Origin of the sequence: Microbacterium sp. NPDC089186 (genome assembly GCF_040685115.1) — a bacterium.
In the GTDB taxonomy this organism is placed as follows: domain Bacteria; phylum Actinomycetota; class Actinomycetes; order Actinomycetales; family Microbacteriaceae; genus Microbacterium; species Microbacterium galbum.
In genome coordinates this window covers 57,672-113,184 of the sequence record NZ_JBFBHJ010000003.1, presented here as the reverse complement: position 1 = coordinate 113,184, position 55,513 = coordinate 57,672, and the positions used below count along the sequence as shown (strand labels likewise).

54 protein-coding genes and 1 tRNA gene (2 of these 55 only partly in view) are annotated in these 55,513 nt (G+C 71.6%); 23 read left to right on the top strand and 32 right to left on the bottom strand.

Going from position 1 to position 55,513, the window contains the following annotated elements; genetic code table 11:
* Both AB0N82_RS10750 and AB0N82_RS10745 read right to left on the bottom strand, forming a co-directional pair.
* Positions 1–1,592, bottom strand: the 5' portion of a protein-coding gene (locus tag AB0N82_RS10750; protein ID WP_363391434.1) for a S9 family peptidase. Its footprint begins 379 nt before the window's first position; the window shows 1,592 of its 1,971 coding nt (coding positions 1–1,592); it begins with the start codon at positions 1,590–1,592; its stop codon lies beyond the left edge, outside the window.
* A 2-nt stretch (positions 1,593–1,594) separates the two neighbouring features.
* Positions 1,595–2,359 (bottom strand): SDR family oxidoreductase, encoded by a 765-nt coding sequence (locus AB0N82_RS10745; protein WP_363391431.1) that lies wholly within the window; start codon positions 2,357–2,359, stop codon positions 1,595–1,597.
* A gap of 212 nt (positions 2,360–2,571) precedes the next feature.
* On the opposite strand from AB0N82_RS10745, the gene AB0N82_RS10740 reads away from it, so the two are divergent.
* The 4 genes from AB0N82_RS10740 to AB0N82_RS10725 all read left to right on the top strand — a co-directional run bounded on the left by AB0N82_RS10740 (position 2,572) and on the right by AB0N82_RS10725 (position 5,272).
* Positions 2,572–3,063 (top strand): NfeD family protein, encoded by a 492-nt coding sequence (locus AB0N82_RS10740; RefSeq protein WP_363391428.1) that lies wholly within the window; start codon positions 2,572–2,574, stop codon positions 3,061–3,063.
* The gene (locus tag AB0N82_RS10735) at positions 3,060–4,013 is read left to right on the top strand and encodes an SPFH domain-containing protein (protein ID WP_315995797.1); all 954 of its coding nucleotides are present in this window, start codon (positions 3,060–3,062) and stop codon (positions 4,011–4,013) included. Before AB0N82_RS10740 ends, AB0N82_RS10735 begins: the two co-directional genes overlap by 4 nt.
* A complete protein-coding gene (locus AB0N82_RS10730; RefSeq protein ID WP_363391424.1) occupies positions 4,013–4,807 on the top strand; it encodes a glycerophosphodiester phosphodiesterase family protein in 795 nt (264 codons plus the stop codon). Before AB0N82_RS10735 ends, AB0N82_RS10730 begins: the two co-directional genes overlap by 1 nt.
* 93 nt (positions 4,808–4,900) lie before the next feature.
* A complete protein-coding gene (locus AB0N82_RS10725; RefSeq protein ID WP_315995799.1) occupies positions 4,901–5,272 on the top strand; it encodes an RNA polymerase-binding protein RbpA in 372 nt (123 codons plus the stop codon).
* Positions 5,273–5,325: 53 nt separating this feature from the next.
* Here the strand turns inward: AB0N82_RS10725 and lnt are convergent, their stop codons facing one another.
* The 9 genes from lnt to AB0N82_RS10680 form a co-directional block, all read right to left on the bottom strand.
* A complete protein-coding gene (gene lnt / locus AB0N82_RS10720; protein ID WP_363391420.1) occupies positions 5,326–6,894 on the bottom strand; it encodes an apolipoprotein N-acyltransferase in 1,569 nt (522 codons plus the stop codon).
* Positions 6,891–9,374: a DEAD/DEAH box helicase gene (locus tag AB0N82_RS10715; RefSeq protein ID WP_363391417.1), complete on the bottom strand. Its 2,484-nt coding sequence runs from the start codon at positions 9,372–9,374 to the stop codon at positions 6,891–6,893. Before AB0N82_RS10715 ends, lnt begins: the two co-directional genes overlap by 4 nt.
* Entirely contained in the window at positions 9,371–10,129 is a 759-nt protein-coding gene (gene tatC / locus AB0N82_RS10710) for a twin-arginine translocase subunit TatC (protein ID WP_315995802.1), read from the bottom strand. The genes AB0N82_RS10715 and tatC overlap by 4 nt, the downstream gene beginning before the upstream one ends.
* 63 nt (positions 10,130–10,192) lie before the next feature.
* Positions 10,193–10,450, bottom strand: a complete 258-nt coding sequence (tatA, locus tag AB0N82_RS10705; RefSeq protein ID WP_315995803.1) for a Sec-independent protein translocase subunit TatA — start codon at positions 10,448–10,450, stop codon at positions 10,193–10,195.
* 108 nt (positions 10,451–10,558) lie between these two features.
* Positions 10,559–11,548 carry a WYL domain-containing protein gene (locus tag AB0N82_RS10700; RefSeq protein WP_315995804.1) on the bottom strand — a complete coding sequence of 330 codons (990 nt, stop codon included), beginning with the start codon at positions 11,546–11,548 and terminating at the stop codon, positions 10,559–10,561.
* A complete protein-coding gene (locus AB0N82_RS10695; RefSeq protein WP_363391413.1) occupies positions 11,545–12,534 on the bottom strand; it encodes a WYL domain-containing protein in 990 nt (329 codons plus the stop codon). The genes AB0N82_RS10700 and AB0N82_RS10695 overlap by 4 nt, the downstream gene beginning before the upstream one ends.
* Before the next feature lie 100 nt (positions 12,535–12,634).
* A complete protein-coding gene (locus tag AB0N82_RS10690; protein WP_315995806.1) occupies positions 12,635–13,582 on the bottom strand; it encodes an FKBP-type peptidyl-prolyl cis-trans isomerase in 948 nt (315 codons plus the stop codon).
* Between the two features lie 49 nt (positions 13,583–13,631).
* Positions 13,632–14,657 carry a tRNA (adenine-N1)-methyltransferase gene (locus AB0N82_RS10685; protein WP_315995807.1) on the bottom strand — a complete coding sequence of 342 codons (1,026 nt, stop codon included), beginning with the start codon at positions 14,655–14,657 and terminating at the stop codon, positions 13,632–13,634.
* The gene (locus tag AB0N82_RS10680; protein ID WP_363391409.1) at positions 14,654–15,352 is read right to left on the bottom strand and encodes an HAD family phosphatase; all 699 of its coding nucleotides are present in this window, start codon (positions 15,350–15,352) and stop codon (positions 14,654–14,656) included. The genes AB0N82_RS10685 and AB0N82_RS10680 overlap by 4 nt, the downstream gene beginning before the upstream one ends.
* Positions 15,353–15,471: 119 nt before the next feature.
* Here AB0N82_RS10680 and AB0N82_RS10675 point away from each other — a divergent pair, with 119 nt between their 5' ends.
* Complete coding sequence (locus AB0N82_RS10675) at positions 15,472–16,338, top strand: PAC2 family protein (protein WP_315995809.1); 867 nt, start codon at positions 15,472–15,474, stop codon at positions 16,336–16,338.
* Between the two features lie 169 nt (positions 16,339–16,507).
* Here the strand turns inward: AB0N82_RS10675 and AB0N82_RS10670 are convergent, their stop codons facing one another.
* Both AB0N82_RS10670 and AB0N82_RS10665 read right to left on the bottom strand, forming a co-directional pair.
* Positions 16,508–17,356: an undecaprenyl-diphosphate phosphatase gene (locus AB0N82_RS10670; RefSeq protein ID WP_363391405.1), complete on the bottom strand. Its 849-nt coding sequence runs from the start codon at positions 17,354–17,356 to the stop codon at positions 16,508–16,510.
* A gap of 8 nt (positions 17,357–17,364) precedes the next feature.
* Entirely contained in the window at positions 17,365–18,666 is a 1,302-nt protein-coding gene (locus AB0N82_RS10665; protein ID WP_363391402.1) for a M20/M25/M40 family metallo-hydrolase, read from the bottom strand.
* Positions 18,667–18,840: 174 nt separating this feature from the next.
* On the opposite strand from AB0N82_RS10665, the gene AB0N82_RS10660 reads away from it, so the two are divergent.
* Together AB0N82_RS10660 and AB0N82_RS10655 are read left to right on the top strand one after the other, a co-directional pair.
* Positions 18,841–18,925 (top strand) — tRNA-Leu (locus AB0N82_RS10660).
* Positions 18,926–19,079: 154 nt separating this feature from the next.
* Positions 19,080–20,126, top strand: a complete 1,047-nt coding sequence (locus AB0N82_RS10655; RefSeq protein WP_363391399.1) for a 2-oxoglutarate and iron-dependent oxygenase domain-containing protein — start codon at positions 19,080–19,082, stop codon at positions 20,124–20,126.
* Between the two features lie 166 nt (positions 20,127–20,292).
* Here the strand turns inward: AB0N82_RS10655 and AB0N82_RS10650 are convergent, their stop codons facing one another.
* The gene (locus AB0N82_RS10650) at positions 20,293–21,372 is read right to left on the bottom strand and encodes a VIT1/CCC1 family protein (protein ID WP_315995813.1); all 1,080 of its coding nucleotides are present in this window, start codon (positions 21,370–21,372) and stop codon (positions 20,293–20,295) included.
* 298 nt (positions 21,373–21,670) lie between these two features.
* On the bottom strand, positions 21,671–23,890 hold the full coding sequence (locus AB0N82_RS10645) for a DEAD/DEAH box helicase family protein (RefSeq protein ID WP_363391396.1): 2,220 nt from the start codon (positions 23,888–23,890) through the stop codon (positions 21,671–21,673).
* Between the two features lie 374 nt (positions 23,891–24,264).
* Between AB0N82_RS10645 and AB0N82_RS10640 the strand changes: the two genes are divergently transcribed.
* Positions 24,265–25,125 carry an SGNH/GDSL hydrolase family protein gene (locus AB0N82_RS10640; RefSeq protein ID WP_363391393.1) on the top strand — a complete coding sequence of 287 codons (861 nt, stop codon included), beginning with the start codon at positions 24,265–24,267 and terminating at the stop codon, positions 25,123–25,125.
* A 4-nt stretch (positions 25,126–25,129) separates the two neighbouring features.
* The gene (locus tag AB0N82_RS10635; protein ID WP_363391390.1) at positions 25,130–25,801 is read left to right on the top strand and encodes a hypothetical protein; all 672 of its coding nucleotides are present in this window, start codon (positions 25,130–25,132) and stop codon (positions 25,799–25,801) included.
* Positions 25,802–25,822: 21 nt separating this feature from the next.
* On the opposite strand, the gene AB0N82_RS10630 is transcribed toward AB0N82_RS10635, so the two are convergent.
* A complete protein-coding gene (locus AB0N82_RS10630) occupies positions 25,823–26,632 on the bottom strand; it encodes an RNA methyltransferase (protein WP_363391387.1) in 810 nt (269 codons plus the stop codon).
* Between the two features lie 199 nt (positions 26,633–26,831).
* On the opposite strand from AB0N82_RS10630, the gene AB0N82_RS10625 reads away from it, so the two are divergent.
* Together AB0N82_RS10625 and AB0N82_RS10620 are read left to right on the top strand one after the other, a co-directional pair.
* The gene (locus AB0N82_RS10625) at positions 26,832–27,680 is read left to right on the top strand and encodes a Sir2 family NAD-dependent protein deacetylase (protein WP_315995818.1); all 849 of its coding nucleotides are present in this window, start codon (positions 26,832–26,834) and stop codon (positions 27,678–27,680) included.
* Positions 27,681–27,758: 78 nt separating this feature from the next.
* Complete coding sequence (locus AB0N82_RS10620; RefSeq protein WP_363391383.1) at positions 27,759–28,346, top strand: histidine phosphatase family protein; 588 nt, start codon at positions 27,759–27,761, stop codon at positions 28,344–28,346.
* A 179-nt stretch (positions 28,347–28,525) separates the two neighbouring features.
* Here the strand turns inward: AB0N82_RS10620 and AB0N82_RS10615 are convergent, their stop codons facing one another.
* Genes AB0N82_RS10615 through AB0N82_RS10595 form a run of 5 tightly spaced genes read right to left on the bottom strand, consistent with a single transcriptional unit; the run spans position 28,526 to position 34,761 of the window.
* On the bottom strand, positions 28,526–29,359 hold the full coding sequence (locus AB0N82_RS10615; protein WP_363391380.1) for a CoA ester lyase: 834 nt from the start codon (positions 29,357–29,359) through the stop codon (positions 28,526–28,528).
* Positions 29,356–29,823, bottom strand: a complete 468-nt coding sequence (locus AB0N82_RS10610) for a MaoC family dehydratase (protein WP_363391377.1) — start codon at positions 29,821–29,823, stop codon at positions 29,356–29,358. The genes AB0N82_RS10615 and AB0N82_RS10610 overlap by 4 nt, the downstream gene beginning before the upstream one ends.
* Positions 29,820–30,995, bottom strand: coding sequence for an acyl-CoA dehydrogenase family protein (locus AB0N82_RS10605; RefSeq protein WP_363391374.1), 1,176 nt, complete (start codon positions 30,993–30,995; stop codon positions 29,820–29,822). The genes AB0N82_RS10610 and AB0N82_RS10605 overlap by 4 nt, the downstream gene beginning before the upstream one ends.
* Positions 30,992–33,091 (bottom strand): biotin carboxylase N-terminal domain-containing protein, encoded by a 2,100-nt coding sequence (locus AB0N82_RS10600; RefSeq protein WP_363391371.1) that lies wholly within the window; start codon positions 33,089–33,091, stop codon positions 30,992–30,994. The genes AB0N82_RS10605 and AB0N82_RS10600 overlap by 4 nt, the downstream gene beginning before the upstream one ends.
* A 2-nt stretch (positions 33,092–33,093) precedes the next feature.
* Entirely contained in the window at positions 33,094–34,761 is a 1,668-nt protein-coding gene (locus AB0N82_RS10595; protein ID WP_363391368.1) for a carboxyl transferase domain-containing protein, read from the bottom strand.
* Positions 34,762–34,858: 97 nt separating this feature from the next.
* On the opposite strand from AB0N82_RS10595, the gene AB0N82_RS10590 reads away from it, so the two are divergent.
* Complete coding sequence (locus AB0N82_RS10590) at positions 34,859–35,602, top strand: TetR/AcrR family transcriptional regulator (RefSeq protein ID WP_363391365.1); 744 nt, start codon at positions 34,859–34,861, stop codon at positions 35,600–35,602.
* Between the two features lie 135 nt (positions 35,603–35,737).
* Here the strand turns inward: AB0N82_RS10590 and AB0N82_RS10585 are convergent, their stop codons facing one another.
* Genes AB0N82_RS10585 through pdhA form a run of 3 tightly spaced genes read right to left on the bottom strand, consistent with a single transcriptional unit; the run spans position 35,738 to position 39,365 of the window.
* Positions 35,738–37,186: a dihydrolipoamide acetyltransferase family protein gene (locus tag AB0N82_RS10585; RefSeq protein ID WP_363391362.1), complete on the bottom strand. Its 1,449-nt coding sequence runs from the start codon at positions 37,184–37,186 to the stop codon at positions 35,738–35,740.
* Positions 37,183–38,226, bottom strand: a complete 1,044-nt coding sequence (locus tag AB0N82_RS10580; RefSeq protein ID WP_363391359.1) for an alpha-ketoacid dehydrogenase subunit beta — start codon at positions 38,224–38,226, stop codon at positions 37,183–37,185. The genes AB0N82_RS10585 and AB0N82_RS10580 overlap by 4 nt, the downstream gene beginning before the upstream one ends.
* A complete protein-coding gene (pdhA, locus tag AB0N82_RS10575; protein ID WP_315995828.1) occupies positions 38,223–39,365 on the bottom strand; it encodes a pyruvate dehydrogenase (acetyl-transferring) E1 component subunit alpha in 1,143 nt (380 codons plus the stop codon). The genes AB0N82_RS10580 and pdhA overlap by 4 nt, the downstream gene beginning before the upstream one ends.
* 171 nt (positions 39,366–39,536) lie before the next feature.
* Between pdhA and AB0N82_RS10570 the strand changes: the two genes are divergently transcribed.
* Complete coding sequence (locus AB0N82_RS10570; protein ID WP_136585763.1) at positions 39,537–40,010, top strand: Lrp/AsnC family transcriptional regulator; 474 nt, start codon at positions 39,537–39,539, stop codon at positions 40,008–40,010.
* A gap of 69 nt (positions 40,011–40,079) precedes the next feature.
* Here the strand turns inward: AB0N82_RS10570 and AB0N82_RS10565 are convergent, their stop codons facing one another.
* Positions 40,080–41,072 carry a DMT family transporter gene (locus AB0N82_RS10565; protein WP_363391354.1) on the bottom strand — a complete coding sequence of 331 codons (993 nt, stop codon included), beginning with the start codon at positions 41,070–41,072 and terminating at the stop codon, positions 40,080–40,082.
* Between the two features lie 71 nt (positions 41,073–41,143).
* Here AB0N82_RS10565 and AB0N82_RS10560 point away from each other — a divergent pair, with 71 nt between their 5' ends.
* Positions 41,144–41,701 carry a CGNR zinc finger domain-containing protein gene (locus tag AB0N82_RS10560; protein WP_315995830.1) on the top strand — a complete coding sequence of 186 codons (558 nt, stop codon included), beginning with the start codon at positions 41,144–41,146 and terminating at the stop codon, positions 41,699–41,701.
* Between the two features lie 27 nt (positions 41,702–41,728).
* On the opposite strand, the gene AB0N82_RS10555 is transcribed toward AB0N82_RS10560, so the two are convergent.
* The gene (locus AB0N82_RS10555; RefSeq protein ID WP_363391351.1) at positions 41,729–42,607 is read right to left on the bottom strand and encodes an alpha/beta hydrolase; all 879 of its coding nucleotides are present in this window, start codon (positions 42,605–42,607) and stop codon (positions 41,729–41,731) included.
* 266 nt (positions 42,608–42,873) lie between these two features.
* On the opposite strand from AB0N82_RS10555, the gene AB0N82_RS10550 reads away from it, so the two are divergent.
* Complete coding sequence (locus AB0N82_RS10550; RefSeq protein ID WP_363391348.1) at positions 42,874–43,608, top strand: exonuclease domain-containing protein; 735 nt, start codon at positions 42,874–42,876, stop codon at positions 43,606–43,608.
* A 234-nt stretch (positions 43,609–43,842) separates the two neighbouring features.
* Here AB0N82_RS10550 and AB0N82_RS10545 read toward each other — a convergent pair whose 3' ends face one another.
* The 3 genes from AB0N82_RS10545 to glgA form a co-directional block, all read right to left on the bottom strand.
* On the bottom strand, positions 43,843–44,094 hold the full coding sequence (locus AB0N82_RS10545; protein WP_055837630.1) for a type B 50S ribosomal protein L31: 252 nt from the start codon (positions 44,092–44,094) through the stop codon (positions 43,843–43,845).
* Positions 44,095–44,223: 129 nt separating this feature from the next.
* Positions 44,224–45,006, bottom strand: a complete 783-nt coding sequence (locus tag AB0N82_RS10540; RefSeq protein WP_315995836.1) for an ABC transporter ATP-binding protein — start codon at positions 45,004–45,006, stop codon at positions 44,224–44,226.
* A gap of 59 nt (positions 45,007–45,065) precedes the next feature.
* Entirely contained in the window at positions 45,066–46,262 is a 1,197-nt protein-coding gene (glgA, locus tag AB0N82_RS10535; RefSeq protein WP_363391343.1) for a glycogen synthase, read from the bottom strand.
* A gap of 76 nt (positions 46,263–46,338) precedes the next feature.
* Here glgA and glgC point away from each other — a divergent pair, with 76 nt between their 5' ends.
* On the top strand, positions 46,339–47,583 hold the full coding sequence (glgC, locus tag AB0N82_RS10530; RefSeq protein WP_315995838.1) for a glucose-1-phosphate adenylyltransferase: 1,245 nt from the start codon (positions 46,339–46,341) through the stop codon (positions 47,581–47,583).
* 61 nt (positions 47,584–47,644) lie between these two features.
* On the opposite strand, the gene AB0N82_RS10525 is transcribed toward glgC, so the two are convergent.
* Positions 47,645–48,118 carry an S-ribosylhomocysteine lyase gene (locus AB0N82_RS10525; RefSeq protein WP_315995839.1) on the bottom strand — a complete coding sequence of 158 codons (474 nt, stop codon included), beginning with the start codon at positions 48,116–48,118 and terminating at the stop codon, positions 47,645–47,647.
* A 129-nt stretch (positions 48,119–48,247) separates the two neighbouring features.
* Here AB0N82_RS10525 and serB point away from each other — a divergent pair, with 129 nt between their 5' ends.
* Both serB and AB0N82_RS10515 read left to right on the top strand, forming a co-directional pair.
* Entirely contained in the window at positions 48,248–48,889 is a 642-nt protein-coding gene (gene serB, locus AB0N82_RS10520) for a phosphoserine phosphatase SerB (RefSeq protein WP_363391339.1), read from the top strand.
* 114 nt (positions 48,890–49,003) lie between these two features.
* Positions 49,004–49,681 carry an alpha/beta hydrolase gene (locus AB0N82_RS10515; protein WP_363391336.1) on the top strand — a complete coding sequence of 226 codons (678 nt, stop codon included), beginning with the start codon at positions 49,004–49,006 and terminating at the stop codon, positions 49,679–49,681.
* A 97-nt stretch (positions 49,682–49,778) separates the two neighbouring features.
* On the opposite strand, the gene fabG is transcribed toward AB0N82_RS10515, so the two are convergent.
* Complete coding sequence (fabG, locus tag AB0N82_RS10510; protein ID WP_264630680.1) at positions 49,779–50,489, bottom strand: 3-oxoacyl-ACP reductase FabG; 711 nt, start codon at positions 50,487–50,489, stop codon at positions 49,779–49,781.
* 226 nt (positions 50,490–50,715) lie between these two features.
* Here fabG and AB0N82_RS10505 point away from each other — a divergent pair, with 226 nt between their 5' ends.
* The 4 genes from AB0N82_RS10505 (at position 50,716) to AB0N82_RS10490 (ending at position 53,171) form a co-directional block, all read left to right on the top strand.
* Entirely contained in the window at positions 50,716–51,429 is a 714-nt protein-coding gene (locus tag AB0N82_RS10505; protein ID WP_363391333.1) for a DUF4190 domain-containing protein, read from the top strand.
* Positions 51,430–51,553: 124 nt separating this feature from the next.
* Complete coding sequence (locus AB0N82_RS10500) at positions 51,554–51,928, top strand: DUF3099 domain-containing protein (RefSeq protein WP_315995843.1); 375 nt, start codon at positions 51,554–51,556, stop codon at positions 51,926–51,928.
* Positions 51,929–51,939: 11 nt separating this feature from the next.
* Positions 51,940–52,191: a hypothetical protein gene (locus tag AB0N82_RS10495; protein ID WP_363391329.1), complete on the top strand. Its 252-nt coding sequence runs from the start codon at positions 51,940–51,942 to the stop codon at positions 52,189–52,191.
* A gap of 98 nt (positions 52,192–52,289) precedes the next feature.
* Positions 52,290–53,171, top strand: a complete 882-nt coding sequence (locus tag AB0N82_RS10490; protein WP_363392277.1) for an SURF1 family protein — start codon at positions 52,290–52,292, stop codon at positions 53,169–53,171.
* Between the two features lie 45 nt (positions 53,172–53,216).
* On the opposite strand, the gene AB0N82_RS10485 is transcribed toward AB0N82_RS10490, so the two are convergent.
* Entirely contained in the window at positions 53,217–54,815 is a 1,599-nt protein-coding gene (locus AB0N82_RS10485; RefSeq protein WP_136585782.1) for an ABC-F family ATP-binding cassette domain-containing protein, read from the bottom strand.
* Positions 54,816–55,084: 269 nt separating this feature from the next.
* On the opposite strand from AB0N82_RS10485, the gene AB0N82_RS10480 reads away from it, so the two are divergent.
* Positions 55,085–55,513 carry the 5' end (the start) of an iron-siderophore ABC transporter substrate-binding protein gene (locus AB0N82_RS10480; protein ID WP_315995844.1) on the top strand. It continues 603 nt past the right edge of the window, so the window shows 429 of its 1,032 coding nt (coding positions 1–429); its start codon is at positions 55,085–55,087; its stop codon lies beyond the right edge, outside the window.

Here is a 55,513-nt window from a genome sequence, read left to right as displayed (position 1 = left end):
TCGTGCGCGATGATCCACGCCGTGAGATACCCGCCGTACGACCCGCCCATGACGCCGACGCGTCCCGCGTCCAGCCGCGGGTCGGCTGTCACGACGGCGTCGAAGAAGTCCATGACGTCGAAGAAGTCGAGCGTCCCCATGCGCTGCCGGATCGCTCGCCCGTGGGCGCGACCGTATCCGGCGCTCCCCCGCGGGTTGCTGTAGACCACCGCGTAGCCGGCATCCACCAGCACCTGGGTCTCGTCGAAGAGGTGCACGCCGTAGGCGGCGTAGGGTCCGCCGTGGATCTGCAGGATCACCGGGAACGGGCCCTCCCCCTCGGGGACGGCGACCCAACCGTGCACGGGGTAGCCGTCGCGCCCGGTCACCTCGTGATCGATCGGCACGACGACGCCGCGGTCGCACGCCGCGGCCCCGAACCTCGTCAACGCCCGCATCTCGCGCCCGTGCATCATCACGAGTTCGCCGAACGACTCGGGAGAGGCGACGGATGCCACGACCCGTCCCGCCGCCGCGGCGTGGCCGTTCACCTCGAGGTCGCCGCCGAGGACCTCCGTCACGGTGCCCGTCCGCGTCACGCGCTGCAGGCGCACCCGCCCGCGGGTGCGATCCTGCACGAGGACGTCGTCGCCGTCGAACGAGAGATGGCTCCCCACCTCGCCGAGGTCGATCGTCTCGGGGTCGGTCAGCACGCGTGGTGCGTCGCCGTCGAGGGCGAACAGCGCCACGCCCGGCGCGACGAAGTCCACGCCCGAGCCGCCGACATCGTGCGCGAGGAGGAAGACCGTTCCGTCGGGCGCCGTCTGGACCGCCGACACCGACAGGTTCTCCGCGATGCCCAGCACCTCGCGCTGCACTCCCCCATCGACGGCGATCGCGACGACGCGGTCGCGCAGGTCGCGCCGCGAGGTCTCGATCATGTCGGGCACGCTGAGCACCTCGGCGCCGTCAGGCGTCCAGGCCAGGCCGGCCCAGCTCGTGCCGCCGCGGGTGAGCTGCGTCGCAGGGTGGGGCACGACGCGCGTCTCGGGCTCGTCGATCGCGGGCGCGGGCTCGTAGAACGGCTCCGCGTCGGTGGACGGCACGTCGACCACGAACACCTGCGCGGGACGATCGAGATACCCGAGGCCGTTCGCGTGCCACCGGATGCCGGTGATGCGCCGCGGGGGTTCGGCACCGGCATCCCGCCCCTCGACGGTGCCGTAACGCCCCGGCTCCGGCACCCGTGCCGTGAACGCGAGACGTCGGCCGTCGGGCGAGAAGGCGAGGTCGGTCACTCCCCCGGGTCGGTCGGTGACCTGCACGGGCTCACCGCCGGAGGAACCGATGACGAAGATCTGCAGGCGCCCCTTCGCGTCGCCGCGGAGGAAGGCGACGACGGCGTCATCGGGTGAGAGACGCGGCGACCGATCCTCCACCCCACGGGTGAGACGGCGTGACGAGGCCGTGGCGAGATCGGCCCGCCAGAGTTGTCCCACCGCACGGTCGGCGGCGAGGTCGGGGCGTGAGGTCGCGAAGACGGCGAAGGCGCCGTCCGAGGAGATCGCGGGCCGACCGACCCCGATCAGGGACTCGATGTCGGTCGGCCGCATGCTCACTCGCCTCCGAACGAACCCGTGTCTCCGACGAGGCGGGTGTTGTCGGCGGGCACCGGGTCGACGGCCGCACGCGCGACCTCGGCGGCGAACTCGGCGACGTTGTAGAGCTTGCCGGCGTCGTCGCGGCGGGCGGCGATGGCGCCGGGGTTCGCACGCTCGAGCAGCGTCGCGGTGATCGTGCCCTCGATCATGTCGCCCGAGACCACCGTGAAGCCGATCCCGCGCTCCTCGAGGGCGGGGATCTTCTCGCGCAGCGCGTCTTCTCCCGCGCGCTTGGAGAGAGCCACCGGCTCGTACTCCGGCATCGTCGGGGTCGAGCGGATGAAGTGCGCCTGGTGGCTGGTGACGAAGACGACGCGCGCGTCGTCGTTCAGCAGCGGCAGCGCCGTCTCGAGCACGTTGACCTGTGCGTCGCGGTTCAGCAGCAGGGCGTAGTCCTCGGCCATGCCCGACTCCATGCCGCCCGAGGCGTTGAGCACGAGGATGTCGAGGCCGCCGAACGTGCGCTCGACCTCGCCGAACATCGCCGCGACCGACTCGGGGTCGGTCAGGTCGGCGCCCACCACGAGCGCCTCGACACCCAGCTCGCGCAGCTGGGCGGCGAGCTTCTCGGCCCGCGGCGCCTTGTTGCGGAAGTTGATGACGACATCGGCGCCGGCCTCGGCGAAGTAACGGACGGTGTCGGCGCCGATGCCGCGCGACGAACCGGTGACGAGGGCGGTCTTGCCGCTCAGCGAGCCGGACGGGAGGGTCTGGGACACGGGAGAACTCCTGAGGATCGTGGGTCGACTCCCCAGCCTACCGACCGCCCCGCCGCCCTCTCGGGAAGGGTAGCTCCTCGAGCGGCGGAGGCCCTCGGTCGGCGAAGCCGGTCGGCCGGGGAAAGCTTCTCCGCCGGGGAAGCCTGTGCGGTCGTCGGGAAGCGGCCCGGGTGGCGTTCCCCGGTGCTACGTTCGGGCTCAGGAGGTGCGACATGGACGTTCTCTCCATCATCGACACGTGGGCCTGGATCGGGTGGCTCGTGCTGATCCTGGTCTTCCTGGTCGTCGAGATGCTCACGGGCGAGCTGACGTTCCTCATGCTCGCCGCCGGCTCCGCGGTCGGGCTCGGCGCGGGAGTACTCGGCGCACCGCTGTGGCTGCAGGTCGTCTCAGCCGCCCTGGCCGCCGTCGCCCTCCTCGTCTTCCTGCGCCCCCCGCTCCTTCGACGACTGCACCGCGGCGCCGACGCCCGCCCGTCGAACGTGGAAGCGCTCCTCGGGCTCGAGGGTCTCGTGCTGTCGCGGGTCTCTCCCGCCGTCGCGGGGCAGGTCAAGCTCGCGAACGGCGACGTGTGGACCGCGCGCAGCGACGGCGACACCCGACTCGACCCCGCCACGCGCATCGAGGTCGTCCGCATCGACGGCGCCACCGCCGTCGTCCGCGCGAAGCCAGGAGGCACCCCCATGAGAATCGGACCGTCATGAACCTCGCAACGTCGATCCCGGCCACCATCGGGTGGGTCCTCGCGATCGTGGTGGCGGCGTTCGTCGTCATCGTGCTCGTGCGCGCCATCCGCATCATCCCGCAGGCCCGCGCGGGGGTCGTCGAGCGTCTCGGCCGCTACCACAAGACCCTCACGCCCGGCCTCAACCTCGTCGTCCCGCTCATCGACCGGGTGCGACCGCTCATCGACATGCGCGAGCAGGTCGTGTCGTTCCCACCGCAACCGGTGATCACCGAAGACAACCTCGTCGTCTCGATCGACACCGTCGTCTACTTCCAGGTCACCGACGCGCGCGCCGCCACCTACGAGATCGCCAACTACCTCGGCGCCGTCGAGCAGCTCACGACCACGACCCTGCGCAACGTCGTGGGCGGGTTGAACCTCGAGCAAGCGCTCACCAGTCGCGACAACATCAACGGGCAGCTGCGCGTCGTACTCGACGAGGCCACGGGGAAATGGGGGATCCGGGTCGGGCGCGTCGAACTCAAGGCGATCGATCCGCCCCTTTCGATCCAGGATTCGATGGAGAAGCAGATGAGGGCCGAACGCGACCGGCGCGCCGCGATCCTGACCGCCGAGGGCTCGAAGCAGTCGCAGATCCTCGAGGCCGAGGGCCGCCGTCAAGCGGCGATCCTCGAGGCCGAGGGCGACAAGCAGGCGGCGGTGCTGCGCGCGCAGGGCGAGGCCGAGGCCATCCACTCCGTCTTCACGGCGATCCACGAGGGCCGTCCCGACGACAAGCTCCTCGCCTACCAGTATCTGCAGACGCTGCCCAAGATCAGCGACGGCGCCGCGAGCAAGCTGTGGATCATCCCGAGCGAGTTCACCGAAGCCCTCAAGGGCTTCTCCGGAGCCTTCACCTCCCGCACTCCCGGCGCGGACGGCCCCGCGTCGCTTTCGCCCGACGCGGACCCCTCCACGCCCCGATGATGCGGCATCCCTACCTGTCCCCCGCCGCTCCGCGCGTGCTGGCCCACCGCGGACTCGTGACGGCGGATGCCGCCTCCCACGGCGTCGTCGAGAACTCCTTCGCCGCCGTCGCCGAGGCGCACGCCGCCGGGGCCGCGTACGTCGAGTCCGACTGCCACGTGAGCGCTGACGGAACGGTCGTGCTGTTCCACGACGACGATCTCCGGCGCGTGGCCGGCGACCCGCGGCAGATCGCCGATGTGCGCCTCCACGAGCTCGAGGAGCTCATGGCCGACCGCGGCGGTCTCATCACCCTCGCGCAGGCCCTCGAGGCGTTCCCCGAGCTGCGGTTCAACCTCGACGTCAAGACGGCTGCCGCCGCTGACGGTGTCGGGCGGCTGGTCGCACCGCACGCCGAGCGGGTGCTCGTGACGAGTTTCTCCGACGATCGCCGCCTCGAGGCGCTCGCCGCCGCGCACGCAGCCGGAGCCGCGCAACGCCCCGCGACATCGCCGGGACAGGCGACGGTGGTGCGGCTGCTCGCCGCGCGCGCCCTGCGACGGTCGGGGCGCGTGGGCGCCCTCCTTGACGGGCTCGACGCCCTGCAGGTACCGGAGAGGCAGGGGCCGCTGCGCATCGTCACGCGCGGCCTCGTGCGCGATGCGCACGCGCACGGCGTCGAGGTGCACGTGTGGACGGTGAACGCCGACGACGACATGGAACGCCTGCTGGATCTGGGCGTCGACGGCCTCGTCACCGACCGGGCCGACGCGGCCCTCCGGAAGGTGAACACGCGGGGAACTCCGGCTGTCTGAGCATCCTCTGTGAAAGGCGCCACGATGCCCGTCGTTCGAATAAAGCGCACAGGTGCGGACGTTATACATGGTGACCGACGAGAGGACCACAAAATGGCAGACCGCAGTCTCCGCGGCATCCGACTCGGCGCCCAAAGCCTCCAGAGCGAAGACGGCGTCGTGTTCCACGACCGTGCACAACACACCTACATCTGCAGCACCTGCGGACGCGACACCGTCCTGACCTTCGCTGCCGACGCCGAGGTTCCGGAGTCCTGGGAGTGCCGCACGTGCGGCGCCGAAGCGCTGCTGCGCATCGGCGACGGCACCGCGACCGTCGACCACTCGGGCGACAAGGCCGCCCGCACGCACTGGGACATGCTGCTCGAGCGCCGCACGCTCCCCGAGCTCGAAGAGTTGCTCGAAGAGCGCCTCGCCTTCGTGCGCGCCCGTCGTGGCGCGGGCAACGAGAAGCTCAGCGCCTGACGTACCGTCAGGGCGTCCTGATCAGGACGTCCTGACCGAAACGCCCTGAGAATTCAGACGCCGGCCCCCGTGGGGGTCGGCGTCTTCTTCGTGCGCCGCGCGCGCACCGCCAGCGACAGCCCTGCCGCGAGAAGACCGGCGAGGCTCCCCCACCCGAGCACCATCTTCACGGCGGGACCGATCACCACCGCGGGCGTCAGGCCGGTGCGGAGGGGGACGTCGGTCAGCATGTGGCCGGCCTCGTCGATCGGCAGAGCATCGAGCGTCGACCCGTCGGGCGCGATGACCTGGCTGGTCCCGACCGTCGACAGGTTCACGACCGCACGCCCCGTCTCGATCGCGCGCATCTGCGCGAACGCGAGCTGCTGCAGGTTCTCGTCGGTGCCGCGGAAGTCGGCGTTGTTGGTCTGGAACATGTAGACCTGGGCGCCCGCGTCGGCCCCGTCCCACACGACGTCGTCGTAGATGACGTCGAAGCAGATCGCCAGCCCCACGCCCACGCCGTCGATGTCGATGAGCGGACTCGCCGTGCCCGGCGTGTACTCGCGACCGATGAGCCCGATGAGGTCGGGAGCGAAGGGCTCCCAGAACGCCCGGTCGGGCACGTACTCACCGAACGGCACCGGATGCCGCTTGTCGTACGTCGCACCGGACTGCCCGTCGGCCGTCCACAGCAGCGCCGAATTGAACAGGTCGGGTCCGCGCTCCGTCACCGCGGACACGAGCAGCGGCGCGTCGACGCGGCGCGACAGCTCTTCGAGCACCGCGGAGGTCGAGCTGTTCGCGGTCGGGTCGGAGTCGACGCCTCCCTCGGGCCAGAGGAGCACGTCCATCTGCTGGCCGAAGAGCGGGGCGGATGCCGCCAGCTGCGCGTTCAACACGGCATCGCGCGCCCGCTGGTCGAAGTACCCGGCCGGGCCGTTGCCCTGGACCGCGCCGACGCGGAGCGACCCGGCAGCCGCGGTCGGGAACTGCGGCAGCACCAGCAGCACCACGAGCAACCCGGCGGTGGGGACGGCGGCGAGGGGCCTGCGAAAACGGCGAAGGCGAACGAGCTCGACCGCCATCGCACACAGCAGCACGATGAGGAACGACAGGCCCGACATCCCCACCCACGACGCGACCTCGGCGAACGGCCCGTTCACCTGCGACACGCCGATGCGCCCCCAGGGGAAGCCGCCGTAGGGCCACGACCCGACGATCTGTTCGCGCAGCACCCACAGCCCCGCGACGAGCGCCGGGAGCGCGAGCGTGCGGCCGAGCACCCCGGGAACCACGCGGGGCACCCACCGGTACGCCAGGGCGATCGGCACCGCGAGCACCGCCGTCAGCAGCGCCTCGAGCACGAAGAGCGCGGCCCACGGGATGGGTCCCAGGTAACGCGCCGTGAAGAGCAGGTTGACCGAGAAGAAGGCCACGCCGAAGAGGAAGCCCACCAAGACGGCCGACCAGAACCGGCGACCGATGAGCGTCAGCAGGGCCAGGGCGACGGCCGGGAACGCCAGGGGCCACCACGCGAGCGCGGGATAGGCGGTGACCAGAAGGAGTCCCGCCACGACCGACAACGGCGCGGCGAAGGCCAGGCGCAGCAGAGGTCGCGGCGGCGGGGTCGTGCCGCTCATGCCGACGTGTACGCCACGATGCCCCGGCGCACCGCGTCCAGTGCGGTGCGCGCGGTCTTCGCGAGCGGCGGCTCCGCGACGAGCGAGATCTGGTCGAGCAGGTCGATCGTCTGCTTGGCCCATCGCACGAAGTCCCCCGCGGCCATGTCGGCCAGGGTCAGCACGCTGTCCAGCGGCAGGCCGCGCGCCCAGGCGTGCATGGCCGGCGCCAGGCCCGAGGCGGGGCTCTCCGAGCCGGGGAGGCGGTGGTCGCGTTCGAGGTCGTCGAGCTCTTGCCACAGCGTCTGCGTGGCATCTAGGGCTCCCCGGAAGGCACCGCGGGGAAGTCCTCGCTCCCCCGGTCCGGCCTCGTCGCGCCGCGGTTCGTACACGAGGCAGCACGCGAGAGCGGCGAGCGAGGGGGCGTCCAGCCCGTCCCACAGGCCCTGGCGCAGCGACTCGGCCACCAGCAGATCGCGCTCGCCGTAGATGCGGCGCATCGTGCGGCCGGCGCGCGTGAGCACGGTCGCGCCGTCGGCCTCGATCGCCACGTACTCCAGCGCGGCGAGCACCTCGACGACCCGGTCGAACACGCGCGCCACGGTGCCCGTGCGCTGATCGATCTGCTGCCGGGTCTTGTCGGTCGAGCGTTTGAGCTTCCAGTAACGCTCCGCCCAGCGCGCATGCGCCTCGCGGTCGGGGCACGAGTGGCACGGATGCCGCTGCATCCGCTTGCGCAGCGACTGGATCTGCTGCTGGCGCTCGTCCCTCAGGCGCCGGGGCGCGGTGGCGTCGCGACGGTTGATCTTCTCGAGGTCGCTGAGCTCACGGCGGATCGTGGAGTACTCGCGGAAATCGCCGCGGTCGCACGTCATCGCCTTCTCGTAGCCGTCGAGCGACTCCTCGGCATCCTTCACCTGACGCGCCAGACCCACGACCGAGCGATCGGCCTGGAACTGGGCGAACGAGGACTCGAGGATCTCGCGCGCGCGGGCCCGCCCGAACTGGTCGATGAGGTTCACGGCCATGTTGTAGGTGGGGCGGAAGCTCGAATTGAGCGGGTAGGTGCGACGTGAGGCGAGGGCCGCGACCGACTGCGGGTCGAGCCCCTCGGTGAACTGCACGACCGCGTGGCCCTCGACGTCGATGCCGCGACGGCCGGCACGGCCGGTGAGCTGGGTGTACTCGCCCGAGGTGATGGCGACGCGGGCCTCGCCGTTGAACTTCTCGAGCTTCTCCAGCACCACGGTGCGCGCGGGCATGTTGATGCCGAGGGCGAGCGTCTCGGTCGCGAAGACGACCTTCACGAGCTTGCGGCGGAAGAGCTCTTCGACGACCTCCTTGAACGCCGGCAGCAGGCCCGCGTGGTGGGCCGCCATTCCGCGCTCGAGGTTGTCGCGCCACTCCCAGAAGTGCAGCACGGCGAGGTCTTCGTCCTTGAGGGTGAAGGTCAGCTCGTCGACGATCTGGCGGATCTCGACGCGTTCCTCCGCCGAGGTGAGACGCACGTTCGCGCGGCGCAGCTGCTGAACGGCCGCGTCGCACCCGGCGCGACTGAAGATGAAGAAGATCGCCGGCAGCAGGTGGTTGCGCTGCAGCAGCTCGACCACCTCGGGACGGTCGATGCGCTCGATGCGCGGGCCCTGCTGCGCGCGCAGCGGCTTGTGTCCGCCGCGGCGCTGATGCGCGTGGCGCGGGCCTCCGGCGTGGCGGGCGGAGCGGTACTCCTGGGCGCGCCGGTTGTTCTCGTACCCGCCCGCGTTGCCTCCGCGGATGCGCAGCAGCTCCTGGTTGACCTGGGCCGTGGCCACGCCGGCGCGGTCGTCGAACAGCGGCAGCAGGTCGCCCCGCACGAGCACGTGCTGTTCCAGAGGAACAGGACGCGTCTCCGACACGATGACCTCGGTGTCGCCGCGCACGGTGTCGAGCCAGTCTCCGAACTCCTCGGCGTTCGACACGGTCGCCGACAGCGACACGAGCTTCACCGACGGCGGGAGGTGGATGATGACCTCTTCCCACACGGCACCGCGGAAGCGGTCGGCGAGGTAGTGCACCTCGTCCATCACGACGAATCGCAGGCCCCGCAGCGCCGGTGAATCGGCGTAGAGCATGTTGCGCAGCACCTCGGTGGTCATCACGACGATGCGCGCCGAGGCGTTGATGTTGGTGTCGCCGGTGAGCAGGCCGACCTCGTCGTCGCCGTACACCTCCTGCAGCTCGTGGAACTTCTGGTTCGAGAGCGCTTTGATGGGCGTGGTATAGAACGCCTTGTCGCCCGGCTCGAGCATCGCGAGGTGGATGGCGAACTCGCCGACGATGGTCTTGCCGGCACCGGTGGGCGCGGCGACCAGGACGCTCCGCCCGTCCTCGAGGGCGTGACAGCCGGCGATCTGGAAGTCGTCGAGCTCGAACCGCTGCATCTCGGCGAAGTCGGCGGTGTGCGGGTGCGACGAGCGAGCGCTCGCGCGGGCGAAGCGCTCCGCGGGGCTGGGGGAGGTCACGCGATGGGCCCCGGCGCCATCTCCGCGGCGACGCGACGGGCCTTGCGGCGGTCGAACAGCAGCGACAGTCCGGCGGCGGCGAAGAAGAGCACGATCAGGATGCCGGCCAGCATCAGCATGCTCACGACGTCGGCCGCGGGGGTGGCGAGGGCCGAGAAGATGACGGCGATGAGGATCGCGACTCGCCATCCCTTCAGGATCGCCCTGCCGCTCATGACGCCCGCGACGTTGAGGGCGACCAGGAACACCGGCAGCACGAACGAGACGCCCACGACGATCAACAGCTTGAAGACGAAGTCGTAGTAGTCCACGGCGTTGTAGAAGTTGACCCCGCCCTCGGGAGTGAAGCCCCACATGAGCTCGATCACGTGCGGGACGATGAGCAGACCGACCCAGCACCCCACGAAGAACAGGGGAACCGCGGATGCCACGAAACCGACCGTGTAGCGGATCTCCTTGCGCGTGAGACCGGGCATGATGAACGCCCAGATCTGCCAGAGCCAGATCGGCGCCGACAGGAAGATGCCGATCGAGAAGGCGATCCGCATGCGCAGGTCGAACGCCGACGTCACCGAGGTGAAGTTCAGCGCCGAGAAGTCGTCTCCTCGCCGCGCGGCGATCTCGCGGATCGGCTCGGTGATCAGGTGGATGATCGGATCGGTGATGATGAACGCGACCACCATGCCGACCACGAGGGCGAGCGCGGCGATCATCAACCGCTTGCGCAGTTCGACCAGGTGCGCCCCGATCGACATGCGCTTATCGCGCCGCGGTTCCTCGGGGAGGTCGATCCGCGGCGATCGTGCCGTCGCCACGCGTCAGACGGTGGGGTCGGTCGACCTGCGCGGTTCGGGTGCCACGGCCGGCGCGGTGCCGCTGTCGGCGGGCCGCGGAACGTCGGAGGACTGCGCGGACGCGACCTCGTCGTCGCGCTTCATCTCCTTCATCTCGCTCTTGAACACGCGGGCCGACTGACCCATGCTCTTCGCGAGCGCGGGAAGCTTGGCGGCACCGAAAAGAAGGAGGATGACAGCCAGAACGACTAGCAGGTGCCATCCGGTCAATCCCTGGAACATGAGGACTCCTCGTCTCGTTCGCGCGAGTCATCAGTCTAACCCGCGCACACGGCGGGCGACCCGACCCGCGGGGAAATCCCCGTAGCGTCCAGGTACACCGCCGGCGGATCAGTCTTCGTCGATGTATTGCGCCAGCCCCGCCGCCGCCCACGCGGCCGCCGCGCGCCGCGCGCCGAGCGGCTCCAGCAGCTCCACCTCTCCCCCGCGGCGGGCCGCGAGCCGTTTCAGACTCTGCTCGTCGGCGAGGCGCAGGGATGCCACGGCCGTGTCGTCGTCGGCATCCTCGATCTCGGCGCGATCGAGGTAGTCCGCCAGCAAAGGCGCCACGGCGCGCGGGAAGCGGAAACGCGCGACCACCTCGTCGTCGCCCGGAGCGAAGAGCTCCGGCACGGGGTCGGCACCGTGGACAGCCGCGATGTCGGTGAGGGTCGGCTCGCTCACGCGGTCGAGGAGGAAGGTGCGCACGGCCTGGCGGAGGTGATCCCAGCCCTGCAGATACCACTGGCCGTTGGCGATGTGCACCTTGATCGGGTCGACGGTGCGCGAGGCCGGGGCGGCACCCGGGGCGCGGTACACGAAGGTCACCGCGACGCGCTCGCGCAGGGCGCGGTCGACCACGTCGCGGACGCCGTCGACGGGTCCGGGCGCGACGATCACGGGTGGTGGAGCGGCGGCCGCTCCCCGAGCGAGCTTCTCGAGCAGTCCGGAGACCACGTCGCTGTCGCCCACGCCGGGGAGGCTGCGTGCGAGCTGCAGACCGGCGAGCAGCGCCGCAGCCTCTCGGGCCGTCAGCCGCGGGGAGCGTTCGAGCCCGACCGTGTTCGTGATGGCGATGACGTCGTCGCGGTCGAGCAGGTCCCAGTCGATGTCGAAGAGGTCGTGCGGCAGCTGCCAGTAGCCCTGCTCGCCGGGCAGGCCGATCACGGTCAGGCGCTCGACCATCGCGCGCATCTGCTCGGGCGCGACGTCGAACTCAGCCGCGGCCTCCGCCACGCTCACCTCGCCCTTGCCCAGAAGGTACGGCACGAGCTGCAGCAGGAGCGCGGCGCGATCGAGGGCCGCGATCGGGCGGTCACCCCCGGGACGATCGACGCTCATGCCGCTCCCCCGTGCCGCTCGAGGGTCGCCCGCAGGCGCCGGACGACCTCGGTGCGCAGGTCGGCGGGGGCCACCACGCGCACCTCGGGGCCGTAGGAGGCCAACTCGTCGGCGAAGACGTGCAGATCGACGTAGGGCACGACGATGCCCTGCGGCGCCTCCTCCGCCCGCCGTGCGAGACGCAATGCGGCCTCGGTGCCCGGGTGCACCTCGAGCAGAGCCCGTTGACGCGCGGCGACGTCGTCCAGTCCCCGCAGAGCGCGCTCCCCTGCCCCCTCGCGCAACGCGGGCGGGAACTTCTCCCGGGTGACGGTGACGTCGCTGACGATGCGCGACAGCAGGAACGTGCGATCGGCGCCGACGTTGACGTCGAAGCCGTACACGTGCCATCGCGCCTCGTACTCGACGAGGGCGAGAGGACGCAGACGGCGCTCGCGCGGCTGCGCATCGCCCGGGCGCAGGTAGGTGAAGGTGACGGTGCGGCACTGCTCGATGGCGCGCTGCAACGCCCCGAAGGAGGCGTCTCGCACCCGGATGCGCGGGGCGTAGCCGATGATCGGCTCGTCGACGGCGATGCCGAGGGCGCGGATCTTGCGGAGGCCGCTGCGCGCGTCGACCGAGAGCGACTCGCTGCCCCACACCCCGCCGGCGATGTTGAGCAGCGCGATCTCCGCGGGGCTGAAGGAGATGTCGACGGGGAGCGCGTACTCCGCGGTCGGCACGCGATAACGGGCCTCCCGCAGGTCGTCGGGGTCGGTGCGATTGCCGATCGTCTCGATGGGCACGCCCAGCCCGCGGAGGTTCTCCTTGTCGCGCTCGAACATCTTCTCGAGCGCGTCTTTCGAAGACCCCGCGTCGAGCTGTTCACGGTACCCGGCCACCGACGACAGGATCGTGTCCTTCGTCAGGCCCTGCTCGGTCGCCATGAGCGCGACGACGAGGTTCACCAGACGCTCCTCGGGAGCGTTGCGGGAAGCGGCGGGCACCCGCCCATCCTAGGCCGGGGCCGGGGCCGAACCGCCGAGACCGGCCCGCGCGCGCGAGGGCGACGGCGGGCCGGTCTCGAAACGACGCGGAGGGGCGGACTCAGCCGATGGTGCCGAGGATGTCGACGACGTACACCAGCGCGGTGTTCGCCGGGGCCTGCAGCGCCTGCTGGTCCTGCTGGGTCTGGTCGGCGGGCACGACGACGAGGACCTGCGAGCCCACCGGCTGGCCCTCGAGAGCCGAGGCGAGGGCCGGGGGCAGCGCGGAGACCGTCGCCTGCCCCGGGGCGCCGTTCTTCCAGGTGGAGGCGAAGGTGGTCTTGGCGCCCCAGGCGACGCCCTGGACGTGGATGATGGCCGAGGAGTCGGCGGTCAGCACGTCGCCGTCGCCCTTCTTGATGACCTGCGATCGCACCTCGGTCGGGGCGTCGCCGGCGGGGATGACGACACCCGGCTGACCGTCGGGCGCGCGCACGACGGAAGGCATGCCGGAGTCGGCGTTGTACTGGTCGGCCCCGTCGGCCGCGGGCAGGAACACCTTGCGCACGTCGAAGACGAAGATCGCGCCGTCGCCCTCGGTGACGCCGAGCGCCTTCGCCCCGTCGGCCCCGAGGTCGGAGCCCGGGATCGCGACGGCCACGCGCGAGCCCTCGGCCACGCAGTTCAGCAGCGGAGCGATCGAGGGCACGGCCTGCGTCAGGCGAGGGAGCGGCGTCGCGGTCGCGAGATCGGCGTCGTACTTCGTGGCGACGAGCTGCTCGCCGGTCGCCGCGTCGAGCACGGTGACCTCGACCAGCGCGAGCTGCTTGTCGCTCGTGATGCGCTGCCCGTCGCCCGCGATGAGGGTGTCGGTGCCGGCCTGCTCCGGGAAGAAGGGCGAGCGCACCGTGACGGTGGGTGCAGAGCCGAGATCGCCGGTCGCCTCGACGACCGAGGCGACGCTCGCATCGGTGGGGGTCGGGCACGACGAGGCGGCGGATGCCGAGCACCCGACGAGGCCGAATCCGGCCAGAGCGGTCACGGCAACGAGAGCGGGAAGTCTGCGCACCGGAACAGTTTAGGTGCTCGCGCGGCTCTCGCCCGCCGCCCCACCCTGGTCACTCCGGCGCAGGGGCACCCTCCGTGGGCGCGGCCGCGCCCGCCACCGACTGGCGGACGCCCTCCGCGGACTTCTGCGCCTCGCGCACCCGCTTGCGCAGGTTCTTGTCGGTGATCTCACGATCGCCGACGGCGCCCGGCGTCCACAGCTCGACGTCCTCGTCGCCGTAGCTCGACTTCGACGCGCGGCGCTTGACCTCGGGCGGGATCGCGCCCGGCGCCAGACGACGGGCGGTGATGAGGAAGCCGGTGTGGGCGACCATGCGGTGGTCGGGGCGCACGGCGAGGCCCTCGACGTGCCATCCGCGGATCATCGTCTCGCTGGCATCCGGTTCGGTGAACAGGCCCGTCGCGCGGATGTACTCCGCGACACGGCTGAGCTGCGTCGCGGTGGCGATGTAGCAGAGCACGACGCCGCCGGGAGTCAGCGCGTCGGCCACGGCGTCGATGCACTCCCACGGCGCGAGCATGTCGAGCACGACGCGGTCGACGGAGGCCGGAGCCACGGCGTCCGGGAGGCTCTCGACGAGATCGCCGACGACGACCTCCCAAGTGGCGGGGTGCTCGCCGTGGAAGGTCTCGACGTTGGCGCGGGCCACCTCGGCGAACTCCTCGCGGCGCTCGAACGACAGCAGGCGACCGGCCGGGCCGATCGCTCGCAGCAGCCACAGCGAGAGGGCACCGGAGCCGACGCCGGCCTCCACGACCGTCGCGCCGGGGAACACGTCGGCCTGTGCCAGAATCTGCGCGGCGTCCTTGGGGTAGACGATCGCCGCTCCGCGCGGCATCGACATGACGAAGTCGCGCAGCAGGGGGCGCACGGCCAGGTAATCGTGGCCGGAGCTGTTGGTGACGACGCTGCCATCGGGCTGCCCGACCAGGAGCGAGTGCTTCAACACGCCGTTGTGGGTGTGGAGCTCTCCCGCCTCGCGCAGGGTGATCGTGTGCATGCGGCCCTTCGGTCCGGTCAGCTGCACGCGGTCGCCGATGCGGAAAGGTCCGCTCAGGTGGGGGGTCTCGCTCATGGGTTCACTCGCGTTTCGGGGAGTCGGGTCGGGGTGTGCGCATCGTGGAGGGCGCGGAGATCGGCGGCGGTCCGCCCCTCGAGGCTCGACCAGAGCGCGTGCGCTCCGACGCCGTCGAGCGGGACCATCAGGGGGACGCCGAGCGAGACCGCGCCACTGGCGATCGCCGATCGCAGGCCGTTGGGGCTGTCTTCGATCGCGAGGGAGTCGCGGATGTCCACACCGAGGGCATCGGCCGCCTGCAGGTAGGGATCGGGGTGGGGCTTGGGCCGCTCGACGTCGTCGCCGGCGACGACCACGTCGAAGGCGGGGAAGTCGATGAGGTCGGCGATCGACAGCGCCATGCGCCGCATCGACATCGTCACCAGTGCGGTCTTGACCCCGTGCGCCTTGAGGTCGGCGAGCAGCTCGCGCGCGCCCGGGCGGAACGGCACGCCCGTGCTCGCGAGCTGGCGCAGCACCTCGTCGGTCAGGTGAGCGATGATCTCGTCGACGCCCCACGGCACGCCGGCGTTCTGCAGCAGGCGCGCGGAGTCCTCGAGCGCGAGACCCACCATGCCCAGGGCCTGTTCGTGCGACCAGGTGCCCCCGAACCGCTCGACCAGCGGCACCTCAGCGGCCATCCAGTAGGGCTCGGTGTCGACGAGGGTGCCGTCCATGTCCCACAGGACCGCAGCGAGGGCGGAAGAAGTCATCGTTCCATCTTATGGAAGGTGCGGCTCCTCCCCCGCGCCCACGGGGTCGCCCGGTCCGACCGCCTCCGCGCGGGTGCGCCTATCCTGGAACGAAGCCCCGACGGGGCAGAGGAGGTTGCGTGGACGCACTGGGTCGCCGGATCATCGTCGCCGCTTTCGACGGCTGGAACGACGCCGGAGAAGCCGCGTCCGCCGCGGCGGCGCTTCTGCGCGCCGACGCGGAGTACGAGGTCGTGCACACGGTCGACCCCGAGCTGTACTTCGACTACCAGTACACGCGCCCCCAGATCGGATTGGATGCCGAGGGTCGGCGCACGCTCACCTGGCCCGAGGCCAAACTGCTGCGTCCGACCGAGCGGTCGGGCGATGCGGAGATCTGGCTGCTGGTCGGCGTGGAGCCCGCGCGCGCCTGGCAGGCGTTCGCGGCGGAGTTCATCGACGTCGCTCTGCGGGAGGACGTGACCGGCTTCGTCGCGCTCGGATCGATGATGTCCGACGTACCGCACACGCGCCCGATCTCGGTCTTCGCCGGCAGCGACAACGACGGCGTGCGGCAGTCGCTCGGACTCGAACGGAGCCTCTACGAGGGGCCCGTCGGCATCCTGAGCGCGATCGGTCACGCCTCGGAGCAGGTCGGCATCCCGACCGCCAGCCTCTGGGCCAGCGTCCCGCATTACGTCGCGGGACACACCCCCTCTCCCAAGGCCACGCTCGCGCTGCTCGAGAAGCTCGAGGCGATCACCGGCATCACCGTTCCGCGCGGCGACCTCGAATCCGAGTCGCGCCAGTGGGAGGCGTCGATCGACGCCGCCGCGGCCGATGACGAGGAGATGAGCGACTACATCCGCCAGCTCGAGCAGACCCGCGACACGTGGGACTCTCCCGAGGCGTCGGGCGATGCGATCGCCCAAGAGTTCGAGCGCTATCTGCGCCGCGGGGGCGAAGGTCCCTCCAAGCCCGGTCGCGACGACCCGCCGCGTCGCTAGCCTCCGTCGCGAAACACCCGGTCCCTTCGACACGCTCAGGGACCTCGTACCGATGAACGGACCGAACCGAGGTGGCTTAGCCCGTCGAAGCCATCGGCACCCGCCTCGCCCGCACGTGACGACGGCGCCGCCCCGTAAGGGACGGCGCCGTCGTCATGGCATCCCGGGATCAGCTGGTCATGACCGTCGACACCGCGGGGATGACGCCGGTCAGCAGCAGGACGATGATGAGCAGACCCAGCGCGATGCGGTAGACCACGAACGGCAGGAAGCTGCCGCGCTTGAGGTACTGCATGAGGAAGGCGATCACGAGGTAGCCCACCACGAACGCGATGACCGTGGCGATCGCGGTCTCACCGAGGTTGTACGGGCCGGTGCCCTCGTCGAAGCTCTTGTAGAGCTCGAACAGACCACTCGCGAAGACGGCGGGCACCGCGAGCAGGAACGAGTACTCCGCGGCGGCGGTGCGCTTGTACCCGAGGGCGCGGCCGAGCGTGGTCGTCGCCCCCGAGCGCGAGACGCCGGGCACGAGGGCGAGCGCCTGCGCGAAACCGTAGGCGATGCCGTGCGGGTAGGTGAGGTCGTCGAGGTCGCGACGGCGCTTGCCGTAGTGGTCGGCGAGACCCAGCAGGATCCCGAAGACGATCAGCACGATCGCGGTGATCCACAGGCTCCGGAAGTTGTCGCGGATGAGGCTCTGCAGCAGCACGCCGAGCAGGGCGATCGGGATCGTGCCGAGGATGACGAGCCAGCCCATGCGGGCGTCGGGGTCGTTGCGCGGCACCTTGCCGCTGAGCGAGAGGAACCAGCGCGAGATGACGCGACCGATCTTCTTGCGGAAGTAGATCAGGACGGCGAGCTCGGTGCCGATCTGCGTGATGGCGGTGAACGTCGCGCCCGGGTCGGTCTGCGACGGCAGGAACTCCCCCACGATGCGCAGGTGCGCGCTGGAGGAGATGGGGAGGAACTCGGTCAGGCCCTGGACGAGCCCGAGGATGATGACCTCGAAGATATGCATGCGGTCCTTCAGTACGTCCGGAGGAGGTCGGCGAGAACACGTCGACCGAACTCGAGCGCGTCGACGGGGACGCGCTCGTCGACACCGTGGAACATCCCGGTGAAGTCGAGACCGGCGGGGAGTCGCAGCGGTGCGAATCCGTAACCGGAGATTCCGAGGGTCGACAGCGCCTTGTTGTCGGTGCCGCCTCCCATCAGGTACGGCACGACCGGCACGCCGGGGTCGTGACGGCCGAGCTGCGCGACCATGGCGTCGACGAGGTCGCCCGAGAAGGGCACCTCGAGGCCGATGTCCTGATGAACGATCTCGATCTCGACGCCGTCGCCGACGATGCGGCGGATATCGGCGAGGGCGGCCTCTTCCGTACCGGGCAGCACACGCACGTCGATGAGAGCCTCCGCGCGGTCGGGGATGACGTTGTGCTTGTACCCGGCGGTCAGGCCCGTGGGGTTGGTCGTGGTGCGCAACGTCGAGCGGATGAAGCTGGATGCCGCGCCCGTGCGCTTCGCGAGGGTGTCGGGATCGCCCCCGTCGTCACCCGTGATCTCGGCGAGGCCCGCCAGAAGCGCACTCGTGGTGTCGGTCAGCCGGATCGGCCACTCGGTGCGGCCGAGGGCAGCGACGGCCTCCGCGAGGCTCGTCACCGCGTTGTCGACGTGAAGCCCGCTACCGTGGCCGGCCCGGCCGCGGGCGACGAGCTTGATCCACATGAGGGCCTTCTCGCCGACCTGCAGCAGGTAGGCGCGCCTGTCGCCGACGGAGATGGAATACCCGCCGACCTCGCTGATGGCCTCGGTGGCGCCGGCGAACCACTCGGGGCGGTCCTTGACGACGCGCGCCGATCCTTCGACGCCGCCGTTCTCCTCGTCGGCGAAGAACGTCACGATCACGTCGCGCTCGGGCTGCTCCCCCGCACGCAGGAGCTCGGCGACGGAGGTGAGGATCATGGCATCCATGTCCTTCATGTCGACCGCGCCGCGGCCCCACAGGATGCCGTCGCGGATCTCTCCCGCGAACGGATCGACGCTCCAGTCCTCGGCGACGGCGGGGACGACGTCGAGGTGTCCGTGCAGGATCAGCGCCGGCTTGTCGCGGTCGCGTCCCGGGACGCGGGCGCAGACGTTGGTGCGCCGCTCGACCGGCTCGTAGTAGGCCGTGTCGAGACCGAGACCCTCGAGGTAGGCCCCGACGTACTCGGCCGCCTCGCGTTCGCCGTTCGCGCGACCCCCGCCGTAGTTCGAGGTGTCGAAGCGGATGAGGTCGGATGCGATGCGGGCGACCTCGGGGACGTCGGTTTCGAGCTCGGGCATGCGCACTACGGTACCGGCGGCCGGGGCGCTCCCCCGACGCGCGTCGTCAGGAGACGAACGTGATGCGGGGTGATCTCCGGACCCGGACGCGCCCGGGCGTCACCGTCGGTTCGAGGCGGGGCCCGGGGCGTGGTAATGTCGTTCCTCGTTGCGAAAGCGACAAAACACCCAGATGCGCGGGTGGCGGAATAGGTAGACGCGCTAGCTTGAGGTGCTAGTGCCCGTATAGGGCGTGGGGGTTCAAGTCCCCCCTCGCGCACAGAATGAGAAAGACCCCCGGGGTTCATCCCCGGGGGTCTTCTTCGTTTTTTACGCGAGGAGCAGGGCTGGCACCCCATGCCGTGACCGCGAGGAAACACCGGCGTGACATGGCGCGCCTAGCGTCGAGGCGTCCCCGGCAGATCGGATCACGCATGGCTCGCTTCCACGTCCCCACCATCGACATCTCGGCATGGGTGGGCCCCGGCTCGCTCGACGCCCGATCGGCGGTCGTGGCGGCGATCGACCACGCGTGCCGCACGGTGGGGTTCATGCAGATCGTGGGGCATGGCATCCCGAATGTCGTCCTCGACGACCTGCAGCGCGGTCTCGACGAGTTCTTCGCGCTGCCACTGGAGGCGAAGAAGAAGTACGTGCGCCCCGGCGGCGAGAACCGCGGGTACAGCCCGCCGAAGAGCGAATCGCTCAGCTACAGCCTGGGGGTCGACCCGGTCACCCGCATGAACGACTTCTTCGAGGCGTTCAATGTGGGCACGTCGTGGCGCGAGTACCCGGGTACGACGGCGACCGTCGAGGACTACGCCGAGAACACCTGGCCCGACGACGCCGACGGCTTCGAAGCCGCCGTCACCGCCTACTACGGCGAGGCACGTCGGGTGGCGCAGACCCTCACCCGCATCTTCGCCGCCGCCCTGCGGGTGCCGGAGGACTTCTTCGGCGACGTCACCGACCACTCGATCGACGTCCTGCGCATGAACAACTACGCCCTGCCGCCCGGCTCGATCGAGCTGGGCGCCGAGCTGACCGGCATGGGCGAGCACACCGATTTCGGACTGGTGACGGTGCTGTGGGCGGATCGCGTCGCGGGCCTGCAGGTGCTGGGACTCGACGGGTCGTGGAACGACGTCTCACCCGCCGAGGGCGCCCTCCTGGTGAACCTGGGGGATGTGGCCGCCCGGCTGACCAACGACAAGTGGCTCTCGACGCTGCACCGAGTGAAGCCCCCGGTGATCGACGGCACCATCGAGCGGCGGCGGTCGGCGGCGTTCTTCCACGACGGCAACGCGGACGCCGTGATCGCCCCGCTCCCGAGCTTCGTCTCGGAGGAGGCGCCCGCGCTGTATGAACCGGTCACCGTGCGCGAGCACATCGCCGCGAAGCTCGCCGGTTCCCGCGCCGGACGCAAGAACGTGAGCGCGGTGCGCGAGGCCGCGCGGGTGGCGGCGGCAGGACGGGGCTGATCCCGGGGCCCGCGCGGAGCGGGCCTGCGCGGAGCGGGCCACGGCGGGGGCGGCGCGCGGCGGGCACGGCGGGGGCGGGGGCGGCGGGCACGGCGGGGGCGGGGGCGGCGGGGGCGGCGGGCTGCGGCGACCGCGCGGGCGGCGCACCACGCCCAGGTGACGCAGGTCAGGCCGCCGACACCCCGAACAGCAGACCCAGCACGTAGGTCACCGCGGCGGCGCCGAAGCCGATCGCGAGCTGACGCAGGCCGCGCTTCAGGGGCGAGGCGCCCGAGAGCAGACCGACCATCGCACCGGTGGCCATCAGCGCGATGCCGACGAGGCCGAGGGCGAGGGCGACGGCGCCGAAGCCGCTCATGCCGAAGATCCACGGCAGCACCGGGATGATCGCGCCCGAGGCGAAGAACAGGAAGCTCGACAGCGCCGCACCCCACGCGCTGCCGACGACGTCGTGCGAGGACTCCCCCGGGGCCGCGGCGACGGGCGCGCTGCCGGCCTGGGCGGCGGTGACGACCTCGCGCGCCTTGTCGAGGGCGGCGTCGGGATCCATGCCGCGCGTGCGGTACACGAGGGCGAGCTCGTTGGCATCCAGGTCGAGGTGGGGAAGGGCGGAGTCGGCGAAGTCGCTCTCCTCCGTGGCTTCGAGCAGCTCGCGCTGCGAGCGCACCGAGACGAACTCGCCCGCGCCCATCGACAAGGCGCCCGCGAGCAGGCCCGCGACGCCGCTGAACAGCACGAAGCTGGGTGCCACGCCGGTGGCGCCGACGCCCATCACGAGGGCGAGGTTGGAGACCAGGCCGTCGTTGGCGCCGAAGACGGCGGCGCGGAAGGTTCCGGAGAGGCGTCGACGCCCGCGTGCGGCGAGCCCGCGGACGACTTCGTGGTGCACGCGCTCGTCGGCGGCCATCGCGGCGGTGGCGTAGGGCTCGTCGGCGTAGGGCGATCGCGCCTCGGCGTTCTGCGCAAGGGCGAGCACGAAGATCGACCCGAAGCGGCGGGCCATCCACGCCAGCAGGCGCGTGCCGATCCCGGGCGACGGCAGGCGCTTCGGGGTCTCCCCCAGCAGGTCGATCCAGTGCTGCTCGTGTCGCCCCTCGGCCTCGGCGAGCTCGAGCAAGATGTCGCGCTCCTCGCCGGTGCGACGAGACGCCAGCTCGCGGTACACGCGGGCTTCAGCGCGTTCGTCGACGAGATAACGCGCCCAACGGCGACGGTCGCGGGCGGTGGGTGTGGCGGAGGTCGTCACGGGGGCTCCTTCGGGTCGTCCCCACCGTAGTGAGCGGGAATCCGACCCCCGGGCGCGTCGATCGATACTGCCAGCATTTCGGGCTTCCGAAGCCCGGAACGACGCGGATGCCGAGGGGCGGATGCCAGCATTTCGGGGGCGCGAAAGCGGTCTCGCGAGACCCACGGCTCCTCCGGCGTCGAGACGGCACGTGGCTGACATCTCGGTTGCATGATGTCGCCGAGACGTCGGCGGGGTGCTGTCTCGTGCCCACGAGAGGGGGCGGATCCGGCGCGCGCCGCGGCGCGGCATCCGGTGGTCAGGAGCGCACGCGCTTGCGCAGCAGGTCGATGCGCGCCTGCAGCTGCGCCACCGTGGCGTGCGAGACGGCGGGTCCGCCGCACAGGCGCCGGAGCTCGGCGTGCACGAGTCCGTGCGGCTCCCCGGTCTGACGGGCGTAGAGCCCGACCATCGTGTTCAACAGCTGACGCTGCTCCTTGAGCGTGCGGTGCAGGGGACCGGGAAGACCCCCCTCGTCGACCGACGGCGGCTCGACGCCGTTCTCCTTCTCGTGCGCCTCGCGTGTGGAGCGGTGGCGCGACTGACGCGTGGCGCGCGACATCAGCACCTCGTGCACCTGCTCGGGTTCGAGGAGCCCGGGGATGCCGAGGAACTCCTCCTCCTCGATCGTCCCGGGCACGGCCAGCTGACCGAACTCCTGCCCGTCGAACATCACGCGATCGAAGTGCGCGAGGGAGCCCAGGGCCTGGTACTCGAACTCCTGCTCGAGCGCGTCGGAGGCTTTGTCCTCGCGCTCGGCGGCATCCATCATGTCTTCTTCGGCGTTCCACTGGTCGTCCGCGTCGCTGTCGCGGTCGAGGGCGTGCTCGCGCTGCGCCTCCATCTCACCGGCGAGCGCGAGCAGCTGCGGGACGTTCGGGAGGAACACGCTCGCCGTCTCACCCCGGCGGCGGGCGCGGACGAAACGGCCGATGGCCTGCGCGAAGAAGAGCGGCGTCGAGGCGCTCGTGGCGTAGACGCCGACGGCGAGGCGCGGAACGTCGACGCCCTCCGACACCATACGGACGGCGACCATCCACCGGCTCGTGCCCTTCGAGAACGTCTCGATGCGGCCCGAGGCCTCCGCCTCGTCGGAGAGGACGACGGTGACCTTCTCGCCGCTGATGTCTTCGAGGATGGCGGCGTAGGCGCGCGCGGCGGTCTGGTCGGTCGCGATGACCAGACCCCCGGCATCCGGGACCGTCTCGCGCACCTCGGTGAGGCGACGATCGGCGGAGCGCAGGACCGCGGGGATCCAGTCGCCGTTGGGGTCGAGCGCGGTGCGCCAGGCCTGCGAGGTGATGTCCTTGGTGTTGTCCTGGCCGAGCTGGGCCTCCATCTCCTCACCCGCCTTGGTGCGCCAGCGCATCTGCCCGGCATAGACGAGGAAGAAGACCGGCCGGACGACGCCGTCCTCGAGGGCGCGCTTGTAGCCGTAGGCGTAGTCGGTGCGCGAGAGACGGATGCCCTTGGCGTTGGGGTGGTACTCCACGAACGGGATGGGCGCGGTGTCGCTGCGGAACGGCGTTCCCGACAGCAGCAGGCGCCGGGTGGCGCGGTTGTACGCCTCGCGCAGGGCGTCGCCCCAGCTCAGCGCGTCACCACCGTGGTGCACCTCGTCGAGGATGACGAGGGTTCTGGCATCCATCGTCAGGCGCTGGTGCACCTCGGCCTTGACCGCCACCTGGGCGTACGTGACCGCGACGCCGTGGTACTGCCGCGAGGGCGTGGCGTGCCGGTTCGAGAAGTACGGATCGAGACGGATGCCGACCCGCGCGGCCGCCTCGGCCCACTGGGTCTTGAGGTGCTCGGTGGGGGCGACGACGACGATGCGGTCGACGACGCGCCGCCGCATGAGCTCGGACGCGAGACGCAGGGCGAAGGTCGTCTTGCCGGCGCCGGGGGTGGCCGCGGCGAGGAAGTCGCGGGGGCCCTTGCCCTCGCCGTCGGGTCCGTCGAGGCCGAAGTAGAGGTCGAGCGCCTCGGCCTGCCAGGCGCGCAGACGCTGGGCGGTCCCCCACGGCGCACGCTGCGGGAACGACGGCGAGAGGTGCTCGGCGGCGAAGGAGCCGAAGTGGGGCTCCGTGCCGTCGACGGCTCCGTCGAACGCCGGGTCGGGTGTCGCCCCCGGAGCGGGGTCATCCGCGATGGGCGCGGTGGCGTGCGAGGGTTCGATCGGGGCGGATGCCGTGGAGGCGGCGTCGGGGGTCGTGACAGCGGGCGTGTGCGCGGCGGGCGCGGGGCTCGCGGCCCGGCCGGGACTCGCCACGGGACCGGGACTCGCGACCGGGCCGGGACTCGCCACGGGACCGGGACTCGCGACCGGGCCGGGACTCGCCACGGGACCGGGGCTCGCCAGGGGACCGGGACTCGCGACCGGGCCGCGACCCGCCACGGGCCCGGGACTCGCGATGCGCGGTGCCGGGGTCGTGGCATCCGCGTGGGAGAGGTTCGGGGTGCGGGCTTCTTCTTCCAGCATCGAACCTCCATCCCTCGCGAGCGCGAACATCAACGATAGGCGACCTCAGCGCACGACATGCCCGGGCCGAGAACGGATCCGTCCCACCACCGGCCATAAACGCGATCCGTGCGCAGAAACGCGTCGACGCAGCGTTTATGCGCACGAATCGCGTTTATCGGAGTCGCGGTGGGGCCCGTCGCGAGCGGCCGTGGCGGCGACTACTCCGTCTCGCCGGCGCGCGGCCTCGCGCTGCGCCCGCGCGCGCTTTCCCGCCCCACCGGCGCGCGGCTGCCGTCGGCCCGGTGGGATGTTCCGGCCGGTGGAGCGCGCGTCGCCGGCATCCCTCCTTGCCGTGTCGGAGGCCGGGGGTACCGTGGAGGACGGAGGTTTCGATGACACTCGATCCGCACTCGCCCCGCACCTCGCCTACGCCCGACAACGCCGGCCCGCATCCGTGGCGCCGCTTCGTCGCCCTGGGTGACTCGTTCACCGAGGGCATCGGCGACCCGTTGCCCGACGGCGGCCACCGCGGATGGGCCGATCGCGTCGCCGAGGCGCTCGGCGCGCAGGTCGACGACTTCGCCTACGCCAACCTCGCCGTGCGCGGCAAGCTCATCGCGCAGATCGTGGCCGACCAGATCGAGCCCACCCTGGCGCTCCAGCCCGACCTCATCACGATCTCGGCGGGCGGCAACGACGTGATCCGCCCGGGCAGCGACCCCGACGCGGTCTCGCGCCAGTTCGAGGACGCCGTGGCGCGCCTGCGCAGCGGTGGGGCGACGGTCGTGGTGTTCACGGCGATCGACACCGAGTTCACCCCGGTGTTCCGCGGCATCCGGGGCAAGGTCGCGATCTACAACGAGAACATCCGCTCGATCGCCGATCGGTACGACTGCGTCGTCGCCGACCAGTGGGGGCTCAAAGAGGTGCAGGACATGCGCTTCTTCGACGACGACCGTCTGCACTACAACGCCCTCGGTCACCATGAGGTCGCTCGCATGGTGCTGCGCGCGCTGAACGTCCCCAACGACCTCGAGCCGCTGCAGGCCGAGACCCAGGCGATCATGACCTGGCGCGCCGCTCGCGAGAAGGACTTCGTGTGGGCGCGCGAGTACCTCGTGCCCTGGGTCCTGCGACGGCTGCGTCACCAGTCATCGGGCGATCACATCCTGCCCAAACGTCCGGAGCCGCTCCCCGTGGTCACCCTCGCCCCGGGGCCGGATGCCGCGGGCCCGCGCGAGACGCAGGTCTGACGCCGTGCGCACTCTTCCCGACGCGGTCACCGCGCTGCTGAGAGCAGCAGACGCCGACACGCTCCTGCGCGACGCCGACGCCCTCGCCGACACGCTCGCAGACGCCGGGTGGGCTCCCGACGTCGAAAGCGGTCGCTTCAGCGCCGACGGGTGGGACGTCGTGTCGTCGGCCTGGCCGCCGAACGTGTCGGTGTTCCGCGACGGCGAACTGCTCGACGTGCGCCGCGACGCGCTCTCGATCGTCGCGACGCTGCACGCCGAACCGCACCGCTGGGTCTTCGACACCGAGGGTCCGGACTGGTCGGGCTGGAGCGCCGACGACCCGCGGTGGGACGACGAGCCGGTCGACTGGCTCCTCTGGCGTGGGCAGGGCGTCGTCGTGCAGCTGTTCACCGCGCCCGCGATGACCGCCGGGCCTGGCACGCTTCCGCCCCACCTGCACCTCGCGATCGAGCGCGAAGACTCTCCGTCCGAGGGCCTGCCGCGCGACGAGGCGCGAGACCGCCGCGTGGCATCCGAGGGAAGTGTCGTCGAGCGGTGGTTCCTGGTGGGTGAGCACGACCTGCCCGACGAGATGCTCGCCGCGCTCGAGGGCGACCCGGATCAACGCGTCAGCGCCGCCGCCGTCTCGGAGCGCCGCATGCACGTGGGACGGTTCGACGACCCGACCGGCTGAGCCGACGGGCGGTCTTCGGTCTCAGCCGCGGTGCCCGCGCCCCAGCTCCCACAGCGCGACGGCGCTGGCGGCGGCGACGTTCAACGAGTCCACTCCCCCGGCCATCGGGATCGTCACGACCGTGTCGGCGGCGGCGAGCGCGCTGCGGCTCAGTCCATCGCCCTCGGCGCCGAGCAGCAGGGCGACGCGCTCGTGCCCCGCGGCCGAGAACGCGTCGAGCGTCACCGCGTCGTCGGACAGCGCGAGGGCGGCCAGGTGGAAGCCGGCGTCGTGCAGGAGGGGGGTGGTCTCCGTCCACTCGGGCAGCCGCGTCCACGGCACCTGGAAGACCGTGCCCATGCTCACGCGGACGCTGCGCCGGTACAGCGGGTCCGCGCATCGCGGCGTGACGAGCACGGCATCCGCCCCGAGTGCGGCGGCCGACCGGAACGCCGCCCCGATGTTGGTGTGGTCGACGATGTCCTCGAGCACGACGACCAGCCGCGCGTCCTTCACCACGTCGGCCACGGATGCCAGCGCCGGGCGATGCATGGATGCCAGGAGCCCGCGGTGCACGGTGTACCCCGTGACTCGCTCGGCGATCTCGGAGGGGACGACGTAGACCTCGGTATCTTCCCCCACCAGGGCGAGGGCGTCGGCGAGGAACTTCTCCTGCACGAGGACCGAGCGCGGACGGTGACCGGCGCGGAGCGCCCTGTCGAGGACCTTGGACGATTCCGCGATGTACAGGCCACCCTCGGGCTCGCTCACGCGGCGCAGCGACACGTCGGTGAGGTCGCGGTAGTCGGCGAGACGCGGGTCGTCGGCGGAGTCGAGCGGGATGACGGGCATCGTCCCATCGTGCCAGCACCGCCCCCTTCTCCTCCTGTCGGGGTCCGATTCCCGAGCGCGCGAGAAACGCGGCACCCGCGGTCGCTCCGTCGGTGTCTCGGGAACGCGAGGCCGCGGCGCCGGCCGAGCCCGGCGGGGATCACGAGCGCGTGAGCCGGTGTCGGCGCCCCGCCATAGACTCGACTCGACGGAGGTGCGCATGACCGACACGACGGAGGATGCCGGGTTCTCGGCATCCATCGATCGGGCTGTCGAGGTGCTCGCCGGCCGCCGGGTGGCCGTGTTGACCGGCGCCGGGGTCTCCACCGACTCGGGCATCCCCGACTACCGCGGCAAGGGCGCCCCCACGCGCACGCCGATGACGGCGCAGCAGTTCCTCGCGAGCGCCGAGGCGCGCCGGCGCTACTGGGTCGGCAGCCATCTCGGGTGGAAGGTGTTCGCGGCGGCCGAGCCCAACGGCGGTCACCGGGCCCTCGCGGCGCTCGAGGCTGCAGGGGTGGCCAACGGCGTCGTGACGCAGAACGTCGACGGTCTGCACGTGCGGGCGGGCAGCGGCCGGGTCGTCGAGCTGCACGGGACCATGCGCCGGGTGGGGTGCCTGCACTGCGGGCAGGTGTTCGACCGCCGCGATCTCGCCGAGCGCGTCGAAGCCGACAACCCGTGGATCACCCTCCCCGAGAACGTCGAGCTCGGACCCGACGGCGACGTGACGCCGGCGTCCGCCGACGGGTTCGTCGTCCCCGTCTGCTCCGTGTGCGGCGGCACGCTCAAACCCGACGTCGTCTTCTTCGGCGAGTACATCCCGGTCGAGAGGTTCCGCGAGGCCGAGCAGCTCGTGCACACCAGCGACGCCCTCGTGGTGGCCGGGTCATCGCTCGTGGTGAACTCCGGCATCCGGCTCGTGGAGCGGGCGCGCCGCAAGCGCCTGCCGGTGGTCATCGTCAACCGCGGCGAGACGCGGGCCGATCAGCGCGCGAGCGTGAAGATCGACGGCAGCACGACCGAGGTGCTCCAGGCGTTCGCCGCACGGCTGCCGGGCCTGCTCTGACGCCGACGCGCCGCGGACCCGCCCGTCGCCACCGGACTCCCGGAACCCTCACCGCGTGCCGACGGTTAGGCTCGGACGGTGACGATCCTGACTCTTGTGCGACACGGTGAGACGGCCTGGAACTACGGGGGCCGCATCCAGGGCTTGACCGACATCCCCCTGAACGACACAGGTCGCATCCAGGCGCAGGGCATCGCCGAGACGCTCGCCGCCGAGTACGCCGGACGCGACGTCGTCGTCGTCTCGAGCGACCTGTCGCGCGCCGCCGAGACGGCCGACGTCATCGCCGCCGCCCTGGGCACCACGGTGAGCCGACGGATGCCGGGACTCCAGGAGCGCTCCTACGGCGAGGCCGAGGGGATGGACGCCCCCACCTTCTACGACACCTACGGACCGTGGCACGCCGCCGACGTGCCCGGCGCAGAAGCCTGGCCGGTCGTGCGCGAGCGCGCCCTCGCCGCGATCGCCGAGGTGGTGGCATCCACCCCCGCCGACGTCGACGTGATCGCCGTCGCGCACGGCGCGCTGATCCGCGAGGTCATCATGCACGCCACCGACGGGCAGTTCCCCCGCGAGGGCGAGCGGCTGCCGAACTGCTCCGCGACGACGTTCCGCCTCGACGGCGACGCGTGGGAGATGCTCGCGTACGCGGGCGTCGCGGGCTAGGCCGGACCGCATCACGGGGGCGGCGACCGGAGGTCGCTGAGCCCGTCGAAGGGACCGGGATCCGCACACCCCGGTGGCTTCGACACGCTCAGCCGTCTGACGCGCGACCGCAGGTCTCAGAGCCCGCCCAGTGGACCGCGGGCTTCGACAGGCCCAGCCACCTCCCCGTCGAACGTCGCTCAGCCCGCCCGCGCGACCATCGCGCGCGCGTGGCGGAGGATCGGTTCGTCGATCATGCGCCCCTCGAACCGGAACGCGCCGCCCTCGGCCTCCGCGAGCACGCCGTGCGCCCAGCGCAGCTGCTCCGGCGTCGGCGCGTACGCCGCACGGATGGTCTCGACCTGGCCCGGGTGGATGCACGCGGTGGCCGCGAACCCCGAGGCCGCGGCATCCTGAGCTTCGGCGGAGAGACCCTCGAGGTCGCCGATGTCGACGTGCACCGCGTCGATCGCACGTTTGCCGGCAGCTCCCGCGGCGAGCAGGACCCGGGCGCGGGCGAGGCGCGCGACGTCGCGGTAGGTGGCGTCGGCGAATCGGCTCGAGGTGCCGCCGAGGCTCGCGACGAGGTCTTCGGCGCCCCACATGAGCGCGACGACCTGCGGGACGGCGGCGAGCTGCTCCGCGTGCACGACCCCGCGCGCGGTCTCGCACAGGGCGACGACGTCGTAGCCCTCGAGGGGGGCGAGGGATGCCGGGTCCTCGGCCTTGGCGACCATCACGGTGCGCACGCGCGTCTGCGCGAGAGCGGCGAGATCGCGCGCGAACTCCGGCGTCTCGGGGCCGTTGACCCGCACGATGACGCGGTCGGGGTCGGGATCGGCGGCGATCATCGCCTCGCGAGCGGCGGGCTTGGCGTCCGGGGCGACGGCGTCCTCGAGGTCGAGGATCGCGGCATCCGCTCGGGAGACGGCCTTGGTCAGCCGCTCGGGGCGGTCGCCGGGTACGAACAGCAGAGCGGGCCCCAGGGCGAAAGGTCGCGTCGCCGCGCGTGAGTCGGGGTGCACGCCGCTCACGCCGCCGCCTCCTGCGCCCACACCAGCACCGTGCGCGTCGCGGTCGCCACGACCTCGTCGTTCTGCGAGCGACCGGTGTGCGCCATGACGACGACCCCCTGACCCGGGCGGGATGCCGACGGCCGCACCGAGACGATCTCGGTCTCGGCCGTGAGGGTGTCGCCGACGAACAGCGGAGCGGGGAAGCTCACATCGGTGAGACCGAGCTGCGCGACGAGCGTCCCCTGCGTGAGCTGCCCGACCGACAGCCCGACGAGCGTCGACAGGGTCCACATCGAGTTCACGAGCGGCCGTCCGAAGGGCTGCGACGAGGCGTAGGCGGCGTCGAGGTGCAGCGCCTGCGGGTTCATCGTGAGGGTGGTGAAGAGGACGTTGTCGGCGTCGGTCACCGTCCGGCCGGGTCGGTGCGCGTACCTTTCCCCCACGACGAATTCCTCCAGATACAGGCCCCGCTGCTCGATCATGCGGCCACGGTACCGGTGAGTCCCAGCGCGCGCGAGATCACCATGAGCTGCACCTCGGTGGTGCCCTCGCCGATCTCGAGGATCTTCGAGTCGCGGTAGTGCCGCGCGACGGGGTACTCGTTGATGAAACCGTTGCCGCCGAACACCTGCGTCGCATCCCGTGCGTTGGCCATCGCGGCGTCGCTCGCCGTCATCTTGGCGACGGCGGCGTCCACCGAGAAGGGCTTTCCGGCGTCGCACAGGCGGGCGGCATGCACCCACGCCAGGCGGGCCGTGTGCACGCGCGCGTGCATGCGCGCCAGCAGGAACTGCATGCTCTGCCGCGTCGAGAGGCGCTCGCCGAAGACCGTGCGGCTGCGGGCGTAGTCGACGGCGGCTTCGAGGCACCCCTCCGCCGCGCCCGTGGCGAGGGCGGCGATCGCGACCCGGCCCTCGTCGAGCGTGCGCAGGAAGTTCTTGAAGCCCTGGCCGCGCTCACCGAGCAGATTCGCGGCGGGGACCCGCACCCCGTCGAAGGTGAGGGGGTGGGTGTCACTGGCGTTCCAGCCGACCTTGTCGTACGCGGGGCCCACGGTGAAGCCGGGTGTGCCGTTCGGGACGATGATCGTCGAGATCTCGGGGCGATCGCCCGTGCGACCGGTCACCGCGGTGACCGTGACGAAGCGGGTGATGTCGGTGCCGGAGTTGGTGATGAACTGCTTCGAGCCGTCGATCACCCATTCCTCGCCCTCGAGACGCGCGGTGGTGCGCGTGGCGCCGGCGTCACTGCCCGCCTCGGCCTCGGTCAGGCCGAACCCGGCGAGCGCGCGCCCCGCGACGAGGTCGGGGAGGTACTGCGCCTTCTGCTCGGCGGTGCCGTAGCGGTAGATCGGCATGGCACCCAGGCCCACGCCCGCCTCGAGCGTGATCGCCATCGACTGGTCGACGCGCGCGACGCCCTCGATCGCGACGCAGAGGCTCGCGTAGTCGCCGCCCTGTCCGCCGACCTCCTCGGGAAACGGGAGGCCGAACAGGCCGAGCTCGCCCATCTGCTCGACGATGTCGAGGGGAAGCTCGTGCGCGCGATCGGCCTCGTACGAGCGCGGCGCGATCACCTCGTCGGCGAACTCGCGCACCATCGCGCTCAGCTCGCGCTCGTCGTCGGTGAAGGCCTGCTGGCTGTCGATGCTCACGGGTGGGTCTCCTTGTGGGATGGGATGGGGGTGGACGCCGGGGATGCGGCGGAGGAGGAGGCGGAGCCCGTCGACAGCCCCGAGGCCGAGGGGGTACCGGTCCCTTCGACAGGCTCACGGACCTCGGGATCAGGGACCTCGGAGGCGGGGATCTCGGACTCGACGACCTGCGGAGACGGGCTCACCGTCGCGACCACCGCGTCGCGGGCGACCTGGGTGCCGCGGGTGACGTGCAGGCGCAGCACCCCGGGGTGGGGTGCGGTCACGGTGTGCTCCATCTTCATGGCCTCGATGGTGACGAGTCGGGCGCCGGCCTCGACGGCGTCTCCGTCCGCGCCGTGCACCGCGACGACGGTGCCGGGCAGCGGGGCGACGAGCTCGGGATCGACGGCGCCGGGTGCGCGTCCCGCGCTCGCGCGGCGGCGCGCGGCGGCGTCCCGACGCGAGACGACCCGCAGGCGATGGGCCGCGCCCTCGGCGTGCGCCCAGTACTCGATCGGCCCGCCCACGACCCGCGCATCACCGGCGGCAGGCGATGCCGTGTGCACGCGCCCCGCGTCATCCTGCAGCCATACCGTCCGATGCGCCTGCGCTCCCCCGGCGCGCCACGCCCCGGCGCGGCCCCAGACCGAGCCCTCGGCCGGAGCGGCGGCATCCACGACCCGCTGCGCCACCGCGGCGAGCGCAGCCGGTGACGGTTCCGGAGACTCGGGCGTGCCTCTGCGATCGAGCACGCCCGTGTCGAGGTCGCCGGCGCGCACCGCCGGTTCGGCCAGGAGTGCGCGGAGGTCGGCGATGTTGGTGTCGACGCCGAGCACGACGGTCTCGGCGAGGGCGGCGTCGAGGCGGGCCAGGGCGGTCTCACGGTCGGGGCCGTGGGCGATGACCTTGGCGATCATGGGGTCGTACAGAGAGCTGATCACGCTCCCCGTCTCGACGGCGCTGTCGACGCGGGCGGGTCCCGGATGCCACGCGGTCACCGTCCCGGTGGCGGGGAGGTATCCGCGCGCCGGGGTCTCGGCGTACACGCGCGCCTCGATCGCGTGCCCGTCGAGTCGGATCTCGGGCAGGTCGAGGGCGTGGCCTGCGGCGACGCGCAGCTGCTGTTCGACGAGGTCGATCCCGGTGACCATCTCGGTCACGGGGTGCTCCACCTGCAGGCGCGTGTTCATCTCGATGAAGAAGGGCTCGTCGATCCGGTCGCCGGCGACGAGGAACTCGACCGTCCCGGCGCCCAGGTAGCCGACGCTGCGGGCGGCGGCCACCGCGGCTTCTCCGAGGCGCGTGCGCGTCGCGGCATCCACCACGGGTGAGGGCGCCTCCTCGACGACCTTCTGATGACGTCGCTGCAGGGTGCACTCGCGCTCACCGAGGGAGATCGTCGTGCCGTGCGCGTCGGCGAGCACCTGCACCTCGATGTGCCGCGGGCGCTCCAGCAGCCGCTCGAGCAGCAGGGTGTCGTCGCCGAACGCGGCGGCGGCGACCCGACGGGCCGTGGCGAGCGCATCGGCCAGGTCGGCGGGGCCGGTGGCGACCGTCATCCCCTTCCCGCCGCCGCCGGCGGAGGGCTTCACGAGCAGCGGATACCCGGCGCGGTCGGACGCGGCGGCGATCTCGTCGTCGCTCAACCCCGCCGCCGGGAATCCCGGCACGATCGGCACTCCGTGCGCGGCGACGTGCTCCTTGGCGCGGATCTTGTCGCCCATGACTTCGAGCGCCTCGATACCGGGGCCCACGAACACGACACCGGCCGCGGCGCACGCGCGGGCGAAGCCGGCGTTCTCGCTGAGGAAGCCGTAGCCGGGGTGCACGGCATCCGCTCCGCTGGACACGGCGGCGTCGACCACGGCATCGACGTCGAGATACGACGGCACCCGCACCGCGCGGTCGGCTTCTCGCACGTGGGGGGAACCGGCATCCGCGTCGGTGTACACCGCCACGGAACGGATGCCGAGGCGTCGGAGCGTGCGGAACACGCGGCGGGCGATCTCACCGCGGTTGGCGACGAGGACGGAGGAGAAAGGAGGATTCTCCGGCCGGGGGGTGGTGACGTCAGAGGTGCGGAGATCGGGGCTGGTGAAAGCAGGAATGCTCATGGTCACATCCGGAAAAGGCCGAAGCCCCGGTCGGCCAGGGGGACGCGGCTGACGACGTCGAGAGCGAGCCCCAGCATCGTGCGCGTGTCGACGGGATCGATCACGCCGTCGTCCCAGAGGCGCGCGGTGGCGTAGTACGGGTCGCCCTGCTCGTCGTAGCGGGCGCGGATCGGGTCTTCGAACGCCCGCTGCTCGGCATCCGTCCACTCCATGCCTCGTGCGGCGCGCTGGTCGCGCTGGACGGTGGAGAGGACGGATGCCGCTTGAGCTCCGCCCATGACCGAGATCCGGCTCGCGGGCCAGCTCCACAGGAACCGCGGGTCGTACGCGCGGCCGCACATGGCGTAGTTGCCGGCTCCGTACGACCCGCCGACGAGGACGGTGAGCTTGGGCACGCGCGTGGTGGCGACGGCGGTGACCATCTTGGCGCCGTCTTTCGCGATGCCTCCGGCCTCGGCATCCCGCCCCACCATGAACCCGGTGATGTTCTGGAGGAACAGCAGGGGGATGCCGCGCTGGTCGGCGAGTTCGATGAAGTGCGCCGCCTTGAGGGCCGACTCGCTGAAGAGCACGCCGTCGTTCGCGATGATGCCGACCGGATGCCCGTGCAGGCGGGCGAAGGTCGTGATGACGCTCTCGCCGTACAGCGCCTTGAACTCGTGCAGGGAGTCGGCGTCGACCAGGGTGTCGATGATCGCGCGCATGTCGACGGGCTGCGTGACGTCGACCGGGACGATGTCGTAGAGATCCTCCGGCGCGCGCGACGGATTCCGCGGGGCGTCGATCTCCCACACCGAAGGCGGGGTGGGGGGCAGGGTCGCGATGATGTCGCGCACGATCTCGAGCGCGTGCTCGTCGTCGTCGGCGAGGTGGTCGACCACGCCCGAGCGGCGCGCGTGCAGATCGCCCCCGCCGAGCTGCTCGGCGGTGACGTCCTCGCCGATCGCGGCTTTGACCAGGGGCGGTCCGCCGAGGAAGACCGTGCCCTGGCCCCGCACGATCACGCTCTCGTCGCTCATCGCCGGCACGTACGCCCCACCCGCCGTGCACGAGCCCATGACCGCGGCGATCTGCGGGACACCGCGCGCCGACAACTGCGCCTGGTTGCGGAAGATGCGGCCGAAGTGCTCGCGGTCGGGGAACACCTCGTCCTGCATCGGCAGGAAGGCGCCACCCGAGTCGACGAGGTAGACGCACGGCAGGCGGTTCTCGAGCGCGATCTCCTGCGCGCGCAGGTGCTTCTTCACGGTGAGGGGGAAGTAGGCGCCGCCCTTCACCGTCGCGTCGTTGGCGACCACCATGACGTGGCGCCCGTGCACGAGACCGATGCCGGCGACGACCCCCGCGGCCGGAGCGCCGCCGTCGTAGAGCCCGTGGGCGGCGAGAGGGGCGACCTCGAGGAACGGGCTGCCTTCGTCGAGCAGGCGGTCGATGCGGTCTCGTGCGAGGAGCTTGCCACGGGCCGAGTGGCGTTCCCGGGCGGCCTCGGATCCCCCGCGGGCGGTGCGCGCGAGGGTGGCGCGGAGCTCGGCGGCGAGATCGCGCTGCGTGGTGGCGGCGCCGCGGTCGGCGCGCCGAGGTGCGTCGACCGCAGGCGGTGCGGCTGCGACCTCCGCGGGTGCGGGTTCCGCGATCGCGGTCGCTGCGGAGGAGTCCGGTGCTGTGCTCATGGCGGCTTTCCGTTCCGGTGGCCGCGTCGTCGACAGCCCCGTCGATTTCAGTTAATGTTGACTAACTGCGTTCCCAGGCTAACCCGAGCGGATGCCGATGACAAGACCTCTCGACCCCTCCCGCGCCGCTGCCGCCGACGACACGGCGACTCCCCCGGCGGCAGCCCGCGCCACGGCCCCGTCCACGGCGCGCGACCGCGCCAAGGCCGAGCGCCGGGCGGCGCTGCTCGCCGCGGCCGCACGGTTGTTCGCCGAGCGGGGATTCGACGGGGTGACCCTCGGCGACATCGGCGAGGCCGCCGGCGTCAGCGGGCCCGCGGTCTACCGCCACGTCGCGAGCAAGCAGGCACTGCTCGGCGCGATCCTCGTCGACGTCAGCGAACGCCTCCTCACCGGCGGACGCGCCGTCGCGGCCGCGCACCGTCCCGCGCCCGCCGCCGACCGGCGTGTCGCCGGCGTCTCCCGCCGTTCTGCCCGCCCGGCATCCGGGGTCCTCGCCGCCCTCGTCGATTTCCACGTCGCGTTCGCGCTCGCCGAGGCCGACGTCATCCGCGTGCAGGACCGCGACCTCGACCGCCTCGCGCCCGACGACCGCCGCGCGGTACGCCGCCTGCAGAACGCGTACGTCGAGGTGTGGACCGACGCGCTGGCGTCCCCGGATTCGCACGCGCGGGACCGGCGCGCGCAGACCCCGGATGCCGAGTCCCCCGCCGAACGTCGGGTGCGCGCCCTCGCGTGCTTCGGCCTCATCAACTCGACCCCGCACAGCGTGCGGGGCGTGCCCGCATCGCGCGTGCGCCCGACGCTCACGCGCATGGCGCTGGCCGCACTGACGGCCTGAGCGCGCTCGCCCCTCCGGGATCGCGCGTCCACGACAGCGGAGGCCCCGGTCACCCCCTCCGGGTGTTCCGCACGCTCGAGCGCGCGCGGCCCGCGCGGAGAACCGGGCGCCGCCGCCTGACGGCGCCCGGAACCTTCACCGCAGCAGCATCGCCCGTCCGGGCTCGCGCAGCACGCCCGCGACGTCGGTGAGGAATCGCGCGGCCTCGGCCCCGTCCACGACGCGGTGGTCGAACGACAGGCTGAGGGTGAGCACGTCGCGCAGGGCGATCTCGCCGTGGTGCTCCCACGGCGTGCGCCGCACGGCGCCGACGGCGAGGATCCCGGCCTCCCCCGGATTGAGGATCGGCGTCCCGGCATCCACCCCGAAGACTCCGACGTTGGTGATCGAGAACGTCCCGCCCGCCATGTCGGCCGGGGCCGTGCGGCCGGCGCGCGCCGTGCCGGCCAGTTCGGCGATCGCGTCGGCGAGGTCGACGAGCGGCAGGCGCTCGGCATCCCGCACGATCGGCACGACGAGACCACGATCCGTCGCGGCCGCGATGCCGAGGTTCACGTAGTGGTGCTCGAGGATCTCGCCGGCGGCCTCGTCCCACCGCGCGTTCAGCGCCGGTGTGCGCCCGAGGGCGAGGCACACGGCCTTGGCGACGACGGCCAGCACGCCGATCCGATGCCCGTCGAGGGCGCGGTCGGTCTTGAGGGATGCCAGCAGCTCGGTCGTGGCGGTGACGTCGACCGTGAGGAAGGTCGTGGCGTGCGGCGCCGTGAAGGCGCTCTGCACCATCGCCGCGGCGGTGTGCTTGCGCACGCCGCGGATGGGCGTCCGGGTGACCCGCTCGCCGGGATCCGGGCGAGCGGCGGTGGAGGCGGGTGCGGCCGGGGGGACCGTCGACGCGGAGACGGAGCGAGCGACGGATGCCACCGGCACCCGTGCCGCGTACTCCTCGACGTGCGCGCGCGTCACCGCCTCCCCGGGGTGAGCGGCCGCGACGAGGACGAGATCGACCCCGAGGTCCTTCGCGAGCTTGCGCACCGGAGGCGTCGAGCGAGGACGCTCGAGCGGCAGGTCGATGGGACCCGTGCGCACCGCATCATGGGGCGCCGCCTCGCGGACCGCCGTGTCGGCGTCGAGGGTAGCCGTGCCGGCGGCGGCCCGGGCGCGGCGCTTCGGCCGACTGCCCGAGACCGGCGCGGCCCCGTAACCGACCAGGTTGGGCGTCGCCCGCTCGGCCTCGGCCGCTGCCGCCACCGCGGGAGGCGCCGCGGACTCGTCCGCGTCCTCGCGTTCCGTCGCCGCCGCACGCTCCGTCCGTGTCGCGGCCGGCGCGGGGTCGTCGGCATCCGTCCCGCCCACGGCGAACGACACCAGCGGGGAGCCGACGGCCACCACATCGCCGGCGGCCGCGTGCAGGCCCTGTACGGTTCCGGCGTAGGGCGAGGGGATCTCCACGACCGCCTTGGCCGTCTCGACCTCGGCGATCGTCTGGTTCAACGTCACCACATCGCCCTCGGCGACGAGCCACGCGACGATCTCGGCCTCGGGCAGGCCCTCGCCGAGGTCGGGGAGCAGGAACTCGGCGATCATCGCGCACCCCCGCCCACGATCGATGCGTGCGAGCCGCCGGGTGCGGTTCCCGGCCCATCGCGCTCGAGCACCCGGTCGACGGCGTGCAGCACGCGGTCGAGGTCGGGCACGTGGTGCTTCTCGAGCTTCGACGGCGGATACGGGATGTCGTGACCGGTCACGCGCTGGGGAGGCGCCTCGAGGTACTCGAAGCACTGCTCGGTGATGCTCGCGATCAGCTCCGCGCCCATCCCCGCCTGACGTGCGGCCTCGTGCGTCACGACGACCCGCCCGGTCTTGCGCACGGATGCCGCGACGGTGTTCATGTCGATCGGCGAGAGCGAGCGCAGGTCGATGACCTCGAGCGAGACACCCTCGTCCTCCGCGGCGAGGGCGGCGTCGAGGGCCGTGCGCACCTGGGCACCGTAGGTGACGATCGTCGCGTCGGTGCCTTCGCGGGCGACGCGCGCGAGGTGCAGGGGCGGCGCGTCGGCGAGATCGGCGTCCAGGTCGACCTCGCCCTTCGAGTGGTAGAGGCGCTTGGGTTCGAAGAAGACGACGGGATCATCGGATGCCACCGCCTGCTGCAGCATCACGTAGGCGTCCTGCGGGGTGCTGGGGGCGACCACGCGCAGTCCCGCGGTGTGGGCGAAGTACGCCTCGGGCGACTCGGAGTGGTGCTCGGCCGCGCCGACTCCCCCGGCCCACGGGATGCGGATCACCAGCGGCATCCGGATCCGACCGTTGCTGCGGTAGTGCAGTTTCGCGACCTGGCAGACGATCTGGTCGAAGGCCGGGTACACGAAGCCGTCGAACTGGATCTCGACGACCGGGCGGTAGCCGCGCAGGGCGAGGCCGACGGCTGTGCCGACAATGCCCGCCTCCGCGAGCGGGGTGTCGACGACCCGCTGTGCACCGAAGCGCTGCTGCAGGCCGTCGGTGACGCGGAACACGCCGCCCAGGGCGCCGATGTCCTCGCCCATGAGGAGGACCTTCTCGTCGCGCTCGAGGGCTTTCGCCAGGCCCGCGTTGATCGCGGAACCGAGGGTCAGCGCGGTCACTTCTCGAACCCCGCGAGGTACGCGACGTACTCCGCCTTCTGCCGCTCCAGGCCGGGGTGCGGCTCGGCGTACACGTGGTCGAACATCGTCTCGGGCGAACGGGTGGTCGCGCCGATGCACGCGGCGCGCACGTCGGCGGCGAGGGCGTCGGCGGCGCGGGCCACCTCGTCGAGGGCGGAGTCGTCGAGCACGCCCTCGGCACGAAGGTAGGCCTCCAACCGGGCGATCGGGTCGCGCTGCGACCACGCCTCGACCTCGGCGGCGTCACGGTAGCGCGTGGGGTCGTCGCTCGTGGTGTGCGGGCCCATGCGATAGGTCACCGCCTCGATGAAGGAGGGGCCTTCGCCGCGACGCGCGCGGTCGAGGGCCCACCGCATCGCGGCGACGCACGCGAGGGCGTCGTTGCCGTCGATGCGCATGCTCGGGATGCCGAACCCCGGCGCCCGACCCGCGATCGGGTACTTCGCCTGCACGGTGACGGGCTCGCTGATCGCCCACTGGTTGTTGGAGCAGACGAAGACCACGGGGGCGCGGAACGACGAGGCGAAGATCATCGCCTCGTTGACGTCGCCCTGGCTGGTCGCGCCGTCGCCGTAGTACGCCACGGCCACGTCGGTCGAGCCGTCGCGCTGCGCGCCCATGGCCCAGCCGGTCGCGTGCAGCGACTGGGCGCCGATGATGATCTGCGGGGGCGCCGCGTTGATCGTGGTGTGATCGTAGGCGGAGTGCTCCTCACCGCGCCAGGCGAGCACGTAGTCGGCGGGCTGGGCGCCGCGGCCGAGCAGCACGCCGTGCTCGCGGTAGCTGGGGAAGACGAAATCGCCGGGGGCGAGGGCGTGCGCGGTGCCGACCTGCACGGCTTCCTGGCCGCGGCACGGGGCCCACAGGGCGAGCTGACCCTGACGCTGCAGGGCGACGCCCTCGGCGTCGAGGCGACGCGTGAGGACCATGTCGCGGTGGAGGGCGCGCAGCTCGTGCGGCGAGAGGTCGGCGATCCACGGGTCGAGCTCGGCATCCGGGATCCGCGAGCCGTCGGGCTCGAGCAGGCGCGAGACGTCGTCGACGTCGCCGCGGGTGCCGGTGGATCCGCGGTCGGCGGCTCCCTGCTCCGGCGTGGTCTGGGTGTACGTCATCGTCATCCCTCCAGGTGCGGCCCGGGGCTCCTCGTGAGAGCCGGGGCGGTCCGGGCGTCGGCAACTCCGCCGACGAGGCCGACCGTACGCGCGGAATGCACCCCGCTCAAGACCTCGCCGTCATATTGAGCAAGGTGCCCATTGCGGAGGGCGGTGACACTGCTAATGTTTCGCACCATGAGCAAGCTCGACGCGGTCGACCTCGACCTCCTCCGCGCCCTGTCCGCCGACCCGCGCGCCACCGTCGTCGCGCTCGCCGAGAAGCTCGGCCTCTCACGCAACACCGTGCAGGCCCGCATGAGCCGCCTCGAACGCGGCGGCGTGTTCCTGTCGTTCGAGCGCACACTGTCGGCCGAGGCGCTCGGTTTCCCGATCGAGGCGTTCCTGCAGGTGACGGTGCGTCAGGCCGAGCTCCCCGCGATCCGCGAGGAGCTCGCGAAAGTCCCCGAGGTGCTGCAGGCCCACGGCCTCAGCGGCCAGGTCGACCTGCTCGTGCGCGTCGCGTGCCGCGATACGCAGCATCTGTTCGACACCGACGCGCGCATCCTCGCGATCGAGGGCGTCGAGCGCACCGAGACCTCGCTCGTGATGGGCGAGGTCATCGGCTATCGCGTGGGGCCGCTGATGCAGCTGGCGCGCGAGGAGATCTGACCCGCCCCTGCGCTGCTCGCAGCACCCCAGGTCCCGGACCCCGTCGGAGGGACCGGAACCCGCGACGGCTCACGGCGCCGGCACCACCGGGATGCTCGCCGTCTCGGTCGCCGGCTCGGCCGGGCTCCCGGCATCCAGTCGCACCAGCACCACCCCGACGAGGATCAACGCGCCGCCCACGAACTGGATCGGCGCGGGCGTCTCGCCCAGCAGCAGCCACGCGAAGCCGAGCGCGAACAGCACCTCGCTGAGGCCGACGAACGACGCCAGACGCGATCCGATGAGCGGCACCGCGATCACCCCGAGGGCGTAGCCGAGGGTGGTCGCCACCGCGCCGACCCACAGCAGCGGCAGGATGCCGGGAACCTGCAGCCCCGCGAGCGACACCGTGATCGAGGGCGCGGCGAAGGGGAGCACGCCCACCCCCACGAGGATGCCCATGAGCAGCGTCCCGGTGAGCAGGCCGCCGGCGGCGAGGGCGAGGGGTGGGAGGTCGTCGCCCGCGCGGCCGGCGATCACGAAGTAGGCGGCTGCGCAGACGGCGGCGCACAGGGCGAAGAGCGTGCCGAGCAGGTCGAATCGCGCCCCGCTGATGTCGACGACCAGGACGAGTCCGGCCATCGCGACGACCGAGCCGATGAGCACGGCCTTCGACGGCGCGCGGCGGGTGCGCGCCCAGACGGCGATCACGATGAGCACCGGGGCGATGTACTGGATCAGCAGCGCCACGGCCACCGGCATCCTCTGCATCGCGGCGAAGTAGAACAGCTGGCAGCCGGCGACCGCGGTCAGGCCGAACGACACGATGAGCAGGCCGTGGCGCCGGAGGAACCCTCGCTGACGCCGGATCGCCGTGATCAGCGCGGGCGAGAGCAGGAGAGCCGCGACGCCCATGCGGACGAGCAGCACGGCCCCGAGCGACCATCCTCCGTCGAGGAGCGGTTTGACGAAGGGGCCGCTGGACGAGAAGGCCAGCGCCGAGGCGACGGCGATGAGCAGCCCCGTGACGGCGCCGGAGCCGTGGCGGACGGGACGGGGAAGGGTGACGGACGACGTGGTCATGCGGGCCTGCTGTCAGGAGTCAAGAGTGAGTACACTCGTGACAGTACGACCTGAGAATGTCAGGAGTCAACATGGTCTTCATCCGTGACACCGAACTGGTGCTGCGCGCGACCGTCGAACTGGTCAACACCCTGCCCCACACCGAGGTGAGCGGGGTCGACACCCTCACGACGATGGCCGAGCTCGACGACTTCGCCGAGCGGCACACCTACACCGGTTCGCGCGCCCGCGACGAGCGCGAGCTGGCCGCCGTGCGCGGCATCCGGCGCCGCATCCAAGCACTGTGGAACGTCGATCGCGATGACGCGGTGCCCCTCGTGAACGCGATGCTGCGCGACGGACGCGCCCTCCCCCAGCTCGTGCGGCACGACGAGTTCGACTGGCACATCCACGCCTCCGAGGCGTCGGACCACCTCGCCCAGCGCATGCTCGTCGAGACGGCCATGGCGTTCGTCGACGTCATCCGCGCCGACGAGTACGCCCGCATCCGCGTGTGCGACGCCGACGACTGCGACGGCGTGTACGTCGACTTCTCGAAGAACGGCTCGAAGCGCTACTGCGATTCCGGCAACTGCGGCAACCGCATGAACGTCAACGCGTATCGGAAGCGGAAGGCGGAGACGGCGTAGTGAGGTTCTGGCGCGGCAGAGCTCGCGTCACCGGTCGCCGAGGAATGTCCGGATCGCGGATGCCGCCGCCTGCGGCGTCTCGTAATGGACGAGGTGCCCGACCTCGGGGATCTCCACCAACTCCGCATCGGGGAAGAGGGTGGCGAGGTGCCGCTCGGCCTCGATCGGAGTGATGTCGTCCTTCTCGGCCGCGATCAGGAGCGTCGGCTGCGCGATGTGCGGCGCGAACTCGCGGACGTCGTGCGAGACGCTCGTCACGAACGCCTCGTGCAGCACGTCGCGGTCGGCGAAGCGGGAGAAGTACTCGTCGTGCTGCTCGTGCACGAAGCGCCGCAGCTCCGGGTCGCGCGTCTTCGCCATGGCGTTGCTCATCACCCGCACGATGAGACCGTTGCGCAGCAGCCCCTCGCCGAGAGCGCGCGGGAGCTTCGCTCCGGCGAGGTAATAGAAGACGGCGAGTCGCGTGAGGATGCCGCGCGGCCCCTCCAGCGCGGGCGCGCCGATCGGGTTGACGAGGATGAGCCGGGGCGTCGCGAGCCCGTCGGCCACGGCGGCGGCCGACACGATCGACCCGAACGAGTGCCCGAGCACCACCGCGCCGGGCGCGACCGCCTCGACGAACGCCCGCAACCACTGCGCATACGTCTCGAGATCGTGCGCGCGACCCGCCAGCGGCGCCGTCTCACCGAAGCCGGGCAGGTCGGGTGAGATGACCCGGATGCCGCGCAGGTGCGCCACGACGGGGTCGAGTCCGTGATGCTCGCCGCGGAACCCGTGCACCGCGACGATCGTCGTCGAAGCGGCCTCGTCTCCGTAGACCCAGTAGGCCGTGGTGCCGCCGAGGACGGCGGTCTCGCGGCGCTCCACGGCGATCTCGGCGAGGCGCTCGGCGTAGGGATTCGGCATGGGTCGAGTCTACGAGGGGGTCCCGACACCGCCGGGCGCGATCCTCCCCCACCACGTCCCGGCACCGTCGGCCGCGATCCTTCCTGTCGCGCCTCGTCATCCGGGACGTGCGTCGACGCGAACGCCGCCCCCGGCGCTTCCCGCCGCGCCCGGCGTTCAGGACGCGCGCCCGGCGCTCACGCCGCCGCCTGGCATCCGGGACCTCCTCCCCGCACCCTTCTGCGCGCCTCGCCGTCCATGTCGGAACCTCGTTCTACGGTGACCCCATGACCCTGTGGCAGGCCGAGCCGCTCCCCCTCTTCCAGACGCCCGAGTGGGCGCGCCTGATCGGCGTGTTCGATCTCGAGACCACCGGCGTGGACGTCGAGAAAGATCGCATCGTGACCGCCCACGTGGGCGTGCTCGACGTCGACGGCAACGTCATCGACGCCCGCGACTGGCTCGCCGACCCGGGCATCGAGATCCCCGCCGGAGCCGCGGCCATCCACGGCATCACCACGGAGCGGGCTCGCGCCGACGGAGCCCCCGCCCCGCGCGTGGTGGCCGAGGTCGTCGAAGCCCTCGCCGCGCTGTTCGCCGCCGGCATCCCGGTGGTGGCCTACAACGCTCCGTACGACTTCTCGCTGCTCAAGAACGAAGCCGTTCGCCACGGCGTCGCGCCGATCCACGCGCCCTCACCCGTGATCGACCCTCTCGTGGTCGACAAGACCTACGACAGGTACCGTCGCGGCAAGCGCACCCTGTCGGTCGTCGCCGAGCACTACGCCGTCCCGCTCGAATCCGCTCACGAAGCCTGCGCCGACGCGGTCGCTGCCGGGCGCCTGGCCCTGGCTCTCGCCGAGAAGTTCGGACCGTGGATGCCGCAGACCCTCGACGAGCTGCACACCCGCCAGATCGCGTGGGCCCGCGCGCAGGCCGCGAGCCTGACCGAGTACTTCGTGAAGATCGGCCGCCTGGATGCCGCCGCTCCGCCGCTCGACGGGGCGTGGCCGATCCGCTGAGAAGCGAGGTCGCGCCGCGGGATTCCGAACCCCTCCTGCCCGCGAAGGGATGGCGTGAGTGAGGGCGACCGCGCCCCGGTGACGATGTCCCCATCCTCAGCACCGACCCGCCGAAGCCCCTCCTGCCCGCGAAGCGCGGGTGAGGGCGACCGCGCCCCGGTCACCTCCGGCTCCGGGAAAGACGAAAGCCCCCCGTCCTGAAGACGAGGGGCTTCGACGCGGAACCGCTGCGGATCAACGACCGCCGAAGTTCTTGAAGCGCTGGTTGAACTTCTCGACGCGACCGGCCGAGTCCATGATGCGCTGCTTGCCCGTGTAGAACGGGTGCGAGGCCGACGAGATCTCCACGTCGATGACGGGGTACTCCACGCCGTCGAGCTCGATCGTCTTGTCGCTCGAGACGGTCGAACGGGTGAGGAAGGTGTCGCCCGAACCGAGGTCGCGGAACACGACGGCCTTGTACGTGGGGTGGATGTCAGTCTGCATGGGAGGTCCTTTGAGAAGTGGTGCCCTGGATTCTGCCAGGACGTCAAAGTCTGCGGCGCCGGAGGCACCAACGGAAGAGTCTACCAGGCCCGAGCCGAAGCCGACGCCGAGAGGCCCCGCCGCCCGGGATCACACCGCGCGAGCGGCGTACCGACCGGCGTCGTGCGTGAGGGTGATGTCGAGACCGAACGTCGCCGAGAGGTTCTCGGCCGTGAGGGCCTCTTCGAGGGGTCCGGATGCCACGACCTCGCCGTCGCGCAGCAGCAGCACGTGCGTGAACCCGATGGGGATCTCCTCGACGTGGTGCGTGACCATGACCATCGCGGGTGTCGTCGGCGCCTGCGCGTAGCCCGACAGCAGGCTCAGCAGCTCTTCGCGCGCCCCCAGGTCGAGGCTCGCGGTCGGCTCGTCGAGCAGCAGCAGCTCCGGATCGGTCATGACGGCGCGGGCGATCTGCACGCGCTTCTGCTCGCCGTCGCTGAGCGTTCCGAAGGTGCGGTCGGCGAGGTGGTCGAGCTTCCACTCGGCCAGCACGCGCAGCGCTCGTCGCTCGTCGATGTCGTCGTAGTCCTCGCGCCAGCGCCCGACGACCGAGAAGGCCGCGGTCAGCACGACGTCGAGCACGGTCTCCTCCGGCGGCACGCGTCGCGCCATCGCCGACGAGGCGAAGCCGATACGCGGACGCAACTCGAAGACGTCGGTCCGCCCGAGTCGCTCGCCGAGGATGGTCACGGCACCCGACGTGGGGTGCAGCAGCGTGTCGGCGAGCTGCAGAACGGTGGTCTTGCCGGCGCCGTTCGGCCCGAGCACGACCCAGCGCTCGTCATCCGACACCGTCCAGTCGAGGTGGGACACGATGTCCCGCGCGTTCCGGCGGACGACGACGTCGGAGAACTCGAGCACCTGAGGCATGCAGCTAGCCTAACGGGCGCGACGACACCACCCGGATGCCACACGGCCGACGTGCAGAGCTACCGCGACGCCCCCGCGACCTCGGCGTACAGCGCCGCGGTCTCCTGCGCGATCGCGCCCCAGCTGAAGGCGTCGACGGCGCGCTGGCGCCCCGCCTCGCCGAACGCGCGGGCGGTCTCGGCATCCGCCACGACCTCCGTGAGCACGCGGGCGAGGTCGTCGACGAAGCGGTCGGGGTCGACGGGCGTGCCGGTGCCGTCCTGCACCTGGTCGATCGGCACGAGACGACCGGTCACGCCGTCGACGACGACCTCGGGGATGCCGCCGGTCGCGGTGCCCACCACGGCCGCTCCGCACGCCATCGCCTCGAGGTTCACGATGCCGAGCGGCTCGTACACCGAGGGGCACACGAACGTCGTGGCCGCGGTGAGGATGGCGCACAGCTCGTCGCGTGGAAGCAGACGCTCGATCCACACCACGCCGTCGCGGGTCGCCTGCAGGCCGCGCACGAGCTCCTGCACCTCGGCCATGATCTGCGGGGTGTCGGGGGCGCCCGCGCACAGGATCACCTGCACGTCCGGCGGCAGTTGCTCGACCGCGCGCAGCAGGTACGGCAGACCCTTCTGCCGTGTGATGCGCCCGACGAAGACGACGGAGGGACGCGACGGATCGATCCCGACCGATTCCAGGAACGCGTCGTTCGTCACCGGATGCCACGCCTCGGTGTCGATGCCGTTGTAGATGACCCGCACCTTGGCGGGATCGAGCGACGGGTAGCTGCGCAGGATGTCGTCGCGCATCCCCGAACTCACCGCGACGACCGCCGCGGCCCCCTCGTACGCCGTCTTCTCGATGTAGCTCGACACGGCGTAGCCGCCGCCGAGCTGCTCGGCCTTCCAGGGCCGCAAAGGCTCGAGGCTGTGGGCGGTCACGACGTGCGGGATCCCGTGGAGGAGGGATGCCAGGTGCCCGGCGAAGTTCGCGTACCAGGTGTGCGAGTGCACGACGTCGGCGCCGGCGACGTCGGTGACGATCTCGAGGTCGGTGCCGAGGGTCTGGATCGCGCCGTTCGCGGAGGCGAGCTCGGCGGGGACGCCGTAGGACGTCGTGTCGGCCGCGTCGCGCTCCGCGCCGAACGCGCGGACCTGCACCTCGGTGCCCTCGGCGCGCAGCGCCTTGACCAGCTCCGTGGCGTGGACCCCGGCTCCCCCGTAGATCTCCGGCGGGTACTCCTTGGTCACGATGTCGACGCGCATGAGACGAACCGTAGTACAGCGGAAGGCACGCCGACGACGTGTTCCGGCATCCTGTTCCGCCCCCTAGTGTGGTGCCATGCCTGCAGCGCCGAAGGTCTTCGGAATCATCCTCGCCGGCGGCGAGGGAAAGCGACTCATGCCCCTGACGGCGGATCGCGCCAAACCCGCCGTCCCCTTCGGCGGCCAGTACCGCCTCATCGACTTCGCCATCTCGAACCTCATCAATTCGGGCCTGCGCCAGCTCGTCGTGCTCACGCAGTACAAGTCGCACAGCCTCGACCGCCACATCTCTCAGACGTGGCGCATGTCGCCCATGCTCGGCGCGTACGTGGCATCCGTCCCCGCCCAGCAGCGCCTCGGCAAGCGGTGGTTCTCGGGCTCCGCCGACGCGATCCTGCAGTCGATGAACCTCATCCGCGACGAGAAGCCCGACATCGTCGTCGTCATCGGCGCCGACCACGTGTACCGCATGGACTTCAAGCAGATGCTCGACGCCCACATCGCCTCGGATGCGCGCGCGACAGTCGCCGGCATCCGTCAGCCGATCTCGCTCGCGAACCAGTTCGGCGTGATCGACACCGATCCGAGCGACCCCACGAAGATCCGCGCGTTCCTCGAGAAGCCGCAGAACCCCGAGGGGCTGGCCGACTCGCCGCACGAGGTGCTCGCCTCGATGGGCAACTACATCTTCGACGCCGACGCGCTCGTCGAAGCCGTCACCCACGACGGCGAGCTGCCGACCTCGGCCCACGACATGGGCGGCGACATCGTTCCGTACTTCGTCAACCGCGGCGAGGCGGCCGTGTACGACTTCCAGCGCAACGACGTGCCCGGGTCCACCCCGCGCGATCAGTCGTACTGGCGCGACGTGGGCACGATCGAGTCGTTCTACGACGCGCACATGGACCTGATCTCGACCCTGCCCATCTTCAACCTCTACAACACCGACTGGCCGATCTACTCGCAGACCTTCAACGCCCCGCCGGCGAAGTTCGTGCGCGACTCGGTCGGACGCATCGGCAACGCGATCGACTCGATCGTGTCGCTCGGCTCGGTGCTGTCGGGAACCCACCTCGAACGCAGCGTGGTCGGCCCGTGGGCGCTCGCCGGCGGAGGCTCGACGATCACCGACTCGGTGCTCTTCGACAGCGTGCAGGTCGGCGCGGGCGCTCGCATCCATCGCGCGATCCTCGACAAGAACGTCGTTCTCGAGCCGGGGGCGACCATCGGCGTCGACCGCGAACGCGACCTGGCCCGAGGGTTCACGGTGACCGAGACGGGGATCACCGTCGTCGGCAAGGACGTGCACGTCCACGCCTGACCCGCGCAACGAGAGAGGGCGGTGACCACCACGGTCGCCGCCCTCTCTCGTTGCGGGTCTCTCAGACGCCGACGCGCGCGAACGCGTCGCGCGAGATGCCCTTCTCGAGCACGGCCTTCGACCACTCGCGCGCACTGTGGAGGCTGTGGTCGCGGTAGTTGCCGCAGCTGAAGGCGTCGGTCCCGGGGACGTCGTCCCACGTGACGTCGTCGGCGATCGCCCGCAGCGAGTCGGTGATGGCGCTCGCCAGCGCCTCCACGTCGGGCTCGCCCCACATGATCACGTGGAAGCCGGTGCGGCAGCCGAAGGGCGAGATGTCGATGAGACCGTCGATGCGGTCGCGGACGAGGCTCGCGAGCAGGTGCTCGATGGTGTGCAGGCCGCCGGTCGGGATCTCCTGCTCGTTGGGCTGCACGAGACGCAGATCGAAGTTGCTGATGACGTCGCCGCGGGGGCCCGACTCCGTGCCGATCAGGCGGACGTAGGGCGCCAGCACGGCGGTGTGGTCCAGGGTGAAGCTCTCGACGTCGGCCATGGGAGGTCCCTTCTCAGGAGGCGGCGGAAGCTTCCAGCCTACGGCCGCCGTCCGTGGCCGGACCCGACCGTGACGCCGTGCGACAGCCGGCGCCCCCGGGCCGCTACGCCACGCGCTAGGGTCGAGCGCGTGACTTCGACCGCTCGCTTCCTCGTCGTGCTGGATGCCGATTCGACCCTCATCCGCAACGAGGTCATCGAACTCCTCGCCGACGAGGCGGGTCGTGGCGACGAGGTCGCCGCCGCCACCGAAGCGGCCATGCGCGGCGAGGTGGACTTCGCCACGAGCCTCCGCTCCCGTGTGAAGGCGCTCGCGGGCGTGTCGACCGACGCGTTCGCCCGGGCGGTCGCCCGCATCGAACCGACCCCGGGTGTGCACGACCTCGTCGCCGCCGTGCACGCGCGGGGTGGCGTGGTCGGTGTGGTCTCGGGCGGCTTCCACGAGGTGCTCGACACCGTCGCCCCCGGCCTGGGCGTCGACGTCTGGCGCGCGAACCGTCTCGTCGCGGCCGACGGTGCGCTCACCGGCGAGGTCGACGGCGAGATCGTGGACGCCACCGCCAAAGCCGAGACGCTCCGCCGCTGGGCCGACGAGCACGGCGTCCCCCTGCGACTGACGTTCGCGATCGGCGACGGCGCGAACGACCTGGAGATGATGAAGGTCGCGGGCCTCGGTCTCGCCTTCAACGCCAAGCCCGCCGTGCGCGAGCGCGCCGACCTCGTCGTGGGCGACGTCGACCTGGCGCAGGTCATCGCCGTCCTCCCCCGCTGAGCGCAACGGCATCCGAGGGGCATCCCCCGCACCGCGGGCCGCGAGACGTCGTGCCGTGACCCCGCGCCGACGCCGCCCCTGGCCGACGTCGGAGGGGCGTCCTACGCTGCCGTCATGGACGTCATCCTCGTACCCGGTCTCTGGCTCGATGCGTCGTCGTGGGATGCGGTGCTGCCCGCGCTCCGCCGCGCGGGCCACCGCCCGCTTCCCCTCACCCTGCCCGGTCCGGCCGTCGGCGACCTCGTCGTCGACGACTGGGTCGACGCGGTGGTCTCCGAGATCGACCGGCTCGACGCCCCGGTGGTCCTCGTCGGCCACTCCGGCGGCGGCAACGTCGTGTGGGGAGCCGCCGATCGTCGCCCCGAGCGCGTCCGACGGATCGTGCTCGTCGACACCGTCGTCCCGCCACCGGGCGCGATGATCTCGGAGTTCCCGATCGAAGACGGCGTCGTCCCCTTCCCGGGGTGGGAGTTCTTCGACGACGACGACGTCTCCGACCTCGACGACGACACCCGCCGCCGCACGGCCGCGCAGGTGGTCGACGTGCCCGGGCGCGTGCCGAGTTCGTCCCTGACCCTCACCGACGAGCGTCGCTACGACATCCCCGTCACGGTGCTCTCCGGCCGCCTCGACGCCGAGACGCTTCCGCGCATGCTCGCCGACTGGGACGCCTTCGCGCGGGAGTTCGCCCGCGTACGCGACACCGAGGTGATCCACCTCGACTCCGGCCACTGGCCGCAGTTCTCGCAGCCCGAACGATTCGCACAGCGCCTCGCCGCCGCCGTGCGGTGAGCACGGTCACGCAGCACCTCACCGCCGTGCGGTGAGCACGGTCGCGCTGCGCCCCTCAGGGACGCCGCGCGAGGGGCATCCGGCTGGGTGCGGACGGTCAGTGCCCCATGCCCAGGCCGCCGTCGACCGGGATGACGGCGCCCGAGATGTAGGCCGCATCGTCCCCGGCCAGCCAGGTGACGACGCCCGCGACCTCGTCGGGCGAGGCGAACCGACCCGCGGGGATGTTCTTCTTGTACTCCGCCTGCGTGTCGGCGGGCAGCTCCGCCGTCATGTCGGTCTCGATGAAGCCGGGAGCGACGACGTTCGCCGTGATCCCGCGGCCGCCGAGCTCGCGGGTGAGCGAGCGGGCGAAGCCGACGAGCGCGCTCTTCGACGCGGCGTAGTTGATCTGCCCGGCCGAGCCGTAGAGCCCCACGACGCTGGAGATCAGGATGACGCGGCCCCAGCGCGCCTTCAGCATGCCCTTCGACGCGCGCTTGACGACGCGGAACGCCCCACCGAGGTTGGTGGAGACGACGCTGTCGAAATCGTCCTCGCTCATGCGCAGCAGCAGCGTGTCCTTGGTGACGCCGGCGTTCGCCACGACCACCGCGATCGGACCGAGCTCGGCCTCGACCTGCGAGAAGGCGGCGTCGACGGCTGCCGCGTCCGTCACGTCGGCGCGCACGGTCAACGTCCCCTCGGGGCCCTCGCCCGAGCGGGCGGTGACGGCGACCTTCCACCCCTCGGCGACGAAGCGTTCGGCGATGGCGCGACCGATCCCCCGGTTCCCTCCGGTGACGACGACGACGCGGTCCTGAGACATGGCGGAACTCCTGGGCTTGCGAGAGACGGAACCGCCTCAGCCTATCGACAGCGCCCTGCCGACAACGTCGCGCGTCGACCGCGCGCCCTCTCCCCGACGGCCGCGTCCCCCGACCGCGCCGTGTTGCCGGCGGCGCCGCGCCGTCGTGGTGCCGGGAGCGTCGCGGGGTTTGACACGGGCCGAGCGCCGCTGAAACGCTGGATGGAGCGCGACGAAAGGGATCACCGTGAGCGACGACCGCACCCCCGCCCCGAACCAGCCCGAGCAGGCGACGGGGGCCGGCACGCCCGTTCCCGACCCGTCGGGATCGCCGTACGCGCCGCGCGACGACGCGTCGGACCGCGACGCGACCCCGCGCACGGATGCGGATGAGAGCCGTACCGACGTGGACACCCCGGCACACGACACGGCTTCGGCGTACGTCGAGTCCGCCCCGGCCGCCTCGTACGACACCCCCGACGCCGCCGCCCCCGCGTACGGTGCGGCGCCCTCCGGCACTCCCGGGTACTCCGCTGCCGCGTCCGGCGAGCCCGCCACCCCGCCCTACGACACCACCGGCACCGCGAGCTCCACGTACGGCGCCCCCGCGTACGGCGCTCCCGCGTACGGCGCCCCGGCCTACGGCGGGTCGGCGTACGGAACGGCCTCGTACGGGTACGGCACCGCGCCCACCCGCACGAACCCCCTCGCGATCGTGTCCCTCGTGGCATCCCTCGTCGGGATCTTCGTCATCCCCGTCATCGGGCAGATCGTGGGCATCGTCACCGGGCACATCTCGCTCAAGCAGATCAAGGCGTCGGGCGAGCGCGGACGCGGCATGGGCCTCGCGGGTCTGCTGATCGGCTACATCAGCCTCGGGCTCGGAGCGCTGATCGTCATCGGCTTCGTCATCCTGGTCGCGGTCACCGCCGGGTCGTCCGGCTCGCGCTACGGCGTCTGACCGCTCGCGTCCGTGTTCGGCGCGATGGATCCTCCGACGTTCCGCCTTCGCTTGCCATGACATCGAGAAGACCATCGCTCGAACGCGCCGACCCCCGTCCGCGCGGGCGTACCCTGAGACCACTGTGAAGACCAACCGCGCCGCCCAGTCAGCGACGTCGCTCCCCAAGGCTCCCCGGGAGGACGCCGACAGCCGTTTCGCCAAATACATGGTGATGATGGGGATCCGCATCGCGTGCTTCATCGCGATGGCCGTCGTCACGCCCTACGGCTGGTACACCTTCGTCTTCGCGGCGGGCGCCATCTTCCTCCCCTACCTCGCGGTCATCGTCGCCAACGTCGGTCAGGACGCGGCCGACACCACGGCGATCAGCCCCGAGCGCGCGATCGAGGCGCCCCGCCCCGCACCCGCTCCTGCCGCAGCCGCGCCCGACGGCCCCGTCGTCATCCGCATCGCCGAGACCCCGCGCCTCGGCGCGCCCCGCGACGAACGCCCGTGAGCGACGCGCCCGTGAGCGACGCGCCTGACGGCGACGCTCCCCTCGCCGACGCGCCCCTCGGCGACGCGGCCGCCGAGTGCTCCCGGGCGGGATGCCGCGACACCGCCAGGTGGGCGATCCGCTGGCGCAATCCGCGGATCCACAGCGTCGACCGCCGCAAGATCTGGGTCGCGTGCGACGAGCACGTCGCCTACCTGCGGGAGTTCCTCACCGCGCGCGACTTCCCCGTCGAGGTCGCTGCGCTCGCGGCCGAATCGGTCTGAGCGCCCGTGCGACGTACGCTGGATGACGTGGCTGCACGACCCGGAGTGAGCGCGCGGGACGCGCGCGAGGACGGAGCGTCTGCGTGAGCGCCCGCGAGATGCCCGCCTTCGCCCGCTGGGCGATGTACGTCGGCGTCGCGATCATCTTCGCCATCGCGTGCGCCTTCCTCTCGAACTGGCAGTTCTCCCGCAACGCGGAGCGCAGCGAGCAGCTGCAGCTCGTCGCCGACAACTACGACGCGCCCGCCGTCGCCCTCGGCGACCTCCTCGCCCCCGGTGCCGACCTCACCCCGTCCGACGAGTGGCGCCCCGTGCGCTTGGAGGGGCAGTACCTCGCCGACGAGCAGCTCCTGGTCCGCAACCGCGCGCACGGGGGCTCGGCCGCCTACGAGCAGCTCGTCCCCTTCCGTCTGACCGACGGACGCGTCTTCCTCGTCGACCGCGGCTGGCTCCCTCCCGGCAATCACCAGGCCGATCCCGACGAGATCCCCGCCCCGCCGTCCGGGAACGTGGTCGTGGAAGTGCGCCTTCGCCCCGGCGAGGCGGCACCGACGTCGGGCCGCACCGCGGAGGCCGGTCAGGTGCCGACGATCAACCTCGGGCTCGTCGCGGCGCAGACGGGACCGCTCGAGCAGGGCGCGTACGGCCTTCTCATGTCGGAGTCCCCCGCCCCGGCCACGGCCCCCCTGCCCATCGATCCGCCGAGCAACGATCCGGGACCCTACCTGTCGTACGCGATCCAGTGGATCCTCTTCGCCGTCATGGGCTTCGGCTTCATCACGTACGTCATCATCAACGAGCGCAAGCTCCGCCGGGAGGAAGCCGACGACGACGAGCTTCCCGAGAGCGTCCCCGCAGTGGCGACCTCGGCGGCGACGCCCGATCGACGCCGCGTCGACCCGGTGGCCCTCCACCGCTCGCGCAAGCGCCCGAAGGACCGCGACGCCGACGACGAAGACGCCCTGCTCGACGCCCGTTGAACGCGAGCGGATGCCGCAGGTCACGGCATCCGGGATCGACTCCTCTCAGGCGAGCGTGATGAGGTCCGCGTAATCGCGGCCCCAGATGTCTTCCACGCCGTCGGGCAGGATGAGCACGCGCTCCGGGTTGAGCGCTTCGACGGCACCCTCGTCGTGCGAGACGAGAACGACGGCGCCCTCGTAGTGCGCGAGAGCGCCGAGGATCTCCTCGCGCGAGGCGGGGTCGAGGTTGTTGGTGGGCTCGTCGAGCAGCAGCATGTTCGCCGACGAGACGACGAGCGTCGCGAGCGAGAGACGCGTTTTCTCGCCGCCCGAGAGGACGCCCGCGGGCTTCAGCACGTCGTCGCCGACGAACAGGAACGACCCCAGCACCTTGCGCGCCTCGGTCGCCGTGATGTGCGGCGCCGACGACATCATGTTCTCGAGCACCGAGCGGTTGACGTCGAGGTTCTCGTGCTCCTGCGCGTAGTAGCCGATCTTCAGGCCGTGGCCGGGCTCGAGCTGCCCGGTGTCGGGCTGGTCGACGCCCGCGAGGATGCGCAGCAGGGTCGTCTTTCCCGCACCGTTGAGTCCCAGGATGACGACGCGCGAGCCGCGGTCGATCGCGAGGTCGACGTCGGTGAAGATCTCCAGCGACCCGTACGACTTCGACAGGCCTGAGGCCATGAGCGGCGTCTTGCCGCACGGCGCGGGCTTGGGGAAGCGGAGCTTGGCGACCCGTTCGTCCTGGCGCACGTCGTCGAGGCCCGACAGCATCTTCTCGGCGCGCGCGACCATCTGGTGCGCGGCCGCGGCCTTCGAGGCCTTTGCGCCGAACCGGGCAGCCTGCAGCTGCAGCGCCGTGGCCTTCTTCTCGACGTTGGCGCGCTCCTTTTTGCGGCGCTCCTCGTCGGCCACCCGCTGGCGCAGGTAGTTCTTCCAGTTCATGTTGTAGACGTCGATGACCTGGCGGTTGGCGTCGAGGTAGAACACGCGGTTCACGGTCTCGCCGACGAGTTCGACGTCGTGCGAGATGACGATGAGGCCGCCCTTGTACCCCTTGAGGAACTCGCGCAGCCACACGACGCTGTCGGCGTCGAGGTGGTTGGTCGGCTCGTCGAGGATCATCGTCTGCGCGTCCGAGAACAGGATGCGCGCGAGCTCGATGCGGCGCCGCTGACCACCCGAGAGGGTCTTCAGCGGCTGGTCGAGGATGCGGTCGGGGAGCGAGAGGTTGTGGGCGATGGATGCCGCTTCGGCCTCCGCCGCGTACCCGCCGGCGGCCTCGAACTGCTCGGTGAGGCGCGCGTACTTCTTCATCGCCTTGGCGGCCACCGCGGCATCGTCGTCGCCCATCGCCATCGAGGCCTCGTGCATGCCGAGAGCGAGCGAGCCGAGACCGCGTGCGTCGAGGATGCGCGTGCGCGCGAGCATCTCGGGGTCGCCCGAGCGCGGGTCCTGCGGGAGATAGCCCAGCTCACCCGAGCGGTCGACGCCACCGTTCGAGGGCAGCAGATCGCCGGCGAGCACCTTGGTGAGGGTGGTCTTGCCGGCACCGTTGCGCCCGACGAGGCCGATCTTGTCGCCGTCGGAGACGCGGAACGCCACGTCGGACATGAGCACGCGGGCGCCCACGCGGATCTCGAGGTCGTGCACGGCGAGCACAGCGAACGTCCGTTCAGTCGGGGAAGGGTGAGTGGCCGAGAGAGGCCAGCCACCCAGTATACGGCGCACCTCGTGCGAGCCCGCCGACAACGCTGCTCCTCCGCGGTCTTCGCGAGCGGATCACCGACACCGAGGGTCGTCGAACGCCCCGGATGCCGTTGTCTCGGCGTCGAGACGACGGCCCGGGCGATCGGCATCCGGGTTTGCAATCTCACCCGACGCCTGACCTAAACTAAGCCTATCCTTACCTAACACGCAGGAGGCTCTTCGTGTCCCGATTCCGCGCTCTGGCGGCCCTCGCCGTCGGTTCCGCCCTCGTCCTTACCGGCTGCGCCGGTACCTCCGCCGCCCCGGGCGAGGAGCAAGCCGCGTCCGGGGATGCCGGATTCCCCGTCACGATCGAGAACGTCTTCGGCGAAACCACGATCGACGCCAAGCCCGAGCGCGTCGTCACCGTCGACTGGGGCAACCAGGACGTCGCCCTGGCCCTCGGGGTCGTCCCGGTCGCGATGCCCAAGATCATCTACGGCGACGAGGACGGCGACGGACTCCTCCCCTGGACGAAGGACAAGCTGGCCGAGCTCGGGGCGGAGACGCCCGTTCTCATGGACGAGTCGAACGGCTACGACTACGAGGCCATCGCCGACGCCCAGCCCGACGTCATCCTGGCCGCCTACTCGGGTATGACGCAGGAGCAG

Bases quoted from the DNA above. Each gene is read 5' to 3' on its own strand.
- AB0N82_RS10625 (WP_315995818.1), top strand. From the start codon at position 26,832: ATGACCGACACGACGGAGGATGCCGGGTTCTCGGCATCCATCGATCGG.
- AB0N82_RS10590 (WP_363391365.1), top strand. From the start codon at position 34,859: ATGACAAGACCTCTCGACCCCTCCCGCGCCGCTGCCGCCGACGACACG.
- lnt (WP_363391420.1), bottom strand. From the start codon at position 6,894: ATGAGCGGCACGACCCCGCCGCCGCGACCTCTGCTGCGCCTGGCCTTC.
- AB0N82_RS10490 (WP_363392277.1), top strand. From the start codon at position 52,290: ATGCCCGCCTTCGCCCGCTGGGCGATGTACGTCGGCGTCGCGATCATC.
- AB0N82_RS10595 (WP_363391368.1), bottom strand. From the start codon at position 34,761: ATGAGCACAGCACCGGACTCCTCCGCAGCGACCGCGATCGCGGAACCC.
- AB0N82_RS10735 (WP_315995797.1), top strand. From the start codon at position 3,060: ATGAACCTCGCAACGTCGATCCCGGCCACCATCGGGTGGGTCCTCGCG.
- glgA (WP_363391343.1), bottom strand. From the start codon at position 46,262: ATGCGCGTCGACATCGTGACCAAGGAGTACCCGCCGGAGATCTACGGG.
- AB0N82_RS10610 (WP_363391377.1), bottom strand. From the start codon at position 29,823: ATGATCGAGCAGCGGGGCCTGTATCTGGAGGAATTCGTCGTGGGGGAA.
- AB0N82_RS10550 (WP_363391348.1), top strand. From the start codon at position 42,874: ATGACCCTGTGGCAGGCCGAGCCGCTCCCCCTCTTCCAGACGCCCGAG.
- AB0N82_RS10560 (WP_315995830.1), top strand. From the start codon at position 41,144: ATGGTCTTCATCCGTGACACCGAACTGGTGCTGCGCGCGACCGTCGAA.
- AB0N82_RS10515 (WP_363391336.1), top strand. From the start codon at position 49,004: ATGGACGTCATCCTCGTACCCGGTCTCTGGCTCGATGCGTCGTCGTGG.
- AB0N82_RS10570 (WP_136585763.1), top strand. From the start codon at position 39,537: ATGAGCAAGCTCGACGCGGTCGACCTCGACCTCCTCCGCGCCCTGTCC.
- AB0N82_RS10555 (WP_363391351.1), bottom strand. From the start codon at position 42,607: ATGCCGAATCCCTACGCCGAGCGCCTCGCCGAGATCGCCGTGGAGCGC.
- AB0N82_RS10585 (WP_363391362.1), bottom strand. From the start codon at position 37,186: ATGATCGCCGAGTTCCTGCTCCCCGACCTCGGCGAGGGCCTGCCCGAG.
- AB0N82_RS10545 (WP_055837630.1), bottom strand. From the start codon at position 44,094: ATGCAGACTGACATCCACCCCACGTACAAGGCCGTCGTGTTCCGCGAC.
- AB0N82_RS10685 (WP_315995807.1), bottom strand. From the start codon at position 14,657: ATGAGCGAGACCCCCCACCTGAGCGGACCTTTCCGCATCGGCGACCGC.
- AB0N82_RS10730 (WP_363391424.1), top strand. From the start codon at position 4,013: ATGCGGCATCCCTACCTGTCCCCCGCCGCTCCGCGCGTGCTGGCCCAC.
- pdhA (WP_315995828.1), bottom strand. From the start codon at position 39,365: ATGACGATGACGTACACCCAGACCACGCCGGAGCAGGGAGCCGCCGAC.
- AB0N82_RS10700 (WP_315995804.1), bottom strand. From the start codon at position 11,548: ATGAGCGTCGATCGTCCCGGGGGTGACCGCCCGATCGCGGCCCTCGAT.
- AB0N82_RS10630 (WP_363391387.1), bottom strand. From the start codon at position 26,632: ATGCCCGTCATCCCGCTCGACTCCGCCGACGACCCGCGTCTCGCCGAC.
- AB0N82_RS10565 (WP_363391354.1), bottom strand. From the start codon at position 41,072: ATGACCACGTCGTCCGTCACCCTTCCCCGTCCCGTCCGCCACGGCTCC.
- tatA (WP_315995803.1), bottom strand. From the start codon at position 10,450: ATGTTCCAGGGATTGACCGGATGGCACCTGCTAGTCGTTCTGGCTGTC.
- AB0N82_RS10670 (WP_363391405.1), bottom strand. From the start codon at position 17,356: ATGCATATCTTCGAGGTCATCATCCTCGGGCTCGTCCAGGGCCTGACC.
- AB0N82_RS10680 (WP_363391409.1), bottom strand. From the start codon at position 15,352: ATGACTTCTTCCGCCCTCGCTGCGGTCCTGTGGGACATGGACGGCACC.
- AB0N82_RS10540 (WP_315995836.1), bottom strand. From the start codon at position 45,006: ATGCCTCAGGTGCTCGAGTTCTCCGACGTCGTCGTCCGCCGGAACGCG.
- tatC (WP_315995802.1), bottom strand. From the start codon at position 10,129: ATGTCGATCGGGGCGCACCTGGTCGAACTGCGCAAGCGGTTGATGATC.
- AB0N82_RS10600 (WP_363391371.1), bottom strand. From the start codon at position 33,091: ATGAGCATTCCTGCTTTCACCAGCCCCGATCTCCGCACCTCTGACGTC.
- AB0N82_RS10665 (WP_363391402.1), bottom strand. From the start codon at position 18,666: ATGCCCGAGCTCGAAACCGACGTCCCCGAGGTCGCCCGCATCGCATCC.
- fabG (WP_264630680.1), bottom strand. From the start codon at position 50,489: ATGTCTCAGGACCGCGTCGTCGTCGTCACCGGAGGGAACCGGGGGATC.
- glgC (WP_315995838.1), top strand. From the start codon at position 46,339: ATGCCTGCAGCGCCGAAGGTCTTCGGAATCATCCTCGCCGGCGGCGAG.
- AB0N82_RS10725 (WP_315995799.1), top strand. From the start codon at position 4,901: ATGGCAGACCGCAGTCTCCGCGGCATCCGACTCGGCGCCCAAAGCCTC.
- AB0N82_RS10525 (WP_315995839.1), bottom strand. From the start codon at position 48,118: ATGGCCGACGTCGAGAGCTTCACCCTGGACCACACCGCCGTGCTGGCG.
- AB0N82_RS10645 (WP_363391396.1), bottom strand. From the start codon at position 23,890: ATGCTGGAAGAAGAAGCCCGCACCCCGAACCTCTCCCACGCGGATGCC.
- AB0N82_RS10655 (WP_363391399.1), top strand. From the start codon at position 19,080: ATGGCTCGCTTCCACGTCCCCACCATCGACATCTCGGCATGGGTGGGC.
- AB0N82_RS10740 (WP_363391428.1), top strand. From the start codon at position 2,572: ATGGACGTTCTCTCCATCATCGACACGTGGGCCTGGATCGGGTGGCTC.
- AB0N82_RS10640 (WP_363391393.1), top strand. From the start codon at position 24,265: ATGACACTCGATCCGCACTCGCCCCGCACCTCGCCTACGCCCGACAAC.